Below are 57,671 nucleotides of genomic sequence, written 5' to 3' on the forward strand. Positions count from 1 at the left end.
GAGCCATTAGCTCAGTTGGTAGAGCATCTGACTTTTAATCAGAGGGTCGAAGGTTCGAGTCCTTCATGGCTCACCATTTTCGCGGAAGTAGTTCAGTGGTAGAATACAACCTTGCCAAGGTTGGGGTCGCGGGTTCGAATCCCGTCTTCCGCTTTTTTACTTCGGGGCCTTAGCTCAGCTGGGAGAGCGCCTGCCTTGCACGCAGGAGGTCAGCGGTTCGATCCCGCTAGGCTCCATTATAAATTAGAAAAAACCTTACATCTTTTGATGTAAGGTTTTTTGTTTATTCTGCTTTAATAAGGACAAGTTTCCATTTATTTCGTTTACAATAGAAAAATAGAGTAAAATATAAGGTTTGAATTAAAGCGTGTGTGGATACGGGGGAAGGGAGGAATAGGTGTTGAAAATTGTTATTGCATCTGATTCATATAAAGAAAGCTTACGAGCGATAGAAGTATGTAAGGCCATTGAAAAAGGGTTTACTAAAGTTTTTCCTGAAGCTGAGTATGTGAAACTTCCAATTGGAGATGGAGGAGAAGGTACCGTTCAATCTCTTGTTGATGCTACAGGAGGAAAGATCATTCAACTTTACGTAACAGGTCCACTTGGTGAACGTGTAGATGCATTCTACGGTATTTCTCAAGATAAAAGAACAGCGTTTATTGAAATGGCAGCAGCGTCGGGGGTGCATCATGTTCCGGTTGAACAGCGAAACCCTCTCATCACCACAACAAAAGGAACGGGAGAGCTTATATTAGATGCTTTAGATAAAGGTGTACAGCATATTATTTTAGGGCTTGGCGGAAGTGCTACGAACGATGGAGGGACAGGCATGCTCTCAGCCCTAGGTGTAAGGTTTTTAAGGAAAGATGGACGAATAATAGAACCTGTCGGTGGAAATTTACATTTTATTGATTCTTTAGACTTAGCTAAGTTGGATTCTCGTTTAGCGCATGTGAAAATAGAAGCGGCATGTGATGTAGACAATCCTTTAACAGGACAAAAAGGAGCATCTTTTGTATTTGCAAAGCAAAAAGGAGCAAGTCCAGAAATGATCACGCAGTTAGATGATAATTTAAAGCATTATGCCTATGTATTAAAACGGCATGTACACATTGATGTGGAAGAGATACCGGGTGCAGGAGCTGGGGGAGGATTAGGAGCTGCAGTTGTTGCTGTACTACAAGGTCAATTAAGAAAGGGAATTGAAATTGTATTAGACTATACAAATTTTGATGAACATATAAAAGAAGCAACTCTTGTTCTTACAGGTGAAGGAAGGATAGATGTGCAAACCGCTTATGGAAAAGCACCGGTTGGGGTTGCTAAACGTGCAAAGAGACTACATATACCTGTTATAGCTATTGGGGGTTCTGTACTTTCGAATCACATTTCAGTTTATAAAGAAGGAATAGATGCTGTGTTTGCTGCCACATCAAGTCCAATGACACTAGAGGAAGCATATATAGCAGCAAGAGAAAATATTGAAATGACTGCGCGGAATATCGCATCTGTATGGAAAATAGCTTCAGGAAAACGTCTCTAATTATAGGAGACGTTTATTTTTCATTATTTATGTGTACATGTGTAATGAGATTTTTTAGAAAACGGTTTATTTTATACATAAAACAGATGAAAAGTATAGATTTCTACGTAGATATTAGTGAATGGGGTGTATATACATACAAAAAAATGTCGAGTTGAGTCAGAGTATATAAAAGATTTAAAATATTTAGTGAAGGCATAAAAGGGGGAGACTATCTATGAAGAAAGAAATTTCAATCGTTGGAGTTCCAATGGACTTAGGACAGATGCGTCGTGGAGTTGATATGGGCCCAAGTGCAATTCGTTATGCGGGAGTAATTGAAAGAATTCAAAACATCGGATATGACGTAGAAGATATTGGGGATATTTGTATCAAGAGAGAAAAAGAAGTAGCTGAAAATACAAATTTAAGAAACCTTACACAAGTTGCAAAAGTTTGTGATGAATTAGCAGGTAAGGTTGATCATATTATAGAAGAAGGTCGTTTTCCACTTGTACTAGGTGGCGATCATAGTATTGCAATTGGGACACTTGCAGGAGTAGCAAAGCATTATAAAAATTTAGGTGTAATTTGGTATGATGCACACGGTGATTTAAATACAGAAGAAACGTCACCGTCTGGAAATATTCATGGTATGTCACTTGCAGCAAGCTTAGGTTATGGTCATCCTTCATTAGTGAATTTATACGAAGCGTATCCGAAAGTGAAAAAGGAAAACGTCGTTATCATTGGTGCACGTGCATTAGATGAGGGAGAAAAAGACTTCATCCGCGATGAAGGAATTAAAGTATTTACAATGCATGAAATTGATCGTATGGGTATGACTGCGGTTATGGAAGAAACAATTGCATACTTATCACATACAGATGGTGTTCATTTATCATTAGATTTAGATGGACTAGACCCACATGATGCACCAGGAGTGGGAACACCTGTAATTGGTGGACTATCCTATCGTGAAAGTCATTTAGCAATGGAAATGCTAGCGGAGGCTGATATTATTACATCAGCTGAGTTTGTGGAAGTAAATACGATTTTAGATGAGAAAAACAGAACAGCAACAACAGCGGTAGCTTTAATGGGTTCTTTATTCGGTGAAAAACTAAAATAAATGTAAGACAAACGGCGACTAATTATATTTAAATAATAGGCGCTTAAGTTAATAAAATCAAAGGGATGAACAAATTGGATATGTACAATCTGTTCATCCCTTTTTATTGTCTTGTTAAAATATAGTATATGGTATCGGGAGTTTTCTAATGAATACTCCCCCACTTCACTTCGTTTGAAGTAGGGGTACTCTTTCGGTAATATCTGATAGAGAAACGATTGTGTTGTGTCCGTTAAGTTGTCTATTTTTTATGTAATTGTTTTTAAAACTTGCTACACTGTTTATGAAGGTATTTGTTAAATAATGATAGCAGGAACTATGGACTTGGAGGTGATATATGTGAAGAAATATAAAATAGGAGAAGTAGGAAAGGAATTTGGAGTTTCGATAGATGCGCTAAGGTTTTATGAAAAGAAGGGTTTCCTAAAACCGCAAAAAGATAAAGATACGGGTTTTAGATTTTATACATATGAGGATTTTGGAATATTTTTAGCCATTAAAAATTTCCGCCAAATGGGATTTCATGTTAAGGAAATTGGATCTATTTTTAATGGTTTAGAATTAGATGACATGATAAAAAAATGCAATGACAAAATAACTGAAAAAGAAGAAACAATAAAAAAGTTGGAATTAGAAATAAAACAAATTAATGAGTTTATGGGCTTATTAAAAAAATATAAAAAAGAAGATAGACAATGGTTTATAGAGTCAACTGAAACCTATTATCTTCTAAGACATATTCATTTAGATAAAGGAACATTATGTGTAAATCCTCTGTTAAAAGAATGGCTATCATTTTTGCCAACAGTCTATCCAGCACTATACATTCCACTTGAACAATATAAACTGAAAACGATTTGTGACAGTTATTGGGTAATGGCCATCCCTGAAATGAAAATGAGAGAATACGAATTGCCTATTGATGAATCAGTTTTACAAGTTGATATGGGGGAGTGTTTGAATTATTTATATGAAAAAGAGGCGAATGAGCCCTTATCCAACCTAATTTTAGAAGAACCATTACAGATCATTGAGAACCTTGGCTATAATCTTAACGGGGATATTTTATGTCGATACGTTTGTGAGACAAAAGAGCAAGAGAGGGTAATTGAACATTATATCATTATGCTTCCTATTATAAGTAAAGGTGAAAAGTAAAATAGGTATAGATTTTTCTTGTTTCTATGGAAATTATTTAACCTTTGCAGAGTGAAATTGGCAAGTAAGTCTCCATATAACTAGGGAAGATAGAAGTCCATTGTTCAAATTGAATTTGAATGATCTATTTTAAAGGCATTCGACTAACTGTTGTAAAGAGACAACTCAATATATTCAATGATTAGCACTTAATTTGTTGGTGTGAAAAGTGAGAACATTAAAAAACAGTAGTTTAAACGTAATTGAACTACTGTTTTTTTGATAACTGAAAAGCATGTACTTTTCAGCTCGCATTCAATTCATTTTATGTATATAGAAAATTTAAGGTAAACAAAATTCCAAAAAGATATTGACCCTGGTCTTAGACCATATTTTATAGTGAACTTGTAATGAAGGCGCTTTCAATAATAGTGAACAGTGGAGGTAATAAATATGAAAAAGATTGTTCTTTTATGTAATGCAGGTATGTCTACGAGTATGTTGATGAACAAAATGAGAGGATACGCAGAAGAAATAAACTATGAATGTGAAATTAATGCTTATCCATTAGCTGAAGCAAAGAATGTTGGACAAGCGGCAGACATTATTTTATTAGGACCTCAGGTTCGATATGCTTTAAATACTGTGAAAGGTCAATTGCCAGAAAAGCTTATTGAAGTGATTGATATGTCAGCTTATGGCATGTTAGATGGAAAAAAAGTAATTGAACAAGTGAAAAATATTTTAGGCGATTAAAAGTGTATACGTTGAGAACGATTAACGAGCTTTAGACGATTTATTCAGTTATGAAAAGTACATATTCTGAGGAAGATCATCGTCTGAAATAGATAAGGAAATTTCCAATTCTATGTGTGGTAGTAGGGAGCCTTGCAGGATAGAGAAATAATAAATTGGTTGTTTAATCAGTCAAAATCATTTTTAAATATCTTCATTATAAAAATATCATTCTACTCATGTGAGTGGTGCATGCCTATTTTTATAAGCCCATAAGGAGATTTCATGATGAGTAAAAAAATATTATCAATTTGCTTGTTAATTTCTTTAACGGTTTCATTATTTGGATGTTCAGCAAATGAAGACCAAAAAGTGAAAGAGAAAAAAGAAGAAAAACCTGTTGAACTTTATTTGGTAAGGCATGGGGAAACGATGCTGAATACGACTGATAGAGTACAGGGGTGGGCTGACGCGCCTCTTACTAAAGATGGAATTGAAGTGGCAGAGTACCTTGGTAAAGGTTTGAAAGGAGTACAATTTGAAAAAGTGTATAGCAGTGATAGTGGACGCGCTGTAGAAACTGCAAAGATCGTGCTAGATCAAAACAAAAATAAAAACATAGATATCGTTCAGCGGAAAAACTTGCGGGAAGTATGTTTTGGTGAGTTTGAAGGAGAACTGAATCATACTTTTTACGAGACACTTGCAAAAGCTAATAATATGACATTAGAGGAATTTAGGAATAATTTCGATGTTGATATTATGCTTAATACTGCAGCTAAGATTGATAAAAGTAAACAGGCCGAAAGTGCGGAAGTAGTTTCAAAAAGGGTAAGAAAAGAAATCGATAAAATTGTAGAAGAAGTAGCTAAAGAGGGAGGCGGTAATGCACTTGTTGTATCACATGGAATATCGTTAATGGCGCTGTTATATACAATCTCTCCTGAATCACTTAATAATCTTGATGGTGGTCTAGATAATGCAAGTGTTTCAAAAGTTGTATATAAAGATGGTAAATATACAGTTCAGTCTGTAAACGATATGAGCTATGTTGAAAAGGGGAAAGAGAAAACGAAATAAAATCTAAAAATATGGGTGGTAAACATGAAGTTTTTAGAGATGACGAGAAACGGACTAGAACGAATAATTACACCACTGACAAATTATCTCGGAAATAGCAAAGTTGTCAACGCAATTACATCAGGGATGATGATGACAATTCCTGTTACTATCGGTGTTACATTATTCGCTATTTTAGGTAACTTGCCGTTTAAATGGTGGAAAGATCTAATTAATCAAGCTGGTTTATATACACATATGCAAGATATGATAAGTGCAACATTGAGTTTGTTAGCTGTTTATATGGTTGTAATTATTGCTTATTCTTATGCGAAAGAAGAAGGCATGAATGGAATGGTAGCCGGCGTAATTGCATTAGGTAGTTTCCTATGTTTAATGCCAATGTCTGTTAAGGTAGGAGAAGAACAGGTTCCAGCTATCCTCACTCAATATTTAGGAAGTGACGGAATATTTGTAGCAATGTTTGTTGGTGTTTTGACAAGTAAACTTTACTGTGCATTAACAAGAAAAAATATTGGGGTGAAATTACCGGAATCAGTACCACCTATGGTAGCTGATGCAATTAATCCAGTATTTATCTCAATCATTATCTTTACCATCATTTTCTTTGTCAGAGTGATATTTGGTTATACTCCATATGAAAATATCTTTAATTTTGTTAGTCAAGTTGTATCACTACCTGTAAAAGTAATTGGATCTTCTGTTTGGTCGGTTATTGGTATATTTACGTTTATGAATTTGTGTTGGTTCTTTGGTTTACATCCAGCACCAATCATAAATGTATGGTATAGTGCGACTGCTCCTCTATTTACGGCAGCTATTACAGCTTTTGCTTCAGGAACACCTGTTTCAGAAATCCCTTATTTAGCATTTAGCCTTATGCACTTTGCGGTTGTAGTTGGTGGAACAGGAAATACATTAGGTTTAGCTATAAATATGTTATTTGCGAAATCAGAACAATATAAATCGCTCGGGAAAATCGGTATTGTACCAAATATTTTTAACATAAATGAACCGCTTGTTTTTGGGTTGCCGCTTGTCCTAAATCCAATCTATTTTATTCCATTGGTAACCTCTTCATTAGTTGGTGGGTTAATCGGTCTTGTTTTCCTAAAGATCACCGGGATTCTATCTACCTATAATCCACTAATAGAATTACCATGGGTAACACCTGCGCCTTTTGCAGCTTATGTTTCTGGTGGATGGTTACTTCTTTTAATGACCATTATCATCATTATTTCTCAGATTTTATTATATTATCCGTTCTTTAAAATTGGAGATAAGAAAGCTTATGAGGCAGAACAAAAAGCAGCAACAAATAACTAATAATACTAAGTATGAAATGTGTATTTAAAAAATAAAAATGTGTTGGAGGAAGAGTCATGGAACAACATGAATATATTGTATTTCAAATTATATCTGCAGTAGGTAGTGCTCGTTCATCATATATTGAAGCAGTACAAGAAGCGAAAAAGGGTGATTTCGAACGGGCAAAAGAATTGATCGAAGAAGGTGCTGAATCTTTTATTCAAGGGCATAAGGCACATGCTGGACTAATTAGTAAAGAAGCAAGTGGGGAAAAAGTAGAAGTAAGTTTATTATTAGCTCATGCTGAAGATCAACTTATGAGTGCAGAAGGATTTAAGATAATAGCAGAAGAGTTTATTAGTGTTTATGAAAAAATTTCAGAAAAACAATGATTATTAATCTATGGATAAATAAGATGGATAATTAAATTTGGTAAGGAAAGGTAAGAATATGCTTAAGACTACATTTAAAAAAGACTTTTTATGGGGAGCTTCCACAAGTGCTTACCAAGTAGAGGGTGCCTATAATGAAGATGGAAAAGGGCTTTCTATTCAAGATATGAAAGCTATTCCTGAAGACACATCTGATTTTAAAGTTTGTAGTGACCATTATCATAACTTTAAAGAAGATATAAGGCTTTTTTCCGAACTAGGATTAAAAACTTATCGCTTTTCCATAGCTTGGACACGTATTCTTCCAAGTGGTGTGGGAGAAATAAATGAAAAGGGCGTTATGTTCTATAGTAATTTAATTGATGAATTACTGAAACATAAGATAATACCACTAGTGACGATGTATCATTTTGATTTGCCGTATGAATTGGAGAAAAATGGTGGGTGGAGCAATCGTTCTACCATTGATGCTTTTGTGAATTATTGTGAAATTCTTTTTGAACGTTTTGGTGATCGGGTTAAGCATTGGCTAACAATTAATGAGCAAAATATGATGATTTTACATGGTGGAGCGATTGGTACATCTGTATTATCTCAAAAAGAGTTATATCAACAAAATCATCATATGCTCTTAGCAGAGGCTAAAGTTACTAACTTATGTCATCAGATGATACCGGATGCTAAAATTGGGCCGGCACCCAATATTAGCTATGTTTATCCTAAAACATGTAAACCTAATGATATTATTGCAGCTCAAAATTGTAATGCAATTCGAAATTGGCTATATCTAGATATGGCTGTACATGGACGTTATAACAAAACAGCTTGGAATTTTATGGAAAGTAAAAATATCGAACCTGTCATATTAGATGGAGATATGGAGATTTTATCTAGCTCCAAACCAGATTATATTGCTTTTAACTATTACTCTTCAATAACCGTTAGTGAGTATGATGAGAATTTTGTAATTGATAGCGGTGGTGATCAACAAATTGAAGTAGGTGAAGAAGGTTTCTTTATGGGTGATGATAATGAATATCTGGAATTAACAGACTTCGGATGGGAGATTGATCCAATTGGCTTCCGTGTTACGTTAAGAGAAGTTAGCGATCGTTATAATCTACCTATTATTGTTACAGAGAATGGAATAGGTGCATATGATAAGGTTAATGAAGACGGTTCAGTTCATGATGATTATCGAATTGAGTATTTAAGTAAACATATAGAACAAATGGAATTGGCAATTGTAGCTGGCGTGGATGTCATTGGTTATTGTCCATGGGCAGCAATTGATTTAATTTCTACTCATCAAGGTTTTAGGAAAAGATATGGTTTTATATATGTAAATCGTGGTGAAAATGATTTAAAAGACTTAAGAAGAATAAAGAAAAAGAGTTTTTATTGGTATAAAACAGTTATCTCATCTAATGGTAAAAAACGCTAAAGTATAAAACACCTCTACCACAGTGCTCAGCACTGTGGTAGAGGTGTTTTATATGGAAGTGTATCCTTGCTATTCTTATCAACATCCATCTCTGAAACTTTCATAAGAAGGCTTTCCTTATTATGCATCTTTAATCGTATCTCACCCGAAAATGTTTACAGGTTATTATTGTTGCTTTAAGATCTTTACACGCAGACTCTATCTCTCCATATAAAAACAAATGTACCTATCTGCATTTTATAGTATTTACTACACTCAACTTCTATTTTAAATACAAAAGGATAATTAGCTCCTAGAATAGAATGACTCTCCTGTTTTACATGTTACCTGAATTTAATGAAACGTTTCTTTTTTTATTTTAAAATAAGAGTATAATAATAAGTTATATTATACTGCCTTACAATAAAGTTTGACATCTTACCAATTTATACCATGAGGGGTAACGTCGTTTGTAATTGTCGTTTCTTTCATGTATGGTATAATTAACTAGTTGTTGTAAATACATACATATAGAGCAGAATAATAATATTTCAGTATATGGATAAAATTGCTCATAAGTAGGAGGAAGGGTTAGCATGCCTTTTGGAGATATGAACTTTTTGAAATATCTCAGTACGATATTAGATATCGCCGTTGTGTGGTTTGTTATATATAAGCTAATTCATGTAATCCGAGGTACAAAAGCCGTTCAACTTTTGAAAGGGATTACAGTTATTATTATCGTCCGTATATTAAGTTATTTATTTGAGTTGCATACGTTGCAGTGGCTCACGGACCAAGCTTTGACATGGGGATTCCTAGCAGTGATTATTATTTTTCAACCCGAGCTTAGAAGAGCGCTTGAACAATTAGGAAGAGGAAGTTTGTTCTCTCGTGCAATTGGTCAGGAAGAAGAAGAGTATGAAATCGTTGCGAATGCTGTGGCAAAGGCAACTGAATATATGGGTAAACGACGCATTGGTGCGCTTATTACATTATCTAGAGAGACTGGGATGGGAGATTATGTAGAAACCGGGATTCCTTTAAATGCTAATGTGTCATCAGAACTGCTTATTAATATCTTTATCCCCAATACACCGCTTCATGATGGAGCGGTTATTATGCAAGGGAATACGATTAAAGCAGCAGCTTGTTACTTACCATTATCGGAAAGTCCGTTCATATCAAAAGAATTAGGAACGCGTCACCGAGCTGCGATGGGAGTTAGTGAAGTAACTGATAGCATTACAGTGGTTGTATCAGAAGAAACAGGTCAAATTTCTTTAACTAAAAATGGGGAATTACATCGTGATTTAAAAGTCGAACAGTTGAAAGAGATGCTTTTAGCAGAGTTCAGTGGGAATGTGAAGACAACTTCTTCATCTTTATGGAATTGGAATTGGAGGAGAAAGCGTCATGGATAAGCTGATGGAGAACCACTGGTTTTTAAAAGGAATTTCATTACTATTGGCGTTAATGCTTTACATGTCAACGAATTTGTCGGATAAAAACATGACAGAGAATAAGAATGCATCACCTTTTCCAACAAGTGATATAACAGAAACAGTGTCTAACATTGTAGTAGCAGTAAACTATGATGAAGATAAATATATTGTAAGTGGTATTCCAAAGTATGTAAAAGTAAAATTGGAAGGACCCAAAAACGTAATTACTGCAGCAAGGTCACAACGTGAGTTTGGTGTATCTGTAGATTTACGTGGATATTCTACAGGAACATACGAAGTGCCTTTAAAGTATACCGGGATGGAAAATAACTTAAAAGTAACGGTTCAACCGGCGAAAGTTAAAGTTACAATCCAAAGTAAGGCGAAGAAGTCATTTCCTGTGGAAGTGAAGTATTCGAATGAGAGTCAAATGCCAGGAGGTAGTATGGTTGAAAAGCCGACTATTAAACCAGGAACTGTTGAGGTTATTGGTACAGAAGAGGAGCTAGCAAAAGTTGCTCTTGTCAGGGCATATGTTGATTTGAAGGGGATAACAAAAACAGTAACAAAGACAGCCGAAATTGTACTATATGATGAAGATGGTAAGAAATTAGACTTACAAACAACACCTTCTAAAGTAAGTGTTACGATCCCAGTTTCAAATCCAACTACGACAAATAATATTGAAAAAACTGTGCCACTAACTTATTCAAAAAAAGGAAGTGTACCTGAAGGGTTAGCTGTTACAAAAATCGGTATCGAACCAAATGAAGTGACAATATCAGGACCAAAAGATGTTTTGGACACTATAAAGTCCTTGGAGGGCGTCGAAGTAGATCTTAGTAAAATTACGGAATCTACAACATTCGATGCCTCTGTTTTATTACCGAAAGGTGTAACAAATGTAAACCCTAGTCAAGTGAAAGTTTCCGTCGAAGTACAAAAGCAAAAAAATACAAAGCATAAGACAATAGAGGGCATTTCTATACGAAAAAATGGATTGTCAGATGAATTCACCTTACAATTGCTTTCTCCACAAGGTGGAAAGATAAGCGTTGATATTTCAGGAGAAGCCAGTATAGTAGATAAAATAACAGCAGAACAAATAACAGCGTCAATTAATCTACAAAATCTATCTTCTGGGACGCACGATATTCCAATTCAGGTTAGCGGCCCTAATAATGTTTCAATAGAGACAAAACAAAAAAATGCAAAGGTAACCCTTGTGAAAAAAGAAAATTCAGAGCAAGAAGTACAAGGAAGGCCAGAACAACCAGAACAACCAGATTCACCAGAAGACAAAGAGAATGAAATAGAAAAACCAAATGAGAAAGACAAGGAACAAGGCAAACAGAATGAAGTAGAAAATCAAAAAGAGCAAGAAAAAGGAGCGAATAGCAATGGGTAAATATTTTGGTACAGATGGTGTGCGCGGTGTCGCGAATGAGGAATTGACGCCTGAACTAGCATTTAAAATTGGACGTTTTGGAGGATATGTATTAACAAAAGATATAGATCGTCCAAAAGTTATTATTGGCCGAGATACACGTGTATCTGGTCACATGTTAGAAGGTGCATTAGTAGCAGGTCTATTATCAACTGGAGCAGAAGTTATGCGTCTTGGTGTTATTTCAACTCCTGGGGTTGCGTATTTAACAAAGGCGCTAGATGCACAAGCGGGTGTTATGATTTCAGCATCTCATAACCCAGTGCAAGATAACGGAATTAAATTTTTTGGCTCAGATGGATTCAAACTAACTGATGAACAAGAAGCAGAAATTGAAGCTTTATTAGATAAAGAAGTAGATGAATTACCACGTCCGACAGGAACAGAGCTTGGACAAGTGAACGATTACTTCGAAGGTGGACAAAAGTATTTACAATACATTAAACAAACTGTAGAAGAAGACTTCTCTGGTTTACATATTGCTTTAGATTGTGCACACGGAGCAACGTCTTCTTTAGCACCATATTTATTCGCAGACTTAGAAGCTGACATCTCTACGATGGGAACATCACCAAACGGTATGAACATTAACGAGGGTGTTGGCTCTACACATCCAGAAGGTTTAGCTGAACTAGTAAAAGAAAAAGGTGCGGATATTGGACTTGCATTTGATGGCGATGGAGACCGTTTAATTGCAGTAGATGAAAAAGGAAACATTGTTGATGGCGATCAAATTATGTACATTTGTGCGAAATATATGAAAGAAACTGGTCAGTTAAAACATAACACAGTTGTTTCAACTGTTATGAGTAACTTAGGATTCTATAAAGCACTAGAAGCAAACGGTATTACAAGTAATAAGACAGCAGTTGGTGATCGCTACGTAATGGAAGAAATGAAGCGCGGCGGTTATAATCTTGGTGGGGAACAATCTGGTCATATTATCTTACTTGATTACATTACAACTGGAGACGGAATGTTAAGTGCGCTTCAACTTGTAAATATTATGAAGATGACGAAAAAGCCATTGTCTGAGCTTGCGAGTGAAATGACAAAGTTCCCTCAACTATTAGTAAACGTTCGTGTAACGGATAAAAAATTAGCATTAGAAAATGAAAAAATTAAAGAAATTATTCGTGTGGTGGAAGAAGAAATGAACGGAGACGGCCGTATTCTTGTTCGTCCTTCTGGAACAGAACCACTTATTCGTGTAATGGCAGAAGCACCAACACAAGAAATTTGTGATGGATATGTACATCGCATTGTAGAAGTTGTGAAAGCTGAAGTTGGAGCTGAATAATTAGCTGATTTTATATGAAAAAGGAGCACGATTTGTGCTCCTTTTTCATATGTTTTATAGACAATGAAAAAATTTCATTGACGGTTTATGTTGTTTGTTATAAGATGGTCTTGTTCTTTTTCTCAAAGTAAATATAAGGAATTATAAAAGCGCCAGAACTACAAGTTGTGTAGTTGACGAGGAGGAGTTTTATCGAGATTTCGGCGGATGACTCCCGGTTGTTCATCACAACCGAAAGCTTTTACTTAAATCACCAAGGTGACTCGGTGGACAAAGGTAAAGGTTTGATGAGAGAAAAGGAACGGATGAATACTAGCTGTATAAGTATATACGGACTGAAACCCAATCGAGAGGAAGGTGAAAGCCGTTACAGGCTTACAGGGCTAGCAATATGTAATCCGTTTTTTATATTTAAATAATGAATGGGATCGGACTATGTCGTTACATGTTCGCATAGCAATGTAAGCATTTGTAACGGCGACTAAACATGTGTGGAATCGTAGGATTTATTGGAGAGCAAGATGCAAAGGAAATTTTATTAAAAGGTTTAGAGAAACTAGAATACCGCGGATATGATTCAGCAGGTATTGCAGTACAGGCAGAGAACGGTATTGTTGTATACAAAGAAAAAGGCCGTATTGCAAAACTTCGTGAAATCGTAGACGAGAACGTGGCAGCAAGCGTGGGAATCGGTCACACACGCTGGGCTACACATGGTGTTCCAAGCACTGTAAACGCACATCCGCATCAAAGTACATCAAAGCGCTTTACGCTAGTTCATAATGGTGTAATTGAAAACTATGAATTAGTGAAAAAAGAATATCTTCAAGATGTAACGTTTGTAAGTGAGACTGATACAGAAGTTATCGTACAGCTTATGGAACAGCAAGTAAGCACAGGGTTAAGTGTAGAAGATGCATTCCGTAAAACGTTATCCATTTTACATGGTTCTTATGCGATTGGATTACTTGATGCTGAAAATCCAAACATGATTTATGTTGCTAAAAACAAAAGCCCGCTATTAGTAGGTGTTGGTGACAACTTTAATGTTGTTGCGAGCGACGCAATGGCGATGTTACAAGTTACAGATCAATTTATCGAATTAATGGATAAAGAAATGGTAATTGTAACACAAGAAAGCATTACAATTAAAAACTTACAAGGTGAAACGATTGAACGTGCACCGTTTACAGCGGAATTAGATGCAAGTGATATTGAAAAAGGAACATATCCTCATTTCATGCTTAAAGAAATTGATGAGCAACCACTTGTAATCCGTAATATCATTCAAAAATATCAAAATGAAAATGGCGAAATCGAATTAGATGGAGACATCCGTAATGCGATTTTAGATAGCGATCGTATTTATATTATTGCATGTGGAACAAGTTACCATGCTGGTCTTGTTGGAAAGCAATTCATCGAGAAGTTTGCAAAAGTACCTGTAGAAGTACACGTAGCAAGTGAATTCTCTTACAATATGCCATTATTAACAGAAAGACCATTCTTCATTTACATTTCACAAAGTGGTGAAACTGCAGATAGCCGTGCAGTACTTGTACAAACAAGTGAAATGGGTCATAAAGCATTAACAATTACAAACGTACCAGGTTCTACGCTTTCTCGTGAAGCTGACTATACACTACCTCTATATGCAGGGCCAGAAATCGCAGTTGCTTCTACGAAAGCTTACACAGCTCAACTTGCAGTGCTTTCAATCCTAGCAGCTGATATTGCGAAAGCAAAAGGCGAAGTTCTTGATTTTGATTTAACACACGAACTAGGTCTTGTAGCGAATGCAATGGTAGTACTTTGTGATCAAAAAGAAGAAATGGATGCACTTGCAAAACAATTTTTAGCAACAACACGCAACTGTTTCTTCATTGGACGCAGCGTAGACTTCTTCGTAGGATTAGAAGGTGCGTTAAAGCTAAAAGAAATTTCTTACATCCAAGCAGAAGGATTTGCTGGTGGAGAATTAAAACACGGTACAATCGCGTTAATTGAACAAGGTACACCAGTTATCGCACTTGCTACGCAAGAGCACGTAAACCTTGGAATTCGCGGTAACGTAAAAGAAGTAGTAGCACGTGGAGCAAACCCATGTATCATCTCAATGAAAGGCTTAGAAATGGAAGGCGACAGCTTCGTACTACCAGCTGTACATGAAGCATTAGCACCGCTTGTAGCAGTTGTTCCATTACAACTTATCTCATACTACGCAGCGCTTCACCGCGAGTGTGATGTTGATAAGCCTCGTAACTTAGCTAAGTCTGTTACTGTTGAGTAGGAGATTGGGAAATTAATAATTGTATTGTAGATTTGAAATAAAGTTGCACTGTTTCCACCCCTTTAGATATGATTATCTAAAGGGGTGTTTTTATGTCGAAAAGAAAAAGAATATCTGCGATCGAACAGTGGATTAAACAAGGTCGAGGAACCGGTATGGAGTAGATTATAAACCTTGGTTAAAGATTCAAGATGTATCTTCAAAGGGTCGTTCAACTCGTTTAAAAGGAATAAAAACAAACAGACAGCATGAATTTCTGTCGGACTTGGGGAAAAATATATTTATTTAACTGAATAATTGGACAAATTAGATTACTAGACATTAAGAGGGGGTTTATTAATGAAAATGAATGAAAAAACATATCTAAGTATAGAAGAGATTATTTCATTGCCAACCTTATCAGATACAAACATAAGTGATGATGGCAAAAACGTAGCATTTGTCAAGAAGACAGCTAACTGGAAAGACAATAAATATAGGAATCATGTATGGATATATGAAAAAGATAAGGGGCAGAGTTACCCATTAACAACTAAGGATATAGATAGTACATACCCATTATGGTCTCCAGATTCTAGGAATATCGCATACCTTAGCCCAGTTGGTGACGGGGATAATAAGAAAAATCAGATCTTTGTTAAGTCAATAGATGGTTATAGTGGGGTTCAAATTACTGATGAAAAAGAAGGGGTCAGTAATTTCAAATGGGAGTCTACTGGCAAGGGTTTTTATTATGTTGCACAGTCAAAAGAATCTGAGGTGATAAAGAAACGTAAGGAACTATATGGAAATTTCCATCATATAGGTAAGGAATACCAGAATAATTGTTTATATTACATTGAAATAGAAAAAGTGATACAAAATGATAAATATGAACACGAAAATAGCGTTGTTTATCAACTAACTGATGGGAAGGATTTTCATATCCATGAATTTGATATTTCAAATGATGGGAAAAAGGTTGTATTTATGGCTACACCAAGCCCAGATATGGAAGATTATATTAATGGAGATCTATACATATTAGATATTAAAGCTGGAGAGCTACAAAAGATGAATATAGATAAGTTGTTGGGAGGGAGCGTTTGCTTTTCTCCTGAAGGAAGCAAAATATGTTACTCAGCAAGCATAAGGGAGAAGGATTACTATAAGACCCATATACAAGACAGTACATTAGAGATATATGATATTAATAATGGAGAGCTAATTCAACCTTTAACAGATTTTGATAGTACGGTTATTCCATTACGGTGGACAGCTAGAGGAATTTTAATTAGATGGCAGAATAAAACGAATTATCTTATTGCGTTGTTATCTGAGGATGGCACTGTGGAAATGTTAAGTGAAAAAGTAGATAGCTTTATAGTGGATGCTTCTATAACAAGGGATGGAAATCATATATCTTATAATAAGGCTATAACAAATGAAACCTTTGAAATCTATTTAGACGATAAAAAAATAACGAATGAAAATAGCTTTTTCAAAGGAAAGCTTAAAAGTAACAGGGAGATAATCTCATGGCAAAGTAGTGATGGCCTTGAAATAGAGGGAGTTTTATCAACCCCAGTAGAGTTTGACGCAAATAAAAAATATCCCTTATTAGTGGTAATCCATGGTGGTCCGGCTTGGGCGTCCTTTCCAATATTTTCAGACTGTTTTAATGAGAAATATCCTATTGAACAGTTTATCGAAAAAGGTTTTATAGTTTTAGAACCAAACTACAGGGGAAGTTCTGGTTATGGTAATGAATTCTTAAAAGCAAACTATAGAAAACTGGGAATTGCTAACTACGATGATGTTATATCTGGAGTGGATAAACTAGTTGACAAAGGGATTGCAGATAAAGATAGAGTAGGGGTTATGGGATGGAGCAACGGGGGATATATATCAGCTTTCTGTTCTACATTTAGTAGTAGATTTAAAGCTATTTCAGTTGGAGGTGGCATTACTAATTGGAGTACCCATTATGTAAATACAGATATACCTTACTTTATTAGGATGTATTTAGGAAATAATCCATGGAATGATCCAGAGATATATACTAAAACATCACCAATGAAATATATTAAATCAGCCTGTACTCCCACCTTAATCCAACATGGTGAAAAGGATGCAAGAGTTCCAACTCCAAATGCATATGAGCTATATCAAGGGTTAAGGGATATGGAAGTTGATACAGAATTAATTATATTTAAAGGAATGGCATATAGTTCTGATCAGCCAGGAATTAATGTGGCTATTATGAAGCAGAATTTGATGTGGTTTTCACACTATATTCTTGGAGAAAGTATGAAAGATTTTAGGGTTTTATGATTAATATTGGATTTATTAATAAGGGGGTTTTTAAATGACGCCAGAACAAATTGTTAGAAAATTTTTTGAAGAAGTACGTTCGGGGAATAATCCTGACTATTCAAATCAATTAATGGCAGAAAAAGTATTGGCACATCAAATTGTATCTGAAGAAGAACAAACAGTTTGCAGAACTCCTAAAGATTATGCTGAACATGTAAGAGAGATGATTGAAGTATATGGTAATTTTTCTTTAGAAATTCAAGAGTTTTTAGTACAAGGAAGTAAAGTATATGTACGTTGGAAACAAGTAGGTACACACCTAGGAGAAATCGATGGATATCAACCTACAGGACTCCCAATAATTCAAATGGCAAGTGCGGTGTATAGAATAGACGATGGGAAAATTTCAGAGTATTGGATTCAAATTGATAGGTCAGGAATTCAAAATCAATTAGAGTTCAATAAAAATATGCAGTAGTTAATTTTTAAGAGTATTAGAAAAATAAAGCACTAAACAAAACTTGTTAACAAAATCTTGTTAAGCGGAGTACTTCTGTTGAATAAGGGGTACAAAACGATTAAACTTTTTTAAAAAGAATCATTCAAATTAAAACAAGAAGAGCATGTTTTGATCGATCTTTTTTTAATACGCTCTTTTCTTTTGTTCGTTTATTTAAACTTTATTTTAAAGCTACATGTATTGTAGAGTGACAATAAAGTCGTTTAAATATAGAAGTTCAACATCCGTTTGCTTAGTATTAAAACAAGTGAACGGATGCTTTTGTTTTTTAAGAGTGAGAGCAGTGAAAATTACGGTATAATAATTGGAATCTTTTAAAGCAGATTTAAAGTGATATGCTCCCTATTAGGTAGACGGATAAAAAACAAAAATCTGTTTATCTAAGGGGAGTATTTTTACTGTCTACTTGACAGGGGGTAGTTCCCTTTTTGGTGGATTCTTCTTGTTTATTATAAATTAAAAGCTTATGAGGTGATTTTTATTAACTACTCTTTTACAAAAACTATTTCTCGATCTAAAATGCTCTTTAATTGAATATTGGAATACAACATAACAGTTCTCGTCTTAATTTTTAAAAAAGGGAGAATAGAAAGAAAAGTATGATATATTTATGATGTCTAATCATTTTTAAGAGAGATGGGGAGAAGAACAATGGAAAATCAAAGAGTTGAAAATAAGGAACTAACGATTTTTAACCACATTGGAAACACAATTGTAACAGAAGATAGAGAAATCCAAATTATTTCAAGATTAGAAGAGCCTCTTATTGTCGTGTTAGAAAATGTATTAAGTGATGAAGAGTGTGAAACGTTAATTGAAATGTCTAAAAATAAAATGAAACGTTCTAAAATTGGTGTTTCGCGTGAAATAAATAACATTCGGACGAGTAGTGGTACGTTTTTAGAAGAAAGTGAGGTCGTTACTAGAATTGAAAGACGAATCGCTTCAATTATGAATGTTCCTGTTGAAAATGGGGAAGGGTTACATATTTTAAAGTATACAGTTGGTCAAGAATATAAAGCGCATTATGATTTTTTTGCAGAAAACAGTGCGGCAGCAAACAATAATCGTATTAGTACCCTTGTCATGTACCTAAATCATGTAGAAGAAGGCGGAGAGACTGTCTTTCCCAAACTCAATCTTTCTGTATCTCCGAAAAAAGGAATGGCGGTATATTTCGAATATTTTTATCAGGATGCATCATTAAACAAGCTCACTCTACATGGCGGTGAACCTGTTATTAAAGGTGAAAAATGGGTTGCGACGCAATGGATAAGAAAAAGACCTTTGTATTAAGATAGCACTCAATTACAAGTTTGTTATCGTTTTCCGACTTCTTGTTTAGTTAAGAAAAGGGAGCGATTGTTAGCAACACAGATAGAAACGGAAAAGTAAAGTGATAGAGACTCTATCGCTTTTTTCATTTCGTTATATAGAAAAGTACGATATACTTGACGTACATCAATGTTGTAACTGTAATTGTTACAATTTAGAACTTATAATAGAAAGGGTGAATGATGGAAGTGAATGAAATTAATCACGATGTATATAAACCTGTAAAAGCCAACAGGTTATGGATGATTCTTGTATTAGGGACATTAACAGCAATCGGGCCATTGTCCATTGACATGTACTTGCCTTCGTTGCCAAAATTAACGGATGATTTACAAACAAATGCTTCTCTTGCTCAGCTTACTTTAACAGCATGTTTATTAGGGCTTTCGGTTGGACAATTATTTGTTGGCTCAATTAGTGATATTTATGGACGGCGTAAACCGCTTATTATTGCTCTTATTATGTATGTTGCATCTTCTTTACTTTGTGCGGTTGCGCCATCTATTTGGAGTCTAGTTCTTTTACGTTTCTTACAAGGAGCTTCAGGTTCAGCTGGTATTGTTATATCTCGTGCTATGGTACGTGATATGTACTCAGGTTCTGAGATGACAAAATTTTTCTCGCTGCTTATGTTAGTAAACGGAGCAGCACCAATTTTAGCGCCAATTATTGGAGGGCAATTGTTACAATTTACATCGTGGCGCGGAGTTTTTATCGTCCTTGGAGCGATAAGTATATTTATGTTAGTATCCGCTACGTTTGTGTTACGTGAGACATTACCTCTTGAAGAGAGGGAAACAGGCGGTTTAGTAGGAACATTAGCGACATATAGGAATTTGCTGAAAGATCGCTTATTTATGGGGTATGCCTTGTCGCAGGGCTTAGTGTCAGCGGCAATGTTTGCTTATATTTCTGGTTCTCCGTTTGTGTTGCAAAATATATACGGGGCATCACCGCAAGAATTTAGCGTATTCTTTGCTATTAATGGTATTGGTATTATTATTGCCAGCCAAATTACCGGCCGTTTGGCAGGGAAGCTAAGTGAGAAAGCTTTATTTGTAGCTGGCATTGGAATTGCAGCTGCTGGTGGTATCTCCTTACTTCTCACAATTGTATTAGGAATTGGATTAATTGGTGTTTTATGTTCATTATTCCTTGTTGTATCAAGCGTTGGGGTTGTATCAACGACAGGTTTTTCACTAGCGATGAAAAATCAAAAACAAGCTGCTGGAACAGCTTCAGCGTTGCTTGGATTGTTACAGTTTATTTCTGGAGCGCTTGTTGCGCCTTTAGTAGGGATTGGAGGCAGTAATACAGCACTTCCTATGGGAATTGTGATTGCTTTATGTGAAGTGGGAGCAGTTTTATGTTATATCTTTATGGCAAAGCCTAGTGAAAAGAAGTTTGCACTGCAAGAAAAGCAAGATTTAGAGGAATAAAAAAAGCTGCAACGTATGGTTGCAGCTTTTTTTATTGTTTCTGAACGAACAAGTAACTAAATAAAATATGGTTCACCAATAAAGGCTGTAAAGATCTTGGTTGAAATGTGAATATATAGAATCTAAAAAATCGCATTATTCGATAAATTAATTGTTTTTGTTCACTTATTTCCTTATAATGGATATGGGATCTAACTTATGGAATTCTTTGTATTTTATTATTCAATGAAACTATGAAATCCATAAACTAGGACAAAAATGAGATAAGGAGTGTTAGTATGCTGAAGAAAGTAAGTGCCGTAACTCTTGTATCACTTTTAGCTTTTTCTCCTGTTGTGGCGTTGGCGGCACCTGAGGAAGTTGTAAAAGAAGCACAGATGCAAAATCAAGAAAAGGTAACTACAAAGCAAAATGACATCAAGAATCCGACAGTAAACGGTGAGCAAGTACAGCAGAAACAAGGTAATACGGAAGTAAAGAAAGAAGAATCTAAAGATGTACAACAACAAGAGAAGACAGGCTCACAAAAACAACAGCCTGCTCCAGAGAAGAAAGTTGAACCAGTAAAAGAAGTTGAAAAAGAACAAAAGAACGAGTCGAATGTGAAGAGTGAACCAGAAAAAACACAAGCTGCAAATCAATCAAAACCAGCAAATACACCTCCAGCAGGAGAAGTAAAAAAGAATACTCAGATATCTACTGCTGAATTGAGTGGGAGTGTGGCAGGCAAAGCGAAATGGGATGCAGAAAAAAATCATTATGTATTAGATGTCACTGCAAATGTGACGAATAATTCAAAAGAAAAGGTAAGTGGTGTATATCTTGGTGTTGCTATCCCTAAGGGACTAGATGGAGAATTTAAAGATGTTCGTTTATTAGAACTTGAAGATGGTTCTGAAGCTATCGCACTGCCATTACCAGATATGGAACCGGGACAAACTGTTAAAAAAGATGTGAAAATACCTGTACTTGGAAATGTAGCTGGAAAAGAAGTAAATAAAGATCTCGAACTATATTTAATTGATAAAGATGGATATGAACCTCTTGGCAAAATTAAAGGAAGTGCGAATATTGATTTTTCCGAGATGAATAAAGATTTACGTTTTGAAGGTAAGGCAAAAGCTACAACTTGTGTGCCGAATTTAAAGGAAAACCAATTTACATTAGATTTCTTATTAACGACTCAAAATTTAACAATGGATGAGTTAAAGGGCTTTGATGTGCAAATTGATGTTCCGCAAGATATTAAATTAACAATTCCAGATCATTATACACAAGGAGAAATTCCGGATTATCTAAAAGATGGTTCTTTGCAAGGTGGAACTGGTAAAGGAACAATGAACTTAGATATTAAATGGAATGGAAATACAGCAACAGTTCCAGTTAAAGCAATGGAAGGTGGAGAAGGATCCGCATTATATTTCCAAGTTGTTGGAGAAACAGCTAAAGATTTAAAGGATTTAAAAGTTACATTTACAGCAAAACGTGGAGATCAAACAATTACAAAACAAGTAGCAATTGAGAAAGTAGAACAAAAGGACTGTAAGAAACAAGATAATAAGAATACAGGTGGAAATAATAATGGTGATGGTAAAGGGAATAGTGGCAACAAGCCTGATACACAAGTACCAAATCCAAATCAGGTAAATAATCAACAAACAAAGGTTACACCAACACCGACACCAACAAATGTTATTACAACAACGAATGTAGATCATACAAAATCTCTTCCAAAAACAGGTGCTTCAAGTAGTGATAACTTATTGACATTACTTGGCGTTGTAATGCTTGTTGGTGGTGCTTTTGTATATAAACGCAGTCGTACAACTGTTAATAAATAATAAGCGGTAAAAATACATATCTGATTTTTCCGTTTAAGAGAGCCCGGTATATTACCGGGTTTTTTATTGTTTTTTGAATGCATGATTTAATAGCTCTATATCATATTATTCATTTCTTCCGCTATTTCTGGAGTAATTAAAGTCTCACTTTATGGAGATACTGGCTATATAAAGTGACGATACTGTGACAAAAATGGTGATGTGTGTATAAAAATGGGATCATAAGTGCAAAGTTTGAATGGTTCTCGTTATAATAGCAAGTGGAGATAAGTAGTAGATGTAGATAAAAGGAGAGTAAGAGATGAAGAAAGTGTGGAGTATTGCCTTGCTTGGAAGCATGCTTCTTTTAGCAGGGTGTAATGGAAACAAGGATACAAAAGAACCAAAAGAAAAAGTAGAACAATCGGCAGAGCAGCAAGAAGATATGAAAGTATATCGTGATGTGCATAAGAAGTACGATGAGAAAATGAACAAAGAATTAAATGAAGCGGTAAAACTATGGGAAGAAGCAAAGGAAAAAGGCGGGAAGGCATTAGGGCACGCGCAGTTTAAAGAAGATGTTCAAAGGGTAACGAAAAGTATGCTAGAGGATATTGATCATATGCGTAAAGAAATTCGCGTGCCTAAGTCAAAAGAGCAAGAACATGAGCTATATGTTGGTTTCTTAAATGAGACAGAACAAGCAATGAAAAAGTTAGATAAATTAGCGAAAGATGAGGAATCATCATTAATTCGTGATATAGAAGTTCACTTTTCAACAGCTTCAACGTACTATAAACGTTTTCAAAAAGAAGCACAAAAATAACCTTGCGATGCGCAAGGTTATTTTTTCTTATTTCCATCCCCATCTTCATCCTCAGCTACTAGGAGTTTTTGTTCCTCGTGAAATTCTGAAATTGTTTGGCCGGTAATGTTATCAAACGGGGTATAAAAGGAAGTGATATTTTTCTTTTTTACAAATAGTTTATAGAAGCCGATTACAACTAATATTATGATTGTTAATGGTAATCCTATAACTGCCATAAGTAATGGATCCATGGTTAATCTCCTTTCTATTCATTTCAATTATATTCTTATTTGCAAAAATCATCTGTATTTGATCTAGAATATGTTAGTGATTCTAAACCTAATTTACGATATGTGGTGAAAAAATAAAGAAGTAGGCAAAATCGCCTACTTCTTTATTTTACTTCCTTCTTATACTCTTTCTTCGTTCCATCTGAGAAAACAACTTCTAAATCGAATTTTTGGTAATCTTTATCAAGTTGAAATACGTCTACAACTTGATCAATCACTTCTTGGTCAGGTGTATTTTTATCAAATGTTAACTTTTGTAGAAGTGGACTGAGTTTGGCAATAGCTTTGTCACTTGTTAGTTTTACATCAGTCTTGTGATCCTCAATCTTTCCTTCCATCTTTTTGTCGGCACCTTTATTTTTGTACTCCGCTTCATAATCTTTCTTCGTATCTTGGTAGTCAGCATTTAGGTGAAAGTCGTTAAAGTTAAGTTTTAAGTCTTGAGGTGCTTCATTTTTAGCTTCGTCTGTTGTTTTCTTATCAGAAGTTGGAGTTTCCTTTTTTGGTGTAGTACAACCTGTTAACGCAGGTACTAGCATAAGTGCTAATAAAGCCGAAAGTAGAATTCTCATTATATATTCCTCCTTAGTGTATCGTTCCTTCTATATAAGTTTTTCCCATTTTTATGTAATTATGTATGTGTTTCGAATAAATTATTTCCCGTAATGTATGCAGCAAGTGGTTATTTCAAAATAGCATTTGGTGATGGGAATTTAAAAAAGAATATTATTTCTCTATTATTTATAATTGTCACCAAACAAATTGTAACTTTAATCGCCGTGGGGGGTATTCTTCTGATTAAAGAGACGCATAGTTAAAGAAGCATAAAGAAACAGGGTATCCTTCAAAAGGATACCCTGTTCTCTTATAATTGAAGCTTTACTAATGCGTCATTTTCTACACAGAAGTATGTTCCATAAGGGCTTTTTACAAATTTAGCAGGAACAAATTAGCGGCAAGAATAGCGTCATTATTCAAGATAGTATTTACATACGCTTTTTTGTTCATTGCTTGGTTAATAACATGTTGAGCATTTACGCTTCACTTTATTTTTCAATGTTAGCCCATTTGAAGTTAAGTGGTCCCGCAAAATCAACTTCAACCACTCCTTTTACATAGGAACGTTCTAAGTATGTTGTTCCATTTTGGTAAAGAGGAGAGACAACGGCATCTTTAAATAAGATTTTTTCTGCTTGTTTCAAGGCTTCCCAACGTGCCTTTTCATCACCAGCTAAGTCGGTTTTCACTTTTTGGATTAAGTCATCGAATTCTTTGTTGGAATAGTGATCTAAATTATATGGGTTATCAGTTGTAAATAACTCTAAGAATGTAATTGGATCAGCAAAATCAGGGCTCCAACCATCGATAGCAATATCATAATTTCCTTGTAATAATAATGTGACTTGTTGTTTGCGTGGCTGATGCTTAATACTTACTGTTAATCCTTCTAAATTTTTCTCTAGCTGTTCTTTTAAATATTCACCAGTTTTTTTCGAAAGGTCATTATCGCTTGTTAATAATTCAATTGAAATTTTATCAGAACCTAATTCTTGTTTTGCTTGCTTCCAGGATTTTTGAGCATCTTTTGTATTTTCTTTCGTTAAATTGCCATTCTCCTCACGAAAATCTTTTCCATTTGGTCCCTTTGCAAAATTCTTTGGAACTAGAGAATAAGCAGGAAGAGAGCCATCATTTAAGAGAATATTTACAAATGCCTTTTTATCTATCGATTTATCAATAGCTTGGCGGACATTTATATTTTGTAACGTTTTATTTTTCTGGTTCATACGTACAAATTGTACCCCAACATCAGGACGTTCTTTAAAGTTACTATCTTTACGATATTTATCAACAAGATCAGATGTTAAAGTAAGTCGATCAATTTGTTTTGATTCATATAAGTTAACGGCTGTTGAATGGTCTTTGACAATATTAAAGTTAATTTCTTCAAGTTTCACATTATTCTTATCCCAATAGTTGGTATTTTTCTTGAATTTAAAGCTTTGTTCATGTTTCCAATCACTTAGTGTAAAGGCTCCATTATAGATAAGCTTATTATCTTCTAATGCATATTTATTACCTTGTGATTTAAAGAATTCTTCATTAATTGGTAAGAATGTTGGGAATGCAGTTAAGCTAATAAAGTATGGGACTGGACGCTCTAATTCAACTTCAAAAATATGATCATTAATTGCTTTTACACCCAGCTGATCAGCCGGAAGCTCTTTACTATTAATTTTTTTTGCATTTTTTATATCAAAGAATAAAAATGCATATTCAGAAGCTGTTGCCGGGTCAACTGCACGTTGCCAAGCAAAAACGAAATCATTCGCTGTGACAGGTGTGCCATTTGACCATTTTGAATTTCGTAAATGAAATGTATATTTTGTCTTATCAGGACTTACCTCATGAGACTTTGCAACGCCAGGAACAGGTTTATTTCCTTCACCGAGGTTATATAAACCTTCAAATACGTTTCTCATTGCTTGACCAGAGTCAGTATCTGTAGCGCGTGCAGTGTCCATTGTACGTATTTCTGTGCCAGTGGCTAAGTTCAATATTTGTTTATCAGGAGCTTTATCTTTTGCGTTTGCTCCGTTGGCCTCTTCTTTATAGCTACCGCATCCTGTTAATAAAATACTTGCTCCTAAAACGGATGCAACAGCAGGTACAAAATTTTTTTTCATGTAAAATTCCTCCCTAAATTGTTTGGGTATTAAAAAATGGTTAATGAACAACTTTGAGGGAAAGAAAAATTCCCTCTTTTCTTATCGAGAAAGAGGGAATTTTGTTTACAAGGCACGTACCTGTATATAAACGAAGTCTCTCATTCTATCTTTCAAGCATAATGCTTGCAGGAAGTGGCACAGTATTCAAAGTGAACCTGTTGCCGAGGTTTCAAAGGGCCAGTCCCTCCACCTCTCTTGATACAATGAGTAAACATAATTGTTCGTATTAATTTTTTGTTTCTTTGATTATTCAAAATCTTACACCTTGATGAATTGACTGTCAACGAAATGGAATATAGTTTAAATTTTCAGTTTTTTAAATAAGGACATAAAAAGGAAGAGCACTGTGTCATTACACAGTGCTCACGTTTTTAAAGTCGAAATTATCAAGGCCTGGACTAATGCGGTGATTTTCATTTAATGAATTGCTTTCATATCTTCAGTGCTTAACAGCCTTTTCATGTCGTAATTATTTCCCACTAGCTTTTTTGTTTGTTGCTTCAATTGCTTGATGAAGCAATTTCGAAAAATTATATTCATATAAAACTTTTAAGCCTTCTGCAGTTGCACCACCTGGTGTTGTCACTTGTTCACGAAGCATAGCTGGGTCTTGATCCTGTTCTAGCATGGCAGCAGAGCCAGCAATCATTTGAATGACAAGATGTTTTGCTGTTGTTTCATCGATTCCATAGTTTTTTGTTGCTTCAATTAAGCTTTCAGCAAAGTGGTAGAGGAAGGCAGGTGCACTTCCAGTAACAGCGGTAAGCTGATGAATTTCTTCTTCTGTGCAAAGCTGGGATGTGCCAATTCCTTTTAAGAGTAGTTGCAGTGTTTCTTGATGCTCTCCATTTAGGAAGTGCCCCATTGTATAAAGGGAAATAGACTTTCCAATCGTTGCTGCTGTATTTGGCATAATCCAGGCAACGGGTGTACCTTGAGGAAGTTTTTCTTCTAAATAAGATGGACCAATTCCCGCGGCAATTGTTACGACGAACTGATGGGTCAGAAGAGGTGATAATTCCGCTAATAACTGCTCATGTGCAGCTGGTGGCATCGCTAAAACAATAGTATCTACTGTTTTAATGCACGGTTTCCAATCATGTATAATTGAGATTCCGTATTTTTGTTTTAATTGCTCAAGTTTCTCTATGTTACTTCGATTGGATACAATAATTTCTTCGATGTGTTCATTACTTGTTTTAAGCAGTCCTACGAAGATTGCTTCCGCCATACGACCGGCACCAATAAATAAAATTCTATTTTTCTTTGGCATATCCTTTATTCCTTCCTGCTTAGAATATGGTATAAAAAACGATAACATTTTGGAGAGAGTGTTGTAAAAAGAAAAGTCTTATAAAGAGAGTTTCATAATGAATAATAGGAAACCCCCGAAGCAGATATGCTTCGAGGGTTTGATTCATAGCTTGTGTAATTATGCTTTTGTCATACCAAGTAGAACGGCACCACCGATAATTAAAACACTACCTAGTGCAATAAATACCATTTGGCGTTTCGTTTTCTTTTCTCCTAAGAAGACAATTGCACCGAATGTAGAGATAACGATACCAGTTTGAGATAATGGGAAACTTGTTGCTACTCCAACTCGTGGTAATGAAAGAAGTAAGAATAAGTTCCCTGTTCCCCATAGTAAACCAGACAATGTGTTACGAACTGCGTATTTGTTAAACGGTTTATGTTTAGCTGTCAGTACCACTGCACCAACAAACATACCAACTGCTTGCGGTAAAATAGCAGACCAACCATCGATATTGTACCAACGAATGATAATTACATATACAAGGTAACCAAAAGTAGAAACAATTAAAGTTAAAAGTCCTTTTTTCAGTTGTCCCGGTGGCTGTGCATTTTCTTTATCATCTAATGAAGTAAAGACAACACCAATTACAATTAACAGAATTGCAATCGTTCCCATAATAATCGTAGTAGTAGTAGTCCACTCATGAAAAGCAATAACTCCAAAGATAGAAGTCGCAACAAGTTGCATACCAGTAGAAATCGTTACGGTTGTTGAAACGCCTAGTTTTTCAACTGTTTTTAATTGATTTACTTGTCCTAAAGCCCAGAATAGACCTGAAATGAAGCCGACAATTAAGATTGTCATCGTTAAAGCTGGTTGAGTAAATACATACATGATTGTTGCGAAGAATAGAGCACCGATTGTCATACCCACCGTTTGGCTATATGCACCACCGCCCATTTTTACGCTTACTAATAAGATGTTTCCCCATGCAAGTGCAGGAAGAAGCGCTAATAAAATGTCCATTACAAGACTCCTTTCTTTTTGTTATACTGATATAATTAAGTTCGTTCTACCGATCGGTAATTTCCCACCTAGAAAGTAGAAGATTACCGATCGCTAAAACAGGATGAAGAATTTACGATATAAATGCGTTTTCATTTCTTCATCTTTTCAAACACCTTCATATGATAACAGGAAAGTGCCCTTTTTTGAAAGTAAATTCAAATAGAATGTATATTTCTATAAATATCAAGATTCTGTTATTTTTTAAATAAAAAAAGACCTCAAATTTGAGGTCTTCTTTATAAAGGGGATTGGGGAAATAAAGTTGCTTAATTTTTTACTAATGGGAAGGGGGGGACAATCCAATTCCCATTCGCTTTACTTTATGACTTTATTATATAAAATACGGGTAATAGAAACTATCGAATTAGCTTACAGTAAGATTACAAATTTGTAAGGTGAGAACAAAGTATTTCATTCTACAAAATAGTTTATTTTTCGGGAAATAAAAAAGCAGCTTTTTGTCGAAAGCTACTTTAAAGAAGTGATTCTTTTATTAATGAATTGAATGCATAGTAAGAAAATGAGTGACATACCAACTGTTATGATAACTAGTGTCCAAGCTAACTGCATGTTACTTGCATCAATTGCCATATAAATGGCTGTAGGAATTGTTTGTGTTTTTCCTGGAATGTTACCAGCAAACATAAGTGTTGCTCCAAATTCCCCAAGTGCACGTACAAAGCTTAAGATCATTCCGCTAAGTAATGCGGGGAATGCCAGTGGCAATGTGACATGTACGAAGACTTGGTATTCACTAGCTCCAAGGTCACGGGCACCGTCCTCAATTTGCTCGTTTGCAATAGAAAACCCTGTCTTTGCCGATTGATACATAAGTGGGAATGAAACGATTGTTGAAGCGATGACAGCAGCCCACGATGTAAACATAATAGACTGTTGAAATAATGATTCAATCCACTTACCAACTGGGCTGTTATTCCCGAAAATAATAATGAGAAAAAACCCAATAACAGTTGGTGGAAGCACCATTGGTAATAGAAAAATAGTTTCTAACAACACTTTATAACGCCGCGAAGAGCGCGCTAACACTCGTCCAATAACTGTGCCGAAAATCATAACAATAATGGTAGCGAGTGCGGCCACTCGTAAAGAAAGAAAAACAGGCGACCAAAGTGTATCAAATGTCATAGTAGTTAAGGGAGGATTGTAAATCCATATTTTTTAAAGATAGATTGTGCATCTTTTGACTGTAAATATTCATAGAATGAAGTCGCCTCTTTCTTATGCTTGGATTCTTTTATAACTCCTGCAGGATAGTGGATAGGTTCATGAGAAATAGCGGGTGCTGCAGCAGCTATTTTTACTTTATTTGAAATAAGAGCATCAGTTTTGTATACAATACCAGCGTCTACATTACCTGTTTCTACATATGTTAACACTTGGCGGACGTCTTTTGTAAATACAATTTTGTTTTGTAGATCGTTCCATAGATTTTCATGTGTAAGAGAAGCCTTTGCGTATTTTCCAGCTGGTACGGATTCAGGTGTACCGATTGCTAATTTCTTTACTTTATCTTCTTTCAACTCTTGAAATGTTTTAATAGAGCTTTCTTTTGGAACGACTAAAACAAGTTCATTTCCAAGAAGATTTTTCCCCTCTTTTTCATTAATAATCCCTTTTTTTACAAGTGTTTGAAATTTATCTTCTGCTGCAGAGAAGAATAAATCAGCAGGGGCTCCTTGTTCAATCTGCTGCTGAAGTGCACCAGAACCGCCAAAGTTAAAGGAAAGCTTTATATTGGGTTCTTTTTGTTTATATTGTTTTTCGATTTCTTTGAAAGCATCTTGTAAACTGGCAGCTGCAGATATTGTAAGTTCAACTGTTTTGTTTTCTTTAGCATTTGTTTTTTCTTTCTTTTCTCCACTTGTACAAGCAGTGCTAAATATAAGAAGGAAAGAAAGCATGAATACCCCAATGTACCGTAATGTAAATTTGTTCATAAATAAAATCCCCTTTCTCTTTCTTCTGTTTAATTATAACTAATTATATTTAATTATAAATAGATATAATTAAATATAATGTGAAGTAAATCACTTTTTGAAAATATAGGAGAAATTTTCTTTCTTTGTTACAATGAAAAGAGAAAGTGAGGAATCGTCTATGGATCATCATTCCTACACAACGGAAGAAGTAGCAAACCGATTAAAAGTCTCAAAGTTAACAGTGTATGATTTAATTAAAAAAGGTAAACTCCCTTCTTACAGAGTTGGTAGACAAATGCGCATTGATGCAGCGGATTTAGAACAATATATTAAGCAAATGAAAACTGGGAAGATTCAAGATGTTTCTATAAAAATAGAGAAGAAGGATGGAAAAGCTTCCTGTGTCATTAGTGGGCAAGAGTTAACATTAGATATGCTAGCGAAGCATCTTGAAAGACTTTTACCAGGCTCTAGTATGCTCCGAGCTTATCAGGGGAGTTTAATGAGCTTAATTAAAATGTCTCAAGGAGAAGGAAGTATCGTTAGTTTACATTTGTTTGATGGTGATACAAGGGAATATAACATTCCGTATGTAAAACGAATTTTAGTTGGACAGCCTTGTATTGTCATAAACTTACTAGCAAGAAATGTAGGGTTTTATGTCCAAAAAGGAAATCCAAAAGGAATACAAACGTGGGTTGACTTGAATCATTCATCGATTCAATTTGTGAATCGTGAAAAAGGATCAGGAATTCGAGTGTTAGTAGATGAACAAGTGAGAATTCAAAATATAGCGAAAGCAAATATTCGAGGATATGATTGGGAAGAGTCAAATCACCTTGGAATTGCCTCGCAAATTGCTAACGGAAAAGCTGATGTTGGCGTAGGTTCAGAAAAGGTAGCGCAAATTGTGAATGTAGATTTTATTCCGCTGATGAAAGAACAATATGACTTGGTAATCTTAAAAAATAAAGAAAATGAACAACTTATTGAAGCAGTGAAAGAAATATTACAATCTACAGAATTTCAAAATGAACTGCGAGCAATTGGCGGATATGATATAAGTAACACAGGTCAAATTATATATGAAACAAATTGAAAAAGCTGCTTGTCTATATAAGACGAGCAGCTTTTTCTATATAAAGGGGATAGGGGAAACAATTTTATAAGACAAGTCCTTGAGCAAGTGCATAAATAAAAGCTGTAAGAAGAGCTGCACCGCTTGCAAGTCCGATAAAGTCAAATTTGTTAAAAGTAATGTTGTTCATTGTAATCTCTCCTTATTTGTTTAATATAGTCGCAACCGCTTTTGCATCAATCAGAGCGGATAGCACCATGCTCATTGTATTTAGAAATTTGTTTGTTTTCATTTTGTTCATCATGCGTATCCGCTCCTTTTCGAATGTTTGTTGTTGCCCTGTTTCTGTCTTAATTATATGAAATATAGGCAGGGGTAACTATCGAATTAGCTTACGTAAGAATTACAGTTTTGTAAGAAAAAAAGACATTCGTGTAAGAATGTCTCTTAAAGCATATTGATATGATGATGCTCTTCAATTGTTTTTAAAAAGCTACGCATCGAATTTGTCATATAGGCATCTTTCCGGCGTATAAAGACAGTTGAAATGCTCCCGTACTTTTCAGGGATCGGATGGCAGTGAACTTTGCCCATAGCAGAAAGATGCCTAACAGCCGATTGTGGTACAAGTGTAATCCCAAGGCCGAGTGCAACGCTATTTAAAATGGTCTCTAGTATGTTAAATTCCATAATTCTTTTTGGAAGCAATCCTTCATCTTTGAGCCAGCGTTCTAGTTTGGAACGATATCCACATCCTTGATTAAAGACAAGAAGTGGCGTTGTAATAAATTCCTCTATATGAAAAGCTTTATTTTGTGTGACGAGGACAAGTTGCTCTGTACAAACATCGTATTGTTCTAATAATGGATGTTTAATAGGGCCTGATATAAAAGCGCCATCTAATTGATGATCGATTACTTCTTTAATAAGCGCCTCTGTTAAACCAGCTTGCAGTGATAAATCGACATTTGGGTATTTTTTGTAATAAGAAGATAGGATAGTAGGTAACGTACGTACTGTTTCGACTGTACCGATTTTTAAAATGCCGGATGGAGTCTCATTATCTAGAAATACTTGTTTTAATTCTTCAATATCTTGCAAAATTTTATGAACGTAAACAAGCATTTTTCTGCCTTCTGCATTTAATGTCATCCCTTTTTTATGGCGATAAAAAAGGGGTGTTTTGAGCTCATTTTCTAATTGTTTAATGCGTGCTGTTACATTAGATTGTACATAATTCAGCTCTTTTGCTGCGTTGCTAACACTGCCGTGGTTTGCTACGCTTTGAAAGATTTGTAAGTCTCGTAATTCCACTACGTATTCCTCCTTGATATTAACTATCATTATAAATGATAGTTAACATCATTTTGAATCATTTTACGTGATATATTTTTTCTTTTACAATTCTCATTGTGCAATGCATCAAGAGTTACATAGAAGCGGGGGATTACGGTGAGAAAAGGCCAAATGATGATAGGAGCGCTGGCATGTTTAATCGCAAGCATGTCATGGGGAGCAATGTTTCCAGTTGCAGATCATGCACTAGAGTATATAGATCCATTTTATTTTTCATTCATTCGTTACGGGGCAGTAACGATAGCGTTAGTTTTACTATTATTGATGAAAGAAGGCAAGGAGGCATTTCGTTTAGAAGGAAAAGGAAAGCTACTCGTCTTCTTCGGAACAATGGCATTTACTGTATATAATGTACTTGTTTTCTTAGGACAAATGTTAATGGGGAAACCTGGGGTTATGGTAGCATCTATTATGGAAGCACTTATGCCGATGATTTCAATTTGCATCTTATGGGGATATAAGCATATCAAACCGAAAAAATATATGATGACAGGTATGATCATAGCTTTTATTGGAGCTGTTTTTGTTATTACGAAAGGTGATATGAGTTTCTTTCTTACATTGAAAGATAATCTGTTTTCGTTAGCATTTATTTTTATCGGTGTTGTGGGATGGGTAGTTTATACGATGGGGGGTCAATCCTTTAGTGACTGGTCGACACTTCGCTATTCTACATTGACGTGTTTATTTGGGACTGCTGTAACAGGTGTCATAACGATGATAATTACAATGTTAGGATATGTGCTGGTACCGAGTATGGAAACGATTTCTATCGTCAAGTACGATTTATTGTTTATGATGACATTACCAGGTATTGTAGCACTGCTTACTTGGAACTACGGCGTAAAAATTTTATCATCTATAAACGGGATTCTATTTATTAACTTTGTGCCAATTACTACATTGGTCATTATGATGATACAAGGATATAAAATAACAATTTTTGATATAGTAGGAACACTGCTTGTTATTACAGCACTCATCCGAAATAATGTATGTCAGCGTAAAGAAGAAAATAAAAATAAGCATATTTTGCAAGAGGAGCAGTTACGCCAAGCTGTCTAATAGACAATGCATTTGGGGGATTTCTATATGTTAGAAAGTTTATTGTTTTTCTTTGCTGTTGGAATTGCCGGTGAGCTTGCAGCGATTAATCGAAATGGCCGTAAGAAGATAAAACAACAAGCAGAAATGATAAAATTGTTAAAAGAATTACATGAAAGAAAAGCATAATAAGAAAGACGACCGGGCATAGACGGTCGTCTTTTTATTACTATTTATATAAAGGGGAAAGGGGACACAAATTTATATGAGCGTAGCAGCATAAATGAAAGCTGTAAGAAGAGTCGCGCCGCTAGCTAATCCAATAAAATCTTGTTTGTTAAAAGTAATGTTATTCATAGATATTCTTTCCTTACTTGTTTAATGAATGAGTAACTGCTTTTGCATCGATCAGAGCGGAGAACATCATGCGTGTCTGCTCTTTTTCAAATGGTTGTTTGTTACTTTCTGACTTAATTGTATAAAATGTAGAGAGCAGTTACTATCGAATTAGCTTACAGAAAGATTACACTTTTGTAAGAATTAATTTTTACAAATTGTCACTTATTTTTAATACCAACTACTAAAACTTAGTGTTATAATTCTTGTAAGAGAATGATTAAACCTTTGATATGGAGAAAGGAACGAAACGAATGTATAAGCCAATTACATTTTCGTTGAAATATATATTTAAAACGGTTGGAAAAGTAGAGATTCAGGGGAAAGAAAAGTTACCTGAAGGAGGACCATATGTTGTTGCTTGTACACATACAAGCTTTATGGATGTTTTAATGTTAGCTGCAGGCATGTATCCGACAGAAATTCATTATATGGCGAAAAAAGAATTGTTTGAAAGCAAGTTTACAAATTGGTTTTTTAAGAATGTGAATGCTTTCCCAGTGGATCGTGCAAATCCAGGGCCAAGTACACTAAAAATTCCCTCCCGTTTATTAAAAGAAGGTAAAGTAGTAGGGATTTTTCCAAGTGGAACGAGATCAACAGAAGATGTTTCTTTGAAAGCGGGAGCTGTTACAATTGCAATGCGTTCTAATGTTCCGTTAGTGCCAGCTGCTTATGTTGGGCCCTCTAGTGTAAAAGAATTAATGAAAGGGAAAAGAGCACAATTGATTTTCGGTGATCCAATTCAAGCGGAAGTGGGAGAAACAGTGGATCGAAAAACAGCGATGAAAATGATGACGGATCAATTGAACGAAACATTTGAAAAATTAACAGAAACATTGAAAAAAAATAGCAAATAGGAAAAGACGACCGGGCATAGGCGGTCGTCTTTTCTATTACTATCTATATAAAGGAGAAGGGGACACAAAATTATATAAGCGTAGCAGCATAAATGAAAGCTGTAAGAAGAGCAGAGCCGCTAGCTAGTCCAATAAAGTCAAATTTGTTAAAAGTAATGTTGTTCATTATATTCTCTCCTTACTCGAATGTTTGTTGTTACTTTCTGACTTAATTGTATGGGATATAGAGAGTAGTCACTATCGAATTAGCTTACAGAAAGATTACATTTTTGTAAGAGATAATTCATTTTAGTAATCATTTTTATGATAAACTATATTGGTGGAATATTAAGGGAATTAAAAGGGGGAACATCATGGGAAAATTAAGTAAGAAAAAATACGGAGTATTAACTTGTATGGTTTTTGCATTAGGGATAAGTGGCTGTGGTGTAGAAAAAAAGAAAGAAGATGAAAATGCAAAAGCAAAAAAAGAGGTAGAAAAAGTAATTTCAGACCAAGTAAAAGCATTTAATCAGAAAGATACTGATGCTTATATGAAAACATATTCGAAAGATATATTTGTATATGATGCAATAAAAGAAGAGAATGAGAATTTATTAGATGAGTATGATGTCAAAATTACAATTGATCGGATGAAGGTTTTATCTATAAATGATAAATATGCAACAATAGAGGCAAAAACAACAGCTAAAAATAAGGATAAGAGTGTAGAGTATACAGATAATGTTGTAAAGACGCGCTTTGTATTAGAAAAGGAAAAGGATAAATGGGTCATTACAAGTCAAGGGATGTTAACTGCTGAGACATTGGATGGGGAGTCTTTATTAAAAGAGAGAACTAAAAAAGAATCTTAACATTAAAATGTGGAATAAAGAAAGAGGAAATCTAGTAATAGCGTGCACCTAAAAATAACAGAAAAATTCATATTGTTAATTAATTTTGAATTCTATAAAATAAAGGGGATTTAATATGAAAAAAGTAGTACATATAAAGTGGGGAATGTCGTTGTTAGCGGGTGTCTTATTACTTGGGACGATGGGATGTTCTACAAAAAGTAATGCGGAGCCTAAAGAGAGTAATGTAGAAAAAGAAGTGAAACAAGCATTAGAAGAGAATGTAGAAGCATTTAACAAAGAAGACTTGGACGGATATCTAGACACGCTTTCGAGTGAGGTTTATAGTTATGAAATTTCAAAAAAAACAACAAAACAGATGTTTGAAGCACTTGATTTAAAAGCCAGTTTAAAAAAGGTAAAAGTACTTTCTTATTCGGATGATTATGCAACTGTAGAAGTGAAACAAGAGACAAAGAGTAGAATGAAAAATGAGTATTATAAAGATAATGTAACTGAATCCGTGCATACACTTGATAAGGAGGGTAAAAAATGGAAAATAAAAAGTACGGCAATAAAATCGATAAAAACATTGGATGGAAAAGAAATTAAATCTCTAAATGAATTATTTTCAGCGAATGAAAATAAAGGTAGTACAAGTTCTTCAAAATCTCCTGCTGCTCAAGATAAAGAAAAGGATAGTTTGAAGGAGAAAGGTAATCAAAATCAACCTCCTCAATCAATTGAAAGTATAAGAGCGAAATATGTCGAGAATGCCGACGTTATTAAAGGCGGAACAACTGTAAATGGAAATCGAATTGATTTTGAAGGGTATACTGTACAAATTTTAGAAGGCGAATTTGATTATAAAAAATTAACTGGGGATCGAATTACACTAAAAGTAAGGATTGAGAATCGAACTGGACGGAAGATGGATACGTATCCAAACAGTACAGTTATTATACAAGATGGTAAAAAAATTCCTCCGTTAGACCGCGATAAGTTACCGAGAGTAAATGATGTATATGTTCAAGATGGTGAAGCAAAAGAGTATGTAATCAGTTTTCCAATGATCGAGGCAAAAGAGTTTGCTATTAAATTTGTAGCCGGAGCAACTTTTGAAGGTGATAAAAAAAGCCGATTTGAGGAGCATGTATTTCTCTATCAGCCTGAAAAGAAAGAGCAAGATAGCAAAAAGGATGTAAATACGTTATAAAATAAAAAAGATGANNTCATCTTTTTTATTTTATAATTTGAGGAAGGCTCTTTATTAGTTTTTGTTTGATTCGTTTTGCAAAGGAGGGGCTTTTCCCCGATGTGGATATGCTTATTACATATTCATCACTGCGAATAACTGCGGGGGTATGAAAGGATGATTCTTTACCATCACTTACGACATTAATCCATTGAAATTCGTGTGCGGCCTGTTTAACCATCATATTTATATCATGGTGATTTGTAGCAGCGTAGACGAGGTGCGCATCTTTAATGTCTTCTTCTGCAAATGTTTTTTGTTTCCATTTAATATAGGGAAGGGTCTTCATTTCTTCACAAATATTTGGGCTCACCACAGTGACAAAAGCTCCTGTGTTTTTTAATCCAGCTGCCTTTCTATATGCAATTTTTCCACCACCGATAATCACAACCTTTTTGCCCTGTAGATTACACATAATAGGATACATGTTATGCATATACGTATCCCTCCATTCGTTCTAATAAAGCGGCCTTCATGTAGGAATCAAATTGAAGACAATTACAAGTTGTAACGTTAGGGTATTTGTTTGCATACCGATTTATTTTCTGAAGTAATAAGCCGGTGAAAAGAAGATATGGCATGACATATACATGCCTTGCAGATGCTGCCTTTTCCTTGAGTTCATCAGTAAAAGAAGGTGTTCCCTTTGTTAAAAAGGAACAGGAAACAGGCAAGCAGAGTTTTTGCTCGACTACTGATCCAATTTGCTTTAATTCATGTATAGGCTGAGGATCACTACTACCACGGCCGACAAGTAAGATTTCACTACTTTCTATGGGCATAGCTTCACGTATTCGTTTTATTACAAGTTCAATCATAAGCGGATGCGTACTGAAAGGTGGTACAACTGAAATTGTAATGTGTGGATAGTGCCTTTTTATTTTTTCAATTTCAAAAGGAACATCACGCTTATAATGGGCCGCCGCAAATAATAAAACAGGGACAATTAAAATCTCAGTTGCACCTTCAGTGATTGCTTCTACAATCGCATCTTGGGCGGTTGGGGTTGTTAGCTCAAGAAATCCAATTTTTTGGATGTTTTCACTTCGCTCGTTTATAACGGACTTAACAAAGTGAATAAATTGTTCATTGCCTTCTTGTAACCTGCTACCGTGTCCAATATAAACGATGCCTTTCATGGTGCCACCACTTCTTTCTCATCGATGATAGCTTGCAGCTGATGATCGATATGATGGAATCCGACTTTATTTGCATATTGTAAAGTAGGTGCATCGATATAGGAAAATGGTAAATTCAAAATATCTGTGAAGCCAAGGCGGTTTACTTCTGTTATAAACGTATCAATTGCGGCACGGCCTTCAAATATGATGCTATCCCATGAGAATTCAGTCAGTGTACGTGTATGAATCTCATCAAAACGATGATCAACTTTATATTCATGTGTCATGATATAAGAACCTGTACCAATTTTTTCTTGAATGATAGCAATTCGATTAATATTTCGCCCTAAATATACGGTTGTTTCGCTTTTAAGTGTTGCAGGTACACTTAAAATCCCATACTGCATAAGTGCTTTCTGTGTAGCGACATTCATATACTGCAATGTTGCTTGTAAGGAACGAATATCTTTTTGATATTGTGCACATGATTGGAATAAGATTGCTACACTTTCAGCTGAGCAGAAAACAAGGCGCTCAGCATTAAAAATTTCACTAATCTGCGCAGGTGTTAATACATATTTTTGTTTTTTGAAGGTTGGTATTTGATGTATTTCTGCGCCCGCTGTTTGTAACTTTTGTGCTAGTATACTTGTTTTGTTTGTTGCAGAGGAAAGTAAAACTTTTTTTCCGTGTAGTGGCTTGTGCTCTTTCCAGGCAATTTGTTTTCGTAAGGACACCACTTCACCAACAATTGTCATCGATGGATTTGAAATTTGTTCTTTTTTTACATCATCCAAGATTGTGGAGAGTGTACCTGTAACAACTCGTTGTTTTCCAGTTGTACCCCATTCAATGACTGCTACTGGTGTATCTTTTTTTCTTCCTGTTTGTAATAAATTTTCACAAATTACGGGTAGATTTTTAACCCCCATGTAGAAGGCAATTGTATCGCTATTTAAAAGAGCACTGTAATTTACTTGGGCGCTAATCGCTCCTTTTGTATGACCGGTTAACAAAGTTACACTATTGCTGTAGTTTCGGTGGGTGAGAGGAATGCCGGCATACGCACTAGCGGCAATACTAGATGTAATACCTGGAACAATCTCGTATAGAATGTTTTCTGCTGCTAAAGTTACCGCTTCTTCGCCAACGCGGCCAAAAATCGATGGATCTCCGCCTTTTAAGCGGACGACTGTTTTACCTTCTTTTGCAAACTGAATTAAATGAGCGTTAATCATTTCTTGTCGCATAATATGATTCGTTGGCATTTTCCCGCAGTATACGAGTTCACATGTTGGCTTTGTATAGCGAAGTAAATTTTGATTCAATAAGCGATCATATAAAACAACATCAGCTTTCTTTAGGCAATCTATTGCTTTTTTTGTAATCAGTCCTTCATCACCAGGTCCCGCGCCAACTAAATATACGTATCCGTTCATCTCTACACCTCATCTGTTTTTACTTGAAAGGAAGCCTAAAAGGGGCTTCCTTGTACAAGCTACATGTATATATAAATATCACCATCAATAACTTCTACTTCATATGTTTGAATACAGCCATCATCAGGCTTTTGAACTTCACCTGTTAGTAATGAAATTTTCCAGTCATGCAATGGACAGAAGACGAATTCTCCAGAAACAATCCCTTCAGCTAAAGGTCCATTTTTATGAGGACACCGATTTTCTACAGCGTGAATATCACCATTTGAAAGACGAAATAAGGCGATGGATATATCTTTAATTCGCACTTCCTTACCGATTTGCACTGGAAGGTCTTCTGCATGCATTATTTTTATTTTTTCTTTTGTTTGCAACATGTAGATCGCTCCTTACTTTACAGTTTCTACTTCATACATGGCTTTTAATGATTTGGTTTCTAGCGCTTGTCCCCAAGCTTCTTCATATGTGTTGCGGGCCTGCTGGAAACGTTCATTTAGCGTAGTGACCATGTTTTCATCTTGCAGCATTTCTTTTATATGATCTAATCCCATTCGTTCTACCCAAGGGGCTGTTCGTTCACCGTAAATACCGGTTTCACGGTAATATTGTACATAAGCTGTAGCGATGCGAAGCACATCTTCTTCTGTAGGGACAATCATTACAAAATCAGCTTCGCGAACTTCTGTACCACCGTTACCACCAATATAAAGTTGGAATCCATTTTCAACACAAACGACACCGAAGTCTTTCGTTAATGCTTCTGCACAGTTACGTGGACAACCGGTTACACCCATTTTCATTTTGTGCGGTGTATCTACCATTTCTAACGATTGTTCAAGTAACATACCAAGGCCTAATGAATCTTTTGTACCGAAGCGGCAGAAACGAGAACCGACGCATGATTTTACATTGCGAAGGGATTTCGAATAGGCATAACCAGAAGTCATATCGAGGTCAGCCCAAACTTTTGGTAAATCCTCTTTCTTAACACCGTATAAGCCGATTCGACTTGCACCTGTTATTTTAACGAGCGGCACATCGTATTTTTTCGCAACTTCAGCAATTTTCATTAAATCATCTGCAGTAGTAACACCGCCGTACATACGAGGAATAACGGAAAATGTGCCATCATGCTGAATATTACCGTTCATTCTTTCATTAACGAAGCGGGATGATTTATCATCTGCATATTCTTCTGGACGTGCCATACGCAAATAGTAGTTTAATGCAGGACGGCATTTGGAACAGCCGTCTTCATGTGCGAAACTAAGGACGTTTCGTACTTCTTTTGGTGATTTTAATCCTTTCTCATGAATTGCTGCGACAACTTCGTCACGCGACAAAGTTGTACATCCGCACATACCTACATTTTGAGCAGATGCATCAAAGCTATCACCGAGTGTATGGGATAAAATTTGTTCGACAATAGGACGGCATTTTCCGCATGAACCAGCAGCTTTTGTACACCCTTTTACTTCTTCAAAGGTGTTTAAATCTTGTTCTAAAATGGCATGAACAATTGTTCCTTTTGTAACACCATTACATCCACAAACAGTGTCGTCAGCACTCATACTTGCAACGTCAAGGCCATTCTCTTCGCCAGCTCTATGAAGAAGAGAAGCTGGTGTGTATTCTTGTATATCTTCTTCCTTTTTTAACATACTAAAGAGGCGTGTACTGTCAGCAGTATCTCCATATAAAACAACGCCAACGACTTTATTGTCACGAATTAATACTTTTTTATAGGAACGAGTACATTCATTAAAGACGGAGATTGCTTTTGCCCTATCATCTTCATAAATTTGTCCAGCAGAAAATAAATCACATCCTGCAACTTTAAGTTGTGTACCCACAATACTTCCTGCATATCCATCTGTTTGTGAGTTCGTTATATGTTTTGCTAATACGGTTCCTTGTTCATATAGAGGAGCAACAAGACCATAAGCAATCCCATCATGCTCTGCGCATTCACCAACGGCATAGATGGATTCATCATCTGTTTGCATGTAATCATTTGTAACGATGCCGCGATTTACAATTAAACCAGCATCTTTTGCTAACTGTGTATTAGGTCGTATTCCAACAGCCATTACCACTAAATCGCATGCTACAATACTATTGTCTTCAAATTGAATTCCTTCAACATGGTCAGTACCAAGAATTTTCACCGTTTTCTTTTCCATAAGAAATTTCATGCCTTGTGCTTCTAAGTCTTCACGTAGTAATGAAGCAGCTTTAGCATCAAGTTGTTGCTCCATTAAGTAAGGCATTAAATGAACAACGTGTACATCCATTCCTAAGTCAATAAGCCCGCGTGCTGCTTCTAAACCGAGCAATCCTCCGCCAATGACAACGGCTTTTTTATATTGCTTAGCAGCATCTATCATAAATTGGGTATCTTCTATTGTCCGAAAACCTGTTACACCTGGAAGTTCTGAACCTTCAATAGGTAAAATAAAAGCGCTAGAGCCCGTTGCAATAATGAGTTTGTCGTACATAACAATTCGATTCTTTTCTGTAGCAATAACTTGTTCTTCACGATCAATATTTTTTACCTTTTCATTTGTATACAGTGTAATATCATTTTCTTCGTACCAACTGTATTCGTTCATAATGATATCTTGGATATTTGTTTTTCCTTGTAAGACGTGAGATAGCATAATACGATTGTAGTTTGGATGAGGTTCATCACCAAAAATAGTAATGTCATAAAGCTTCGTATCTTGTTTTAAAATTTCTTCAATGCAGCGAATGCCGGCCATGCCATTCCCGATCATGACTAAACGTTTTTTCATATTCATTTCCCCTCTTAAATGTGAAATGTTTAACAATCTTTTATACTCGTATTATAAAATCTTTGGAAAATGGAGGGTGTGATGTTTATCACAGTTTTGGAGGATTCACAAATTGTTAAAAATAATATAAAACCTCACTTGAATTCTTACAAAAATGTAAGGGAAATGTAAGAGGATTGAATGGCATAATTGAGCGCTTCTCTTTAAAATAAGTTTATAGAACACATATTGTGTGAGGAGGTTACTACCTTGGGGTGGGAAAAAGTAAAAAAGCGAGTGATTATTACTGGAATTGCGATAGTAGCTGCGATTGTACTGCTCCTACCAACACAGTTTGGTCCAGTAATTGATAAATATAATCCATTTTATAAAACGAAGGAATATTATACGGTTGTAAATAGTATCGGTCAGCACATTGGCGATGATTGGTACGAATATGAATTTGTTGCATATGACGAAAAAGGAAGAGAACAAAAGATAAAGAAAACTGTAAAACATATGCTAAAAAAGGATGAAACATTGAAAGTTTTCGCAAAAGGACGTTATGGTGAATCGTTAGTAGAGATTGAGCCTCAAAATATACCTGTGCAGGCGAGAAGTAAGATTATAGAGACGAGATAAAGTAAACTTTTCATGTGCGAAATACTTGTAAGAGTAACTATTAAATTACATTACAGGTACCTTACAGTTTTGTAATGTATGTGTAAGATAATTCAATAGTTGTTATTTATGAATTCTATTACAATACAAGTAGAAAGTTTAAAAATATAACTTTCTGTTTGAAATGATGATGAATGTTTGAAAACCAACTAACTATTGAATAAGCCTTATCTCATAGAGAGATGGGGCTATTTTTTTAAACCTTACAACATTGTAAGGTTTACGTAAGTTAATTCGATGGCTTGTTTGTCATATTTTTTGCATAATAGAAAAAGATAAGAAATTAGGGAGATACGAAGAAGGGAGAAGAATGGGATGCGAAAAGAAGAAGTAGTGAAGTTTCAGATAAAAGATTTCTGTAGCTACTTTACTGTTGCCGCAATATGTATTGGACTTTTTGATATAATTACAAACTTAATTGTTAAATAATATAGATGATAAAACAAGAAGGAGATCCCTTCTTGTTTTTTTATTGCTTTTCATGTGGAATAGCATATTAAAATAGATGTGAGAGGTGATAGGAATGAAGTGGATTGATAGTCATATACATTTGGACCAATATGAGAATAAAGAGCAAATGAAATTAATTGATGATGTGAAAAGAAGTGGTGAGATTGATGGATTAGTTGCAGTATCAATGAACTATCATTCTTGTCAAAAAACATTATCTTTAGCAAAACAATATCCATTTGTATATCCGGCACTGGGGTTTCATCCAGAACAGATGATTAATAAAAAAGAATGTGGACAAATTTATAAGTTAATTGAAGCAAATGTAGAACGACTTGTTGCGATAGGTGAGATTGGCTTACCATATTATTTACGGCAAGAAAAGAAAGATATTGCAATAGACCCTTACATTGAAATATTGGAGAGGTTTGTGGCTTTAGCAAAACGGTACGACTTACCAATTGTGTTACATGCAGTTTATGAAGATGCTGATATTGTATGTGATGTACTTGAACAGTATGAGATTTCACGTGCGCATTTTCATTGGTTTAAGGGAAGTAATGAAACGATGGAACGAATGATTCAAAATGGGTACTATATTTCTATTACACCGGATATTATACAGAAGGAGAAAATTAGAAAAATCGTATCGTTCTATCCGCTAGAATATATAATGGTAGAAACTGATGGACCATGGCGGTTTTATGAGAATGTCATGACGCATCCAAGTATGATTCAAGATGTATTAAAAGAAATAAGTTTGATAAAAAATATTCCTATAGATAAGGTTGCAGAGAAAATTTATGAAAATACAGTTCAATTTTATTTGAAAAGGTAGTAGATAAAAGGTCTCGCTTATATTTGGAATAAACAATGCCAAGCACGAGTTGATGCTTGGTATTGTTCTAGGATTCAAGTTGTTTTGCACGTTGTATTAATAAAAGAAATACAATCAAGAAAACTCCAAGGATGAGAAAAAAGCCATACTTTTGTAGGGTGTTCATCGTGTTACTTAAGGAAAAAGGCTTATCAATCTCGATCCCATCTTTATTAGAAGTAATGTGGATATCCCTCGTCTTCACTTTATTCGATTCTGTTTGTAAATCGATCCATTCTATATTTGGAATACTTTCTAATTCACTTAATAGTTCTTTGAAAGGTTTAATCCCTAAGTATGGATGATAGAAGGCACCGATTATCCCATCTGATAGCTTTGTAAATGATAATGCACGTTCCTTCATTTCAGTAGAAGCATGAGTGTTTCCCTCTTCTATAAAACCGACTGTTTCAGGAAGCAACTTCATTCCATGCAAAAATGATGGTGTACTTGTAAAGGCTGGTGAGTGCATAGTTTTCCATGTTGTATCACCTAATTGTAATTGCCCTATATAAGTTGAAAAGTAACGTGATAATATTTCGTATCCTTTTTGTGATATTGCATAGTGCGGTGCTTCAAAAGCGAGTGGGTATAATTTAGCTACTGTGAGTTCTTCAATTCCTTTTTCAATATGTTCTGTTATATATGTTTCTTCGAATTTTTTACCGTTTTCTATGTATTCGTTATAAGAAGCATCTGATTCAAAATCCTGTCTCGTTTTCAATTGTTCATGATTGGGATAAAGGATAGGTTGATCCGTTTTTACATCCCAAAATTCAAAACCCTCACCTGTTTCACTATCATAAAATTGATGGGTATAGCCATGCATCACAATGGAGCCACCGTTGTCCTGCATAAAACGTAATACGTCTATTAATTCTGGTTTATCTTGTAAATGGATTGTTTTTCCTGTATCTGGATCTGTGTAGACTGGGATAACAGTGAGCATATAGGGGATTTTTTTTCCCTTTAATAACTCGGCAATCTCTTTTAATTGTTTTATATCTGATGCCGGATGAATATCTTCTAAGCGTAAATAAGCTCTATGTTTATTTGTTTCAGGACTTTGCTGAAAATAAGAAAAGAGCATTTCACCAACATAATGAGATGTCCAATCAAAAAGCTGAGATGTCGCTACATAATAGGATTGATTTTGTTTCACGATAAAGGGATATGTCCCGTTTGAGCTTAGCGCATATGCAAGAGGTTTTTCGGTTGTATCAAGTTGTCTAATTAATCGTTCCTCATGTAATTTATTTTTAAGTTGATGTGTTGGGTACGTTATAGTGTTAATTCCTATATCTTCTTTTTTTAATGTAATAAAAGAAAAACGATTAGGTAATTGTTCTATGTTTTGACCAAGAAATAGTACAGGCCCTGAAAAGCTCTCTAGAAATTGTTTCGTTTCAGCAGAGATTTGCTCTTTTTTTTCGCCCACGTAAATCACATGCGTATAAGAAGGGGTAGTAACTTCATTTGCTTTTTTTGAATTTTTTATGGTTATATCATTTGTAAAATGGCCTATTAAAGTATTTAAAATCTGTATATCATTTGTAATTTGTCCGTTTTCTGCGCTGTATAAAACCAATACTTTTGGTTTTTTTGTTGTTTGAGCAGAGGTATGGATAGGAATGAGTAGTAAAGTAGTGAGAAAAAGTAATAACTTTCTTTTCATGTAGATAGTCTCCTATTCTTTGTGTGGAATTCAATTTACAATTATATATAAAGGAAAAGATGGAATCCATTTGAAATGGATATTGGAAAACATTACATATAGAAAAGATGGGAAGGAATGTTACATTTTTTATAAAGTTTCATAATTTGTTTTTCAGAAAACCAGTCTAAAGCATGATGTGAAGGTGGATGATTGTTTGGTATGATTTAAGAGTAATAGAATGCAGGTGATTGTAAGGAAAGGCTGAAAGGGGACAAATTTCAGCATAGAAAGAGGTAGAGGTAGTGAAAAAATTCTTTGTAGGGTTTTTAGTTGTTCTTGGGGTGTATTTGTATTTTCAAGGAGAGTCTGAAGGAATGGAAAGATTCATGAATCAAACAAGTTATGTTGATTCAGAGGAAGTAAAACAAATGAAGCAAATTATTACTGAAGAAGCAAAGAAAGTAAATCTGCCAGAATGGATACCTCTTACAATTGCCGAGCATGAAAGTCGTTTCAACCCACGGAGTGTTGGAGACAATGGCACTTCTTTTGGATTGTTTCAGTTACATAGAGGTGGGGGGCTTGCTCCTGATAACTTAACGGACGAGCAGTTGAAAGATCCACGGACAAATGCCCAAATTGCAATGCCTCATTTAATGAAAGGGTATAAAAGAGGTGTACAAAAAGGACTGACAGACCTTGAATTACTAAAATATATAGCAAATACGTCCGGTTGGCCTGGCAATCTAGGGACTGAGTGGACGGATCAAAATATGAAGTATAACGTTGGGCTAGAGGACGTGTACTATCGAAATAAAGGGACAATGAAGGAGTAGGTGCTAAACACCTACTCTGTTTTTTTATGAAGAAAGTTCATCATTCTTTATCTGTATGTATAAAATATCGTTCAAGTTGCTCTTTTACATCTTCTAATTTGGTAGAAACCTGTGGAATTTTGTAACCGACATATAATGGTGAAACAACAAAACGAGGAACCACTTTACAAATAATCTTTCCGGAAAGATGATAGAAGAATAAGTTATAGCTGCTACATCCTTTATGAAAATCTGCTAGTATGTAACGCACAGTTTGCTGAATATAATGTGCCATCATATCGATTGCTTTTATGTCTTCAATGATAATGTTAAACTCGGTGAAACCAATAATTGGTCGTGTAGAGATATTAAGTTCAATTTGGTCGTCTTTTCTTACAGTCACGCCTTGAAAGTTTTCAGGTGCTATGTTTTCCTGGTAGTCTACATATTTCATTCCGATGATTTGCATATGCGCATGATGCAAACTTCCACCTGAAAATGGACCATGATTTTTATACAAAATAACAGATGTAAATTTATTGCTATTTTCTAACGCTAGCCAATGTTTAATAGAGAAGCGAATTAACTTTCTCATGTGTTCGGATGTGTAGGTCGCAATATGATCATCACAATTATCCGTTTCGATAAGAACTGTCTGGAACGTATCTTTCAGTGTTGGAAATTTATTTTGTAACCAGATGATAGAGCTGTCTGTTTCTAAAAGATCAGTAAGGTTTTCCGTATCGCAAAAAGGACAAGCTGTATTTTTATTACGGATGCTTTCCGGTTTTTGCTTGCCGATATCATTTAAAAAATAAAGTTGTTGTGTATCCATTCGTATATGCCCCTTTGAAAGTATATGTAAAATTCCCGTCTACTATATTCGTGAAAAGAAAGGAGAAATCCTTTATAGTGAGAAAATGAGAAGGAAGGGGCCACAACTTTTAATAGAAAAAACAAAAGACCAAATATCCTAATTATATGAGGGTATCTGGTCTTTTATTTTTTCTGTAATAATGTGTATGGATAATATAGCGTATTTTCATTCTGTTTCTTTTTTCTATTTTTCAGTGTGTGTAAGGCAAAGATTGTACCTACAATTGTAAAGATGGCTTTCTTCATATTCATTTCCCCTTTCTATTGTTCATTTAATTCTTGGCTAACTGCTTTGGCGTCAATTAAAGCATGTAGAATCATTTTTACCATGTTCATCATTTTCATTCACTCCTTTTTATAGTAGGTTTAGTTCTTTTACAACTGCTTGTCCATTTACTAATACCTCGAAGATTGCTTTTACGATATCTTTTATCATGATTAATTCCTCCCGTTATCTGTCTCTTGTTTACATCTTTATTGTATAAGGAGGAGTCATTTCGTACTATCGCTTTCCATTACGTGAACATAACAGTTTTGTAAGATTGGATGTAATTTGTTGAAATGTTTAGTCTATCTTCATTATTTTCAGAAAAATGACTATTCAAACATCAAATGGGAAAGTATAATAAAGAAGTAAGTATTAAATTCCGTACGAAAGGAGTGAATGAGATGAAACGTTCTTTAGCTGCGCGCGCAAAATTTTTAGATTTTATCTATTTTTGTCGTGCGATTTTTCATGATGTGATTGCTAACGGGATACGTATGCCCTTTTTTAGTAATTGCATAGTAGCTATTGAACGATAGAAATCTCTTCACCCATTTTATAAGACGTGTGAAAAGGGGGCTATTTTGCTTCCTTTTTCTATGCCAAAAACCATGGGGAAAGTTTCTTTCCTCATGGTTTTTTACGTTGAAAGGAGTATGGAAAATGACAATCTGTAATGTAAATAATGTAACGAAATCTTTTGGTGGAAACATCATATTTGAAAATATATCGCTTGAAATAAAGAGTGGCGAACGAATTGGATTAGTTGGACGAAATGGTAGTGGAAAGACAACGATTTTTCAGTTGTTAACAGGAATTGAGGGCGTAGATGCTGGTGTAATTCATATGAAGAAAGGAACTCGTATTGGTCACGTAGCACAAATTCCGAAGTTTGATGATGAAATAACTGTATATGATGTATTAAGCTCTGCCTTTGTAAAAGAGAAAGAACTAGAGATAGAAATGCGTAGTTTAGAGAAACGTATGGCAGAGGAACAGGATTCAACAGATTTAGAAAGGTTAATGGAGAAGTATGGGGCAATACAAGAGCAATTTTCGTTTTTAGGCGGTTATGAAATAGAGGCAAATATTATGAAGGTAGCAAATGGTTTACAAGTAACGGAGCTATTTTCTCGAGTTTTCACTGAGTTGAGCGGTGGGGAGCAAACGAAAGTAAGTCTTGCCTATATGCTATTACAGAAACCGGACTTACTCCTGTTAGATGAGCCGACAAACCATTTAGATTTATTTGCGGTAGAGTGGCTTGAACAATTTTTGAAAGAGTATACGGGAACAGTTGTGATCATTTCGCATGATCGTTATTTTTTAGATGAAGTTGTTACGAAAATTTTTGATTTAGAAGATGGAGAACTTCATGTGTATCAAACCAATTACTCGCAGTTTGTGAAGGAAAAGGAAGAAAGGCTACTGCAAGAATTTCAATCTTATCAGGAACAACAAAAGAAGATAAAGAAAATGAAAGAAGCAATTAAACGCTTAAGAGAATGGGCGAATCAAGCTAATCCGCCGAATGAAGGATTGCATAAACGTGCTAGAAATATGGAGCGCGCGTTAGAACGGATGGAAAAATTGAAGAAGCCAATTTTAGAAAGAAAGCAGATGGGACTTCAGTTTGAAGGGCAAGAGAGAAGTGGAAAAGATGTTGTTGTAATGAAAGAAGTTAGTAAAGGTTTTGCTAATCGTACCTTATTCCAGAAAGCAAATTTACATGTTCGTTTTCAAGAGCGAGCAGCTATTGTTGGGCGCAATGGTACAGGGAAAACAACATTATTAAAGCTATTGTTAGAGGAAATGAGACCGGATGCTGGCGAGGTTCGAATTGGTAGTGGTGTGAAGATCGGTTATTTATCGCAGCATGCATATGAGAACGTGAAATATAATGTATTGGAAGCATTTAGGGAGCATGTAGTTGTAACAGAAGGAGAAGCTCGCCATATATTAGCTCGCTTTTTATTTTATGGTCCAGCTGTTTTTAAAAAGGTTAATCAGCTTAGCGGTGGTGAAAGAATGAGATTACGGTTGGCACAGCTTATGTATCAAGATGTAAACTTCCTTGTGTTAGATGAGCCGACAAACCATCTTGATATTGAATCAAGGGAAGTGCTAGAAGAAGCTCTCGAACAATATAATGGAACAGTCCTTGCTGTTTCACACGATCGTTACTTTTTAAATAAATTGTTTGAGAAAACATATTGGATTGATGAGCACACATTGTTTGAATTTGTTGGGAATTATGCTTGGGCACGTCAGAAATGGGCAGAAAGAATAGAGAAAAAAGAAGTGAAACGACAAGAGGTTCCAAAAATAAAGGTGATGAATGTAAAGAAGAAAGAAGCGAGTAGTGTAGAAGAAATTGAAGATAAGCTAATATATATAGAAGAAGATATATATATGCTGGAGTGTGCAATGGAAGAAACAAGCAATGTTGAAATACTCGAACAGTTATATAAAGAAAAAAAGGAAAAAGAACGATTACGGGCGGAATTATATAATCGATTGGATAGTGTGATGGAATAGATAAAAGGAAAACAAGTCATCCCTGTAGAATATGCGAGGGTGGCTTGTTTTGTATGACTACCCTTTAGCTTAAAATGAAAATAGTATAATTTTCTTGCAGTTATATTATGAAAACACTTTTCAAAATGTTGGTGTGACTGAAAGAATATTTCAAAAATGCGAGGAGAATTTTATGTTAGGATACGCACGTATCATTACAATTGTTATGATTTGCATGGTATATATAAATCATGTTTCACGTGAAACAGAAAATTTACAAATCTTTGTTGGAATTGCGTGTTTAATTTATGTTATAAATCACATTTTACTGATCAAACCACATCAAGGGAGAAGGGGAGAATTTTATGTATTCCTTTCAAACGGGGTAGTTACAGCACTATTAGGTTTCTTATTTCCTGAGACATGTTTATATTTAATTATATTTGGGATTGATGCCGTAGGTGTGTTTATTCATAACTGGCGGAAAGTAGTTGTATATTTTTTTATTGTTTTTTTCTTTGTTTGTTGGTTTGCTATTTTACTATATACGTATCAACATACTGGAAAGATAGAAGTGGATAGTAATGCTATTAATTTTATGTTCGTTGTCTTCAGTGCTTTAGCCGGGAACCTAATTAAAAAGCTGACAGTGGCCCATCAAACCGTCGATGATCAATACGAAAAATTGACATTATCACACAAGGCTTTAAAAGAAGCACATGAACAGCTACAGCTATATGCGAAGGAAGTGGAAGAATTAACCGCAGTACGGGAAAGGAACGATATTGCCCGAGAAATTCATGATACAGTTGGTCATAATATGACAGCTTTACTTGTTCAGTTACAACTTGCGGAAGCCTTATGGAAGCAAAAATCGGATGTTACAGAAGAAGTTTTACATACATGTTATGAATTAGCTAGAAAATCCCTGCAAGAAGTAAGGGCGTCAGTCCGTGCACTGAAGGAAGAAAAGGATTTAGGAAACATCATAGAAGGTATGAAGGGGATGCTACATGATTTTTCAAAGGTAACAAAAGTACAAGTAGCTTTTCATTTACAAGGAGATCCAATTATCATTCCGTTGTCATTACAGCCTACCTTGTTGCGTATTATGCAAGAGTCATTAACGAATGCAAAACGCCATGGAAAAGCTAGTTTATGTGAAGTGAAGTTATCTTGCCTGGATGAGAAAGTGGTATTATCAATCTCTGATAATGGCATCGGTGTAAATGAAGTGAGTCCTGGTTTTGGATTAATGAATATGAAAGAACGTGTAGAGGAACATGGCGGCATGATTCGATTTGAGAGCGAAAAGGAAAAGGGATTTCGATTAAAGGTTGAGTTCCCACTGAAGGAAAAGATATGGATAGTAGGAGGAACAAGATGATTCGTATTATGATCGTTGATGATCAGTCACTTATTCGTGATGGTTTAGCAATGCTATTAAATTTACGTCCAGAACTTGAAGTGGTAGGAACAGCTAGTGATGGAGATGAAGTGGTTGACAAGGTAGAAAAATTACAACCTGAAATTATTTTGATGGATATTCGAATGCCTCGTATCAATGGTGTCGAAGGGACTCGTTTAATAAGGAAAAGGTTTCCTGACATGAAGGTTCTTATGTTAACGACATTTAATGATAGTGAACTTATTTTTGAAGCTTTGGAACAAGGAGCAAGCGGTTATTTATTAAAAGACATGGAGACAGGTGCAATAGTTCAGGCAATATTGACAGTCTATGGAGGAGGGGCTGTTCTTCCGCAGGATACAACAGCTCAAATTGTGAAGGAATTAAAAAGAACAAAAACAATGGATATATCAGAGGGAAATCAGCCGAAGCAAATGGAACAACTAACAGGGCGCGAAGTAGATGTATTAAGGGAGCTTGGATTTGGATTGAGCAATAAAGAAATTGCTAAAAAATTGTTCATTACAGAGGGGACTGTAAAAAATCATGTTTCTAATTTAATTAGTAAGCTAGAGCTGAGGGATCGGACACAAGCCGCTATATATGCGGTGAGATATGGTATTACAACATACACATGACTTTTGGCATAGAGAAGAATCAAAAAGTAGCAGATTACGCTACTTTTTTTATTTTGTATTTCTATCTTAAGGATGATGGAAGAAAGAGGATGCTTTTTTACAATGAGATTGAAGATGAATGTAAAGGGGCTGAATCGACATGTTAGTCGTAGATCATATTACAAAATCGTTTGGGAAGAAAGAAGTTGTAAAGAATGTATCTTTTGAAGTGAAGAAGGGGGAAACGTTTGGTTTGCTTGGCCCAAACGGTGCAGGGAAATCAACGACAATATCAATGATTTGTGGGCTGATTCCATATGATGGTGGCGACATCAAAGTTGGAGGGAAGTCCGTAAAAGAATATCCATTAGATGCGAAAAGGAAGATTGGTATTGTTCCGCAAGATATTGCCTTATACCCTACACTTTCAGCCAAAGAAAATTTAATCTTTTGGGGAAAAATGTATGGTTTAAGTGGGGCGATTGCGAAGAAACGAGCTGATGAGGTATTAGTATATGTTGGTTTACAAGATCGAGCAAAAGAAAAAATTGAAACATTTTCAGGTGGAATGAAACGCCGGATTAATATAGGTGTGGCACTTATGCACGAACCAGAGTTATTAATTATGGATGAGCCGACGGTTGGGATTGATCCACAATCACGGAACCATATTCTAGAAACGGTAAAAGGATTAAATGAGAAAGGTATGACGGTCATTTATACGAGCCATTACATGGAAGAAGTGGAGTATTTATGTGAACGAATTGCTATTGTTGACCATGGAAAGGTGATTGCATTAGGAACGAAAATGGAGCTATGTAATCGTCTTGCTGATGGCTTTATGGTGAAGTTACAACTGAATCGTTATAAAGAGGAGCTGCTGCAGAAAATAAAAGAAATACCAACTGTAGAACGGATTGTCATCGAAGAGGATACAAATACGTTTGATATTGGACTACAGAATGGAGAAGCTGTCGGTACAGTTGTTTCGGTAGTTGTAGAAAATCATGTGCAAATTTTAAAGCTTGAAGTGCAAGAACCAAATTTAGAGGCTCTCTTTTTACAGTTAACAGGGCGTTCACTTCGTGATTAAGGAGGTTAGGAACTCATGAAAAGTTTTATTGTTGCATGGAAAGATTTAAAAATTCGTTTAATAGACCGACGTGGATTTATGATGATGTTACTTATGCCACTTCTATTAACGGCTATTTTAGGATCAGCACTAAGTAACACATTCGATAGTGGAGGATTACCTAGAACAGTAATTGGTTATTATCAAGAAGGAACAGATGAGTTTGCAGATATATTTCAAAAAGATGTATTGCAGTCAAAGGAAATAAAAGATGATGTAAAGATAGAAGTCGTAACCTCACAAAAAGAGTTAGAGGATATGATAAGAGAGCAGAAAATTGATGTTGGAATTATGATTTCGAATGGGTGGAGTGAACATATACAACACGGAAAATTAAAAGAAGCAAAATTAATTACAGATCCATCAAAAGATATACAAGCAAAAATAGCTGAAACGTTTATCCGTTCTTTCTCAGAGCGTGTGCAAACAGTTGCAGTTTCTACTGAGACCGTCGTAACAGATCTAGCAAAATCACGGCCGGAGAATATTGAACAGTTTGCAAAACAGGTAAGCGCTAATCTACAAACAGTAGCGACTTCAAATATAGAGGGAATTGAAAAAGGAACAGTCGGCCCAAAAACAGTTGCTGCGATGCAATATTATGCTGCGGCAATGTTAGTCATGTTTTTATTATTTAACATAACAGTTGGAGCAAAATCTATTATAACAGAGCAGCGAACGGAAACATTAGCAAGGCTATTAAGTACACCGACAAGTTCATTTGCCATTCTCATAGGGAAGTTTTTTGGAACGTTATTGTTCGCATACCTTCAATTTGAGGTATTTGTAGTTGCTACTCATTATGCTTTTGATGTGAATTGGGGAGAAGATATCTCCCAGGTTACCGTAGTCGGAATTTCTTATGGGATCTGCGTAGCAGGTTTATCTATGCTCATCGCAGCATTTATTCGTGAGGAAAAAACAGCGGATTTAATGGGGGGAATCGGAATTCAGTTGTTAGCCATACTAGGAGGATCTATGTTACCAATCTATACATTTCCAGATATCCTGCAAACCATTGCTAATATCGCTCCAAATAAATGGGCGCTTACAAGTTTTTTAAATATCATGTCGGGTACATCGTGGTATACGTTATTTCCAGTTATCTTAAGTTTATCTAGTGTGGGTATTATATCCGTTATCATCGGAACTTTCCGTTTGCGTATGAGATAGGGGGAGAAATCATGAAAAAAATTTGGGCGCTTTGCTGGCTAGAGTTAAAACAAATCTTAATTAAGCCACAAAGCTATATGCTTATGTTCGGAATGCCTATTATTTTTACAATTATTTTTGGAGGGCTTTTAGGGGAGAGTGGAAATACGAAAGTGAATATTAGTTTAGTAGATCAAGATGGATCTATATTATCTAACTCCTATTATAAAGAAATAAAGAAAAGTGATTTAATTTCTATAGAGAAGGTAACGTATGAAGAAGCAAAACAGAAAATTGAAAAGAAGAAGTCCTCAGGTATTGTGACAATTCCAAAAGATTTTCAAAAGAGTATGGCAGCCGGGAAAATAGAGAAGGTTAAATTTCAATCGAGCGCTGATTTTACCGGGGGAGCATCTGTAGAACAGATATTACAAAGTGCAATAAAAAAGATGGAAATAGAAGTAGCGGCAGCAAGAGATTCAGAGCAAATAGGGGGGATGTCTTGGGAGAAGGTGTATGAAACGATTCATACAAAGGTAGAACCGGTTTCACTTCAAAAAGAATCCATTGCACTAGGGGAGAAAAAAATGAATAACGTAACAGGGCGGGCTGCAGGATTTTCTATTCTTTTTGTAATGATTGTAATGCTAAGTGCAACAGGAACAATTTTAAAAGCAAGACAACTGGGCGTTTGGTATCGTCTATTAGGAACGCCTGTTTCAAAGGCTCAAATACTAGGAGGATATATACTTTCTTTCTTTTTAATCGGATGGATTCAATTTGGTACTTTAATGGTATTAACGAATGTCCTGTTCGGTGTACAGTGGGGAAATTTATTAGGGACGATCATACTTGTTTCGGTATTATTACTAGCAGTCATTGGTTTAGCTTTATTCTTAGCCAGTATTGTGAAGACAACGGATCAGCAGTCAGCTTCAGGTAATCTCGTTGTTGTTTCAACTTGTATGATTAGTGGGTTGTATTGGCCTATTGAAATTGAACCTGAATGGATGCAAAAAGTAGCAAACTTTGTTCCACAAACTTGGGCAATGCGCGGGTTTACCGAATTGATTGCAAGAGGAGGAACGTTAGCAGATATAGCAGGATATGTTGGTATACTTATGCTATTTGCTGGTGTATTCTTCATAGTTGGTTTAACAAGAATACGTTATGATTGAAAAAAGAAAGCAGAGTTTACAGCTTCGAACGCTGAACTCTGCTTTCTTTTTGTGTATCGTCTTCTCCTATAGAAATGCTAATTGCAATTCCGAGCATAAAGAGAAATGCTAAAAAGAGGACGAACTTTGGGAAGAACGGAAACAGTAGCAATGCCCCGACTATCATGAATGTCAAAGCAACATAGTGCAAGACATATAGGAATAGTTTGTCCATATTTTCGCCCCCTTTTTGGTAATTTGTTATTAGCCTATGCCTGTCGATGGAATAATAGACTGATTTTTAAACAGTTTCTTTCGTGCGTATAAAATGAATAATTGACAGGGTAAAGGGGGCTACTACTTCGTTATATAGGTAGAAAATATATGGTATATTATTAAATTTACCCAAATTAAAGATTTAACAACATTTTCGTGAAGGTTATTGAAATATTTAGTGTAGAAAGAATTGACAAAATATTATGAAGGGTATAATCTAATAACCATAAAGTCTACCGGAAAAGTTGGAATAAAGATGTTACCCCTCATAAATATCTATTTTTTGTATTTAAAACCGACTTTTCCGATGTGTTATAAAATGTTGCTGTGGGAGGTATACATAAGGCAAGCAGTTCATAAAGTGTAATTATTAAAAAAAGTTAGGGTGGGGACAATGAAGAAAAAGACAAAAAAATGGGCTGGTGTATTTTCAGTATTACTGAGTAGTTCGCTTGTGTTATCTGCTTGTGGGGGACAGGAGGATAAGGCTTCAACGGAACCAGCAAAACAACAGGATGTAAAAGATTTAAAGATAGAGAAGGTTACAGCGACAGATAAGTCGAAAAATCCTGAGAAAGCGAAGCAGAGAAAAGATACACTTATTGTAGGAATTTCAAAGCCTGGTGGTGTGTTCTTACCATATTTCCAAGAGAATGGTTGGGACGGTAACGTAACATCAGTTATATTTGCGTCTCTTGTATCAACAGATAAACAAGGGAAGCCAGTTCCAGAGCTTGCAGAGAAATGGGATGTATCTTCTGATCAATTAAAGTACACGTTCCACTTACGAAAAAATTTAAAATTTAGTGATGGTTCACCGTTAACAGCAGATGATGTGGCATTTACATTAACATTGCTACATGATAAGGCTTATGAGGGTGGTACAGATATTTTACAATATGCAATTAAAGGCGGAAAA

The 57,671-nt window shown here is 35.3% G+C and carries 55 protein-coding genes, 3 tRNA genes, 2 pseudogenes and 1 riboswitch (1 of these 61 running past the window's edge); of the genes and pseudogenes, 39 read left to right on the forward strand and 21 right to left on the reverse strand.

What is annotated here, in order from left to right; genetic code table 11:
- From CN288_RS21860 to CN288_RS21970, 22 genes and pseudogenes are all read left to right on the forward strand, one after another.
- Window positions 1-76 (forward strand) — tRNA-Lys (locus CN288_RS21860).
- A 5-nt stretch (window positions 77-81) separates the two neighbouring features.
- Window positions 82-153 (forward strand) — tRNA-Gly (locus CN288_RS21865).
- Between the two features lie 10 nt (window positions 154-163).
- Window positions 164-236, forward strand: a tRNA-Ala gene (locus CN288_RS21870).
- Between the two features lie 164 nt (window positions 237-400).
- Window positions 401-1,546, forward strand: coding sequence for a glycerate kinase (locus CN288_RS21875; protein ID WP_098303094.1), 1,146 nt, complete (start codon window positions 401-403; stop codon window positions 1,544-1,546).
- A 217-nt stretch (window positions 1,547-1,763) separates the two neighbouring features.
- On the forward strand, window positions 1,764-2,657 hold the full coding sequence (gene rocF / locus CN288_RS21880; protein ID WP_026592701.1) for an arginase: 894 nt from the start codon (window positions 1,764-1,766) through the stop codon (window positions 2,655-2,657).
- A gap of 339 nt (window positions 2,658-2,996) precedes the next feature.
- Window positions 2,997-3,815, forward strand: coding sequence for a MerR family transcriptional regulator (locus CN288_RS21885; protein WP_026592702.1), 819 nt, complete (start codon window positions 2,997-2,999; stop codon window positions 3,813-3,815).
- A gap of 432 nt (window positions 3,816-4,247) precedes the next feature.
- Window positions 4,248-4,550 (forward strand): PTS sugar transporter subunit IIB, encoded by a 303-nt coding sequence (locus CN288_RS21890; protein WP_026592703.1) that lies wholly within the window; start codon window positions 4,248-4,250, stop codon window positions 4,548-4,550.
- Between the two features lie 267 nt (window positions 4,551-4,817).
- A complete protein-coding gene (locus tag CN288_RS21895) occupies window positions 4,818-5,609 on the forward strand; it encodes a histidine phosphatase family protein (protein WP_026592704.1) in 792 nt (263 codons plus the stop codon).
- A gap of 24 nt (window positions 5,610-5,633) precedes the next feature.
- A complete protein-coding gene (locus CN288_RS21900; RefSeq protein ID WP_026592705.1) occupies window positions 5,634-6,935 on the forward strand; it encodes a PTS sugar transporter subunit IIC in 1,302 nt (433 codons plus the stop codon).
- A gap of 56 nt (window positions 6,936-6,991) precedes the next feature.
- Window positions 6,992-7,309, forward strand: coding sequence for a PTS lactose/cellobiose transporter subunit IIA (locus tag CN288_RS21905; protein WP_098303095.1), 318 nt, complete (start codon window positions 6,992-6,994; stop codon window positions 7,307-7,309).
- 58 nt (window positions 7,310-7,367) lie between these two features.
- A complete protein-coding gene (locus tag CN288_RS21910) occupies window positions 7,368-8,753 on the forward strand; it encodes a glycoside hydrolase family 1 protein (RefSeq protein ID WP_026592707.1) in 1,386 nt (461 codons plus the stop codon).
- A gap of 575 nt (window positions 8,754-9,328) precedes the next feature.
- Window positions 9,329-10,156, forward strand: coding sequence for a diadenylate cyclase CdaA (gene cdaA, locus CN288_RS21915; RefSeq protein ID WP_026592708.1), 828 nt, complete (start codon window positions 9,329-9,331; stop codon window positions 10,154-10,156).
- Window positions 10,149-11,585, forward strand: a complete 1,437-nt coding sequence (locus tag CN288_RS21920; RefSeq protein WP_026592709.1) for a CdaR family protein — start codon at window positions 10,149-10,151, stop codon at window positions 11,583-11,585. Before cdaA ends, CN288_RS21920 begins: the two co-directional genes overlap by 8 nt.
- Window positions 11,578-12,924, forward strand: a complete 1,347-nt coding sequence (gene glmM / locus CN288_RS21925) for a phosphoglucosamine mutase (protein ID WP_098303096.1) — start codon at window positions 11,578-11,580, stop codon at window positions 12,922-12,924. The genes CN288_RS21920 and glmM overlap by 8 nt, the downstream gene beginning before the upstream one ends.
- A 487-nt stretch (window positions 12,925-13,411) precedes the next feature.
- Window positions 13,412-15,214 carry a glutamine--fructose-6-phosphate transaminase (isomerizing) gene (gene glmS / locus CN288_RS21935; protein WP_026592711.1) on the forward strand — a complete coding sequence of 601 codons (1,803 nt, stop codon included), beginning with the start codon at window positions 13,412-13,414 and terminating at the stop codon, window positions 15,212-15,214.
- 92 nt (window positions 15,215-15,306) lie between these two features.
- A pseudogene (locus CN288_RS30105) lies at window positions 15,307-15,497 on the forward strand (TnsA endonuclease N-terminal domain-containing protein); the annotation flags it as partial.
- 56 nt (window positions 15,498-15,553) lie between these two features.
- Entirely contained in the window at window positions 15,554-17,527 is a 1,974-nt protein-coding gene (locus tag CN288_RS21945; RefSeq protein ID WP_098303097.1) for a S9 family peptidase, read from the forward strand.
- Between the two features lie 34 nt (window positions 17,528-17,561).
- Window positions 17,562-17,987 carry an ester cyclase gene (locus CN288_RS21950; RefSeq protein WP_026592713.1) on the forward strand — a complete coding sequence of 142 codons (426 nt, stop codon included), beginning with the start codon at window positions 17,562-17,564 and terminating at the stop codon, window positions 17,985-17,987.
- A gap of 678 nt (window positions 17,988-18,665) precedes the next feature.
- A complete protein-coding gene (locus tag CN288_RS21955) occupies window positions 18,666-19,325 on the forward strand; it encodes a 2OG-Fe(II) oxygenase (protein WP_026592714.1) in 660 nt (219 codons plus the stop codon).
- Between the two features lie 218 nt (window positions 19,326-19,543).
- On the forward strand, window positions 19,544-20,803 hold the full coding sequence (locus tag CN288_RS21960; RefSeq protein WP_035415248.1) for a multidrug effflux MFS transporter: 1,260 nt from the start codon (window positions 19,544-19,546) through the stop codon (window positions 20,801-20,803).
- A gap of 278 nt (window positions 20,804-21,081) precedes the next feature.
- Window positions 21,082-22,644, forward strand: a complete 1,563-nt coding sequence (locus tag CN288_RS21965; RefSeq protein ID WP_098303098.1) for an LPXTG cell wall anchor domain-containing protein — start codon at window positions 21,082-21,084, stop codon at window positions 22,642-22,644.
- A gap of 301 nt (window positions 22,645-22,945) precedes the next feature.
- Window positions 22,946-23,449 carry a hypothetical protein gene (locus CN288_RS21970; protein WP_026592717.1) on the forward strand — a complete coding sequence of 168 codons (504 nt, stop codon included), beginning with the start codon at window positions 22,946-22,948 and terminating at the stop codon, window positions 23,447-23,449.
- A 17-nt stretch (window positions 23,450-23,466) separates the two neighbouring features.
- On the opposite strand, the gene CN288_RS21975 is transcribed toward CN288_RS21970, so the two are convergent.
- From CN288_RS21975 to modA, 8 genes and pseudogenes are all read right to left on the reverse strand, one after another.
- Window positions 23,467-23,682 (reverse strand): DUF3951 domain-containing protein, encoded by a 216-nt coding sequence (locus CN288_RS21975; protein ID WP_098303099.1) that lies wholly within the window; start codon window positions 23,680-23,682, stop codon window positions 23,467-23,469.
- Window positions 23,683-23,825: 143 nt separating this feature from the next.
- Window positions 23,826-24,293, reverse strand: a complete 468-nt coding sequence (locus CN288_RS21980; RefSeq protein WP_026592719.1) for a YusW family protein — start codon at window positions 24,291-24,293, stop codon at window positions 23,826-23,828.
- A 305-nt stretch (window positions 24,294-24,598) separates the two neighbouring features.
- Window positions 24,599-24,756 (reverse strand): annotated as a pseudogene (locus CN288_RS30265) (peptide ABC transporter substrate-binding protein); the annotation flags it as partial.
- Between the two features lie 11 nt (window positions 24,757-24,767).
- Complete coding sequence (locus CN288_RS21985) at window positions 24,768-26,408, reverse strand: peptide ABC transporter substrate-binding protein (protein ID WP_098303100.1); 1,641 nt, start codon at window positions 26,406-26,408, stop codon at window positions 24,768-24,770.
- 142 nt (window positions 26,409-26,550) lie between these two features.
- Window positions 26,551-26,655: riboswitch (SAM riboswitch) on the reverse strand.
- A gap of 264 nt (window positions 26,656-26,919) precedes the next feature.
- Window positions 26,920-27,723, reverse strand: coding sequence for a pyrroline-5-carboxylate reductase (proC, locus tag CN288_RS21990; protein WP_026592721.1), 804 nt, complete (start codon window positions 27,721-27,723; stop codon window positions 26,920-26,922).
- Between the two features lie 159 nt (window positions 27,724-27,882).
- Window positions 27,883-28,734 (reverse strand): GRP family sugar transporter, encoded by an 852-nt coding sequence (locus CN288_RS21995; RefSeq protein WP_026592722.1) that lies wholly within the window; start codon window positions 28,732-28,734, stop codon window positions 27,883-27,885.
- Between the two features lie 510 nt (window positions 28,735-29,244).
- Complete coding sequence (modB, locus tag CN288_RS22000; RefSeq protein ID WP_090694031.1) at window positions 29,245-29,922, reverse strand: molybdate ABC transporter permease subunit; 678 nt, start codon at window positions 29,920-29,922, stop codon at window positions 29,245-29,247.
- A gap of 5 nt (window positions 29,923-29,927) precedes the next feature.
- Window positions 29,928-30,734 carry a molybdate ABC transporter substrate-binding protein gene (modA, locus tag CN288_RS22005; RefSeq protein ID WP_026592724.1) on the reverse strand — a complete coding sequence of 269 codons (807 nt, stop codon included), beginning with the start codon at window positions 30,732-30,734 and terminating at the stop codon, window positions 29,928-29,930.
- A 133-nt stretch (window positions 30,735-30,867) separates the two neighbouring features.
- Between modA and CN288_RS22010 the strand changes: the two genes are divergently transcribed.
- Window positions 30,868-31,815 carry a substrate-binding domain-containing protein gene (locus CN288_RS22010; RefSeq protein ID WP_098303101.1) on the forward strand — a complete coding sequence of 316 codons (948 nt, stop codon included), beginning with the start codon at window positions 30,868-30,870 and terminating at the stop codon, window positions 31,813-31,815.
- A 64-nt stretch (window positions 31,816-31,879) separates the two neighbouring features.
- Here CN288_RS22010 and CN288_RS22015 read toward each other — a convergent pair whose 3' ends face one another.
- Both CN288_RS22015 and CN288_RS22025 read right to left on the reverse strand, forming a co-directional pair.
- Window positions 31,880-31,984, reverse strand: coding sequence for a DUF3948 family protein (locus CN288_RS22015; protein WP_081811066.1), 105 nt, complete (start codon window positions 31,982-31,984; stop codon window positions 31,880-31,882).
- A gap of 257 nt (window positions 31,985-32,241) precedes the next feature.
- Window positions 32,242-33,108 (reverse strand): LysR family transcriptional regulator, encoded by an 867-nt coding sequence (locus CN288_RS22025; protein WP_098303103.1) that lies wholly within the window; start codon window positions 33,106-33,108, stop codon window positions 32,242-32,244.
- Between the two features lie 138 nt (window positions 33,109-33,246).
- On the opposite strand from CN288_RS22025, the gene CN288_RS22030 reads away from it, so the two are divergent.
- Window positions 33,247-34,215: a DMT family transporter gene (locus CN288_RS22030; protein ID WP_139265598.1), complete on the forward strand. Its 969-nt coding sequence runs from the start codon at window positions 33,247-33,249 to the stop codon at window positions 34,213-34,215.
- A 27-nt stretch (window positions 34,216-34,242) separates the two neighbouring features.
- Window positions 34,243-34,383, forward strand: a complete 141-nt coding sequence (locus CN288_RS22035) for a YrzO family protein (protein WP_081811067.1) — start codon at window positions 34,243-34,245, stop codon at window positions 34,381-34,383.
- 72 nt (window positions 34,384-34,455) lie between these two features.
- Here the strand turns inward: CN288_RS22035 and CN288_RS22040 are convergent, their stop codons facing one another.
- Window positions 34,456-34,551, reverse strand: a complete 96-nt coding sequence (locus CN288_RS22040) for a DUF3948 family protein (RefSeq protein ID WP_081811068.1) — start codon at window positions 34,549-34,551, stop codon at window positions 34,456-34,458.
- A gap of 293 nt (window positions 34,552-34,844) precedes the next feature.
- Between CN288_RS22040 and CN288_RS22045 the strand changes: the two genes are divergently transcribed.
- Window positions 34,845-35,450, forward strand: a complete 606-nt coding sequence (locus CN288_RS22045) for a lysophospholipid acyltransferase family protein (RefSeq protein ID WP_026592728.1) — start codon at window positions 34,845-34,847, stop codon at window positions 35,448-35,450.
- A gap of 70 nt (window positions 35,451-35,520) precedes the next feature.
- On the opposite strand, the gene CN288_RS22050 is transcribed toward CN288_RS22045, so the two are convergent.
- The gene (locus CN288_RS22050; protein WP_090694043.1) at window positions 35,521-35,616 is read right to left on the reverse strand and encodes a DUF3948 family protein; all 96 of its coding nucleotides are present in this window, start codon (window positions 35,614-35,616) and stop codon (window positions 35,521-35,523) included.
- A gap of 187 nt (window positions 35,617-35,803) precedes the next feature.
- Between CN288_RS22050 and CN288_RS22055 the strand changes: the two genes are divergently transcribed.
- Window positions 35,804-36,304, forward strand: coding sequence for a YybH family protein (locus tag CN288_RS22055; protein ID WP_090694046.1), 501 nt, complete (start codon window positions 35,804-35,806; stop codon window positions 36,302-36,304).
- Window positions 36,305-36,419: 115 nt separating this feature from the next.
- On the forward strand, window positions 36,420-37,499 hold the full coding sequence (locus CN288_RS22060; RefSeq protein ID WP_098303104.1) for a hypothetical protein: 1,080 nt from the start codon (window positions 36,420-36,422) through the stop codon (window positions 37,497-37,499).
- Between the two features lie 25 nt (window positions 37,500-37,524).
- Here CN288_RS22060 and CN288_RS22065 read toward each other — a convergent pair whose 3' ends face one another.
- Genes CN288_RS22065 through nirB form a run of 5 tightly spaced genes read right to left on the reverse strand, consistent with a single transcriptional unit; the run spans window position 37,525 to window position 42,893 of the window.
- Entirely contained in the window at window positions 37,525-37,974 is a 450-nt protein-coding gene (locus CN288_RS22065; protein WP_090694050.1) for a precorrin-2 dehydrogenase, read from the reverse strand.
- The gene (locus CN288_RS22070; RefSeq protein WP_090694054.1) at window positions 37,967-38,677 is read right to left on the reverse strand and encodes a sirohydrochlorin chelatase; all 711 of its coding nucleotides are present in this window, start codon (window positions 38,675-38,677) and stop codon (window positions 37,967-37,969) included. The genes CN288_RS22065 and CN288_RS22070 overlap by 8 nt, the downstream gene beginning before the upstream one ends.
- The gene (locus tag CN288_RS22075; RefSeq protein WP_098303105.1) at window positions 38,674-40,098 is read right to left on the reverse strand and encodes a uroporphyrin-III C-methyltransferase; all 1,425 of its coding nucleotides are present in this window, start codon (window positions 40,096-40,098) and stop codon (window positions 38,674-38,676) included. The genes CN288_RS22070 and CN288_RS22075 overlap by 4 nt, the downstream gene beginning before the upstream one ends.
- Window positions 40,099-40,157: 59 nt before the next feature.
- A complete protein-coding gene (nirD, locus tag CN288_RS22080) occupies window positions 40,158-40,475 on the reverse strand; it encodes a nitrite reductase small subunit NirD (protein ID WP_026592734.1) in 318 nt (105 codons plus the stop codon).
- Between the two features lie 12 nt (window positions 40,476-40,487).
- Window positions 40,488-42,893, reverse strand: a complete 2,406-nt coding sequence (gene nirB / locus CN288_RS22085; RefSeq protein ID WP_098303106.1) for a nitrite reductase large subunit NirB — start codon at window positions 42,891-42,893, stop codon at window positions 40,488-40,490.
- Between the two features lie 249 nt (window positions 42,894-43,142).
- Here nirB and CN288_RS22090 point away from each other — a divergent pair, with 249 nt between their 5' ends.
- Together CN288_RS22090 and CN288_RS22100 are read left to right on the forward strand one after the other, a co-directional pair.
- A complete protein-coding gene (locus tag CN288_RS22090) occupies window positions 43,143-43,514 on the forward strand; it encodes a YxeA family protein (RefSeq protein WP_026592736.1) in 372 nt (123 codons plus the stop codon).
- Window positions 43,515-44,076: 562 nt separating this feature from the next.
- A complete protein-coding gene (locus CN288_RS22100; protein WP_090694066.1) occupies window positions 44,077-44,841 on the forward strand; it encodes a TatD family hydrolase in 765 nt (254 codons plus the stop codon).
- A gap of 67 nt (window positions 44,842-44,908) precedes the next feature.
- Here CN288_RS22100 and CN288_RS22105 read toward each other — a convergent pair whose 3' ends face one another.
- Window positions 44,909-46,555, reverse strand: a complete 1,647-nt coding sequence (locus CN288_RS22105) for a DUF2334 domain-containing protein (protein ID WP_098303107.1) — start codon at window positions 46,553-46,555, stop codon at window positions 44,909-44,911.
- A gap of 284 nt (window positions 46,556-46,839) precedes the next feature.
- On the opposite strand from CN288_RS22105, the gene CN288_RS22110 reads away from it, so the two are divergent.
- Window positions 46,840-47,373 (forward strand): transglycosylase SLT domain-containing protein, encoded by a 534-nt coding sequence (locus CN288_RS22110; protein ID WP_026592740.1) that lies wholly within the window; start codon window positions 46,840-46,842, stop codon window positions 47,371-47,373.
- 40 nt (window positions 47,374-47,413) lie between these two features.
- Here CN288_RS22110 and CN288_RS22115 read toward each other — a convergent pair whose 3' ends face one another.
- Window positions 47,414-48,187 carry a DUF4931 domain-containing protein gene (locus CN288_RS22115; protein ID WP_098303108.1) on the reverse strand — a complete coding sequence of 258 codons (774 nt, stop codon included), beginning with the start codon at window positions 48,185-48,187 and terminating at the stop codon, window positions 47,414-47,416.
- A gap of 164 nt (window positions 48,188-48,351) precedes the next feature.
- The gene (locus tag CN288_RS22120) at window positions 48,352-48,480 is read right to left on the reverse strand and encodes a hypothetical protein (RefSeq protein WP_026592742.1); all 129 of its coding nucleotides are present in this window, start codon (window positions 48,478-48,480) and stop codon (window positions 48,352-48,354) included.
- A gap of 417 nt (window positions 48,481-48,897) precedes the next feature.
- Between CN288_RS22120 and CN288_RS28975 the strand changes: the two genes are divergently transcribed.
- From CN288_RS28975 to CN288_RS22155, 7 genes are all read left to right on the forward strand, one after another.
- Window positions 48,898-49,032: an RAxF-45 family protein gene (locus CN288_RS28975; protein ID WP_016132219.1), complete on the forward strand. Its 135-nt coding sequence runs from the start codon at window positions 48,898-48,900 to the stop codon at window positions 49,030-49,032.
- A 124-nt stretch (window positions 49,033-49,156) separates the two neighbouring features.
- Window positions 49,157-51,031 (forward strand): ribosomal protection-like ABC-F family protein, encoded by a 1,875-nt coding sequence (gene abc-f, locus CN288_RS22130; RefSeq protein ID WP_026592744.1) that lies wholly within the window; start codon window positions 49,157-49,159, stop codon window positions 51,029-51,031.
- Window positions 51,032-51,203: 172 nt separating this feature from the next.
- Complete coding sequence (locus tag CN288_RS22135; protein WP_098303109.1) at window positions 51,204-52,397, forward strand: sensor histidine kinase; 1,194 nt, start codon at window positions 51,204-51,206, stop codon at window positions 52,395-52,397.
- Window positions 52,394-53,056 carry a response regulator gene (locus CN288_RS22140; RefSeq protein WP_098303110.1) on the forward strand — a complete coding sequence of 221 codons (663 nt, stop codon included), beginning with the start codon at window positions 52,394-52,396 and terminating at the stop codon, window positions 53,054-53,056. Before CN288_RS22135 ends, CN288_RS22140 begins: the two co-directional genes overlap by 4 nt.
- 139 nt (window positions 53,057-53,195) lie before the next feature.
- Window positions 53,196-54,128 carry an ABC transporter ATP-binding protein gene (locus CN288_RS22145; RefSeq protein WP_026592747.1) on the forward strand — a complete coding sequence of 311 codons (933 nt, stop codon included), beginning with the start codon at window positions 53,196-53,198 and terminating at the stop codon, window positions 54,126-54,128.
- A 15-nt stretch (window positions 54,129-54,143) separates the two neighbouring features.
- Window positions 54,144-55,340 (forward strand): ABC transporter permease, encoded by a 1,197-nt coding sequence (locus CN288_RS22150; protein WP_026592748.1) that lies wholly within the window; start codon window positions 54,144-54,146, stop codon window positions 55,338-55,340.
- 11 nt (window positions 55,341-55,351) lie between these two features.
- Window positions 55,352-56,497, forward strand: coding sequence for an ABC transporter permease (locus tag CN288_RS22155; RefSeq protein WP_026592749.1), 1,146 nt, complete (start codon window positions 55,352-55,354; stop codon window positions 56,495-56,497).
- 16 nt (window positions 56,498-56,513) lie between these two features.
- Here CN288_RS22155 and CN288_RS22160 read toward each other — a convergent pair whose 3' ends face one another.
- Complete coding sequence (locus CN288_RS22160) at window positions 56,514-56,711, reverse strand: hypothetical protein (RefSeq protein WP_026592750.1); 198 nt, start codon at window positions 56,709-56,711, stop codon at window positions 56,514-56,516.
- Between the two features lie 435 nt (window positions 56,712-57,146).
- On the opposite strand from CN288_RS22160, the gene CN288_RS22165 reads away from it, so the two are divergent.
- Window positions 57,147-57,671 carry the start of an ABC transporter substrate-binding protein gene (locus tag CN288_RS22165; protein ID WP_098303111.1) on the forward strand. The gene runs 1,203 nt beyond the window's last position, so only the first 525 of its 1,728 coding nucleotides appear in the window; the start codon lies at window positions 57,147-57,149; its stop codon lies off the right edge, out of view.

It is taken from the genome of Bacillus sp. AFS023182 (assembly GCF_002560575.1).
Taxonomy (GTDB): domain Bacteria; phylum Bacillota; class Bacilli; order Bacillales; family Bacillaceae_G; genus Bacillus_A; species Bacillus_A arachidis.

Bases quoted from the DNA above. Each gene is read 5' to 3' on its own strand.
- rocF (WP_026592701.1), top strand. From the start codon at position 1,764: ATGAAGAAAGAAATTTCAATCGTTGGAGTTCCAATGGACTTAGGACAG.
- CN288_RS21890 (WP_026592703.1), top strand. From the start codon at position 4,248: ATGAAAAAGATTGTTCTTTTATGTAATGCAGGTATGTCTACGAGTATG.
- CN288_RS21895 (WP_026592704.1), top strand. From the start codon at position 4,818: ATGAGTAAAAAAATATTATCAATTTGCTTGTTAATTTCTTTAACGGTT.
- CN288_RS21900 (WP_026592705.1), top strand. From the start codon at position 5,634: ATGAAGTTTTTAGAGATGACGAGAAACGGACTAGAACGAATAATTACA.
- CN288_RS21905 (WP_098303095.1), top strand. From the start codon at position 6,992: ATGGAACAACATGAATATATTGTATTTCAAATTATATCTGCAGTAGGT.
- CN288_RS21910 (WP_026592707.1), top strand. From the start codon at position 7,368: ATGCTTAAGACTACATTTAAAAAAGACTTTTTATGGGGAGCTTCCACA.
- cdaA (WP_026592708.1), top strand. From the start codon at position 9,329: ATGCCTTTTGGAGATATGAACTTTTTGAAATATCTCAGTACGATATTA.
- CN288_RS21920 (WP_026592709.1), top strand. From the start codon at position 10,149: ATGGATAAGCTGATGGAGAACCACTGGTTTTTAAAAGGAATTTCATTA.
- glmM (WP_098303096.1), top strand. From the start codon at position 11,578: ATGGGTAAATATTTTGGTACAGATGGTGTGCGCGGTGTCGCGAATGAG.
- glmS (WP_026592711.1), top strand. From the start codon at position 13,412: ATGTGTGGAATCGTAGGATTTATTGGAGAGCAAGATGCAAAGGAAATT.
- CN288_RS21945 (WP_098303097.1), top strand. From the start codon at position 15,554: ATGAAAATGAATGAAAAAACATATCTAAGTATAGAAGAGATTATTTCA.
- CN288_RS21950 (WP_026592713.1), top strand. From the start codon at position 17,562: ATGACGCCAGAACAAATTGTTAGAAAATTTTTTGAAGAAGTACGTTCG.
- CN288_RS21955 (WP_026592714.1), top strand. From the start codon at position 18,666: ATGGGGAGAAGAACAATGGAAAATCAAAGAGTTGAAAATAAGGAACTA.
- CN288_RS21960 (WP_035415248.1), top strand. From the start codon at position 19,544: ATGATGGAAGTGAATGAAATTAATCACGATGTATATAAACCTGTAAAA.
- CN288_RS21965 (WP_098303098.1), top strand. From the start codon at position 21,082: ATGCTGAAGAAAGTAAGTGCCGTAACTCTTGTATCACTTTTAGCTTTT.
- CN288_RS21970 (WP_026592717.1), top strand. From the start codon at position 22,946: ATGAAGAAAGTGTGGAGTATTGCCTTGCTTGGAAGCATGCTTCTTTTA.
- CN288_RS21975 (WP_098303099.1), bottom strand. From the start codon at position 23,682: ATGGATCCATTACTTATGGCAGTTATAGGATTACCATTAACAATCATA.
- CN288_RS21980 (WP_026592719.1), bottom strand. From the start codon at position 24,293: ATGAGAATTCTACTTTCGGCTTTATTAGCACTTATGCTAGTACCTGCG.
- CN288_RS21985 (WP_098303100.1), bottom strand. From the start codon at position 26,408: ATGAAAAAAAATTTTGTACCTGCTGTTGCATCCGTTTTAGGAGCAAGT.
- proC (WP_026592721.1), bottom strand. From the start codon at position 27,723: ATGCCAAAGAAAAATAGAATTTTATTTATTGGTGCCGGTCGTATGGCG.
- CN288_RS21995 (WP_026592722.1), bottom strand. From the start codon at position 28,734: ATGGACATTTTATTAGCGCTTCTTCCTGCACTTGCATGGGGAAACATC.
- modB (WP_090694031.1), bottom strand. From the start codon at position 29,922: ATGACATTTGATACACTTTGGTCGCCTGTTTTTCTTTCTTTACGAGTG.
- modA (WP_026592724.1), bottom strand. From the start codon at position 30,734: ATGAACAAATTTACATTACGGTACATTGGGGTATTCATGCTTTCTTTC.
- CN288_RS22010 (WP_098303101.1), top strand. From the start codon at position 30,868: ATGAAAAGAGAAAGTGAGGAATCGTCTATGGATCATCATTCCTACACA.
- CN288_RS22015 (WP_081811066.1), bottom strand. From the start codon at position 31,984: ATGAACAACATTACTTTTAACAAATTTGACTTTATCGGACTTGCAAGC.
- CN288_RS22035 (WP_081811067.1), top strand. From the start codon at position 34,243: ATGTTAGAAAGTTTATTGTTTTTCTTTGCTGTTGGAATTGCCGGTGAG.
- CN288_RS22040 (WP_081811068.1), bottom strand. From the start codon at position 34,551: ATGAATAACATTACTTTTAACAAACAAGATTTTATTGGATTAGCTAGC.
- CN288_RS22045 (WP_026592728.1), top strand. From the start codon at position 34,845: ATGTATAAGCCAATTACATTTTCGTTGAAATATATATTTAAAACGGTT.
- CN288_RS22050 (WP_090694043.1), bottom strand. From the start codon at position 35,616: ATGAACAACATTACTTTTAACAAATTTGACTTTATTGGACTAGCTAGC.
- CN288_RS22055 (WP_090694046.1), top strand. From the start codon at position 35,804: ATGGGAAAATTAAGTAAGAAAAAATACGGAGTATTAACTTGTATGGTT.
- CN288_RS22060 (WP_098303104.1), top strand. From the start codon at position 36,420: ATGAAAAAAGTAGTACATATAAAGTGGGGAATGTCGTTGTTAGCGGGT.
- CN288_RS22065 (WP_090694050.1), bottom strand. From the start codon at position 37,974: ATGCATAACATGTATCCTATTATGTGTAATCTACAGGGCAAAAAGGTT.
- CN288_RS22070 (WP_090694054.1), bottom strand. From the start codon at position 38,677: ATGAAAGGCATCGTTTATATTGGACACGGTAGCAGGTTACAAGAAGGC.
- CN288_RS22075 (WP_098303105.1), bottom strand. From the start codon at position 40,098: ATGAACGGATACGTATATTTAGTTGGCGCGGGACCTGGTGATGAAGGA.
- nirD (WP_026592734.1), bottom strand. From the start codon at position 40,475: ATGTTGCAAACAAAAGAAAAAATAAAAATAATGCATGCAGAAGACCTT.
- nirB (WP_098303106.1), bottom strand. From the start codon at position 42,893: ATGAAAAAACGTTTAGTCATGATCGGGAATGGCATGGCCGGCATTCGC.
- CN288_RS22100 (WP_090694066.1), top strand. From the start codon at position 44,077: ATGAAGTGGATTGATAGTCATATACATTTGGACCAATATGAGAATAAA.
- CN288_RS22105 (WP_098303107.1), bottom strand. From the start codon at position 46,555: ATGAAAAGAAAGTTATTACTTTTTCTCACTACTTTACTACTCATTCCT.
- CN288_RS22115 (WP_098303108.1), bottom strand. From the start codon at position 48,187: ATGGATACACAACAACTTTATTTTTTAAATGATATCGGCAAGCAAAAA.
- CN288_RS22120 (WP_026592742.1), bottom strand. From the start codon at position 48,480: ATGAATATGAAGAAAGCCATCTTTACAATTGTAGGTACAATCTTTGCC.
- CN288_RS28975 (WP_016132219.1), top strand. From the start codon at position 48,898: ATGAAACGTTCTTTAGCTGCGCGCGCAAAATTTTTAGATTTTATCTAT.
- abc-f (WP_026592744.1), top strand. From the start codon at position 49,157: ATGACAATCTGTAATGTAAATAATGTAACGAAATCTTTTGGTGGAAAC.
- CN288_RS22135 (WP_098303109.1), top strand. From the start codon at position 51,204: ATGTTAGGATACGCACGTATCATTACAATTGTTATGATTTGCATGGTA.
- CN288_RS22140 (WP_098303110.1), top strand. From the start codon at position 52,394: ATGATTCGTATTATGATCGTTGATGATCAGTCACTTATTCGTGATGGT.
- CN288_RS22145 (WP_026592747.1), top strand. From the start codon at position 53,196: ATGTTAGTCGTAGATCATATTACAAAATCGTTTGGGAAGAAAGAAGTT.
- CN288_RS22150 (WP_026592748.1), top strand. From the start codon at position 54,144: ATGAAAAGTTTTATTGTTGCATGGAAAGATTTAAAAATTCGTTTAATA.
- CN288_RS22155 (WP_026592749.1), top strand. From the start codon at position 55,352: ATGAAAAAAATTTGGGCGCTTTGCTGGCTAGAGTTAAAACAAATCTTA.
- CN288_RS22160 (WP_026592750.1), bottom strand. From the start codon at position 56,711: ATGGACAAACTATTCCTATATGTCTTGCACTATGTTGCTTTGACATTC.